50 protein-coding genes and 1 tRNA gene (2 of these 51 cut by a window edge) are annotated in these 57,671 nt (G+C 67.8%); 32 read left to right on the plus strand and 19 right to left on the minus strand.

The features are described from left to right. Positions 1-1,447 carry the 5' portion of a malonyl-CoA decarboxylase domain-containing protein gene (locus tag WI697_RS15700; RefSeq protein ID WP_345959082.1) on the minus strand. It extends 62 nt beyond the left edge of the window, so 1,447 of the gene's 1,509 nt are visible here — the first part of the coding sequence; the start codon lies at positions 1,445-1,447; the stop codon falls past the left edge of the window. 104 nt (positions 1,448-1,551) lie between these two features. Next, positions 1,552-3,135: an NAD(P)H-hydrate dehydratase gene (locus WI697_RS15705; protein WP_345959083.1), complete on the minus strand. Its 1,584-nt coding sequence runs from the start codon at positions 3,133-3,135 to the stop codon at positions 1,552-1,554. A 175-nt stretch (positions 3,136-3,310) separates the two neighbouring features. Here WI697_RS15705 and WI697_RS15710 point away from each other — a divergent pair, with 175 nt between their 5' ends. Together WI697_RS15710 and WI697_RS15715 are read left to right on the plus strand one after the other, a co-directional pair. Continuing rightward, positions 3,311-3,679 (plus strand): hypothetical protein, encoded by a 369-nt coding sequence (locus WI697_RS15710; RefSeq protein WP_345959084.1) that lies wholly within the window; start codon positions 3,311-3,313, stop codon positions 3,677-3,679. A gap of 11 nt (positions 3,680-3,690) precedes the next feature. Beyond that, positions 3,691-4,293 (plus strand): endonuclease/exonuclease/phosphatase family protein, encoded by a 603-nt coding sequence (locus tag WI697_RS15715; RefSeq protein WP_345959085.1) that lies wholly within the window; start codon positions 3,691-3,693, stop codon positions 4,291-4,293. A gap of 134 nt (positions 4,294-4,427) precedes the next feature. Here the strand turns inward: WI697_RS15715 and WI697_RS15720 are convergent. After that, positions 4,428-4,504 (minus strand) — tRNA-His (locus WI697_RS15720). Positions 4,505-4,583: 79 nt separating this feature from the next. Then, complete coding sequence (locus WI697_RS15725) at positions 4,584-5,771, minus strand: aminotransferase (RefSeq protein WP_345959086.1); 1,188 nt, start codon at positions 5,769-5,771, stop codon at positions 4,584-4,586. Between the two features lie 435 nt (positions 5,772-6,206). Between WI697_RS15725 and WI697_RS15730 the strand changes: the two genes are divergently transcribed. Then, on the plus strand, positions 6,207-6,545 hold the full coding sequence (locus WI697_RS15730; RefSeq protein ID WP_014745508.1) for a P-II family nitrogen regulator: 339 nt from the start codon (positions 6,207-6,209) through the stop codon (positions 6,543-6,545). Between the two features lie 255 nt (positions 6,546-6,800). Next, entirely contained in the window at positions 6,801-8,210 is a 1,410-nt protein-coding gene (gene glnA / locus WI697_RS15735; protein WP_062761107.1) for a type I glutamate--ammonia ligase, read from the plus strand. 175 nt (positions 8,211-8,385) lie between these two features. On the opposite strand, the gene WI697_RS15740 is transcribed toward glnA, so the two are convergent. After that, a complete protein-coding gene (locus WI697_RS15740; protein ID WP_345959087.1) occupies positions 8,386-9,318 on the minus strand; it encodes a DMT family transporter in 933 nt (310 codons plus the stop codon). Between the two features lie 137 nt (positions 9,319-9,455). On the opposite strand from WI697_RS15740, the gene WI697_RS15745 reads away from it, so the two are divergent. Beyond that, positions 9,456-10,418: a LysR substrate-binding domain-containing protein gene (locus tag WI697_RS15745; RefSeq protein ID WP_345959088.1), complete on the plus strand. Its 963-nt coding sequence runs from the start codon at positions 9,456-9,458 to the stop codon at positions 10,416-10,418. Here the strand turns inward: WI697_RS15745 and WI697_RS15750 are convergent. Continuing rightward, on the minus strand, positions 10,366-10,782 hold the full coding sequence (locus tag WI697_RS15750; protein WP_062761102.1) for an acyl-CoA thioesterase: 417 nt from the start codon (positions 10,780-10,782) through the stop codon (positions 10,366-10,368). The genes WI697_RS15745 and WI697_RS15750 overlap by 53 nt on opposite strands. A gap of 166 nt (positions 10,783-10,948) precedes the next feature. Here WI697_RS15750 and parE point away from each other — a divergent pair, with 166 nt between their 5' ends. The 6 genes from parE (at position 10,949) to WI697_RS15780 (ending at position 18,033) form a co-directional block, all read left to right on the plus strand. Continuing rightward, a complete protein-coding gene (parE, locus tag WI697_RS15755) occupies positions 10,949-12,928 on the plus strand; it encodes a DNA topoisomerase IV subunit B (RefSeq protein ID WP_345959089.1) in 1,980 nt (659 codons plus the stop codon). 60 nt (positions 12,929-12,988) lie between these two features. Continuing rightward, positions 12,989-13,609, plus strand: a complete 621-nt coding sequence (locus WI697_RS15760; RefSeq protein WP_345959090.1) for a hypothetical protein — start codon at positions 12,989-12,991, stop codon at positions 13,607-13,609. 47 nt (positions 13,610-13,656) lie between these two features. Continuing rightward, on the plus strand, positions 13,657-14,187 hold the full coding sequence (locus WI697_RS15765) for a hypothetical protein (protein WP_345959091.1): 531 nt from the start codon (positions 13,657-13,659) through the stop codon (positions 14,185-14,187). Between the two features lie 23 nt (positions 14,188-14,210). Further along, complete coding sequence (locus WI697_RS15770; protein ID WP_345959092.1) at positions 14,211-14,858, plus strand: hypothetical protein; 648 nt, start codon at positions 14,211-14,213, stop codon at positions 14,856-14,858. Positions 14,859-15,384: 526 nt separating this feature from the next. Further along, positions 15,385-16,737, plus strand: coding sequence for a globin-coupled sensor protein (locus WI697_RS15775; protein ID WP_345959093.1), 1,353 nt, complete (start codon positions 15,385-15,387; stop codon positions 16,735-16,737). Positions 16,738-16,839: 102 nt separating this feature from the next. Beyond that, positions 16,840-18,033: an alpha-D-ribose 1-methylphosphonate 5-triphosphate diphosphatase gene (locus WI697_RS15780; protein WP_345959094.1), complete on the plus strand. Its 1,194-nt coding sequence runs from the start codon at positions 16,840-16,842 to the stop codon at positions 18,031-18,033. Positions 18,034-18,087: 54 nt separating this feature from the next. On the opposite strand, the gene WI697_RS15785 is transcribed toward WI697_RS15780, so the two are convergent. Beyond that, a complete protein-coding gene (locus tag WI697_RS15785) occupies positions 18,088-18,801 on the minus strand; it encodes an alpha/beta fold hydrolase (protein ID WP_345959095.1) in 714 nt (237 codons plus the stop codon). A gap of 31 nt (positions 18,802-18,832) precedes the next feature. After that, positions 18,833-19,369: a hydrolase gene (locus WI697_RS15790; protein ID WP_062761130.1), complete on the minus strand. Its 537-nt coding sequence runs from the start codon at positions 19,367-19,369 to the stop codon at positions 18,833-18,835. Between the two features lie 172 nt (positions 19,370-19,541). On the opposite strand from WI697_RS15790, the gene WI697_RS15795 reads away from it, so the two are divergent. Continuing rightward, positions 19,542-21,125, plus strand: coding sequence for a DEAD/DEAH box helicase (locus WI697_RS15795; protein WP_345959096.1), 1,584 nt, complete (start codon positions 19,542-19,544; stop codon positions 21,123-21,125). A 219-nt stretch (positions 21,126-21,344) separates the two neighbouring features. On the opposite strand, the gene WI697_RS15800 is transcribed toward WI697_RS15795, so the two are convergent. From WI697_RS15800 to hmpA, 10 genes are all read right to left on the minus strand, one after another. Next, positions 21,345-22,211, minus strand: coding sequence for an alpha/beta fold hydrolase (locus WI697_RS15800; RefSeq protein ID WP_385997531.1), 867 nt, complete (start codon positions 22,209-22,211; stop codon positions 21,345-21,347). A gap of 3 nt (positions 22,212-22,214) precedes the next feature. Then, positions 22,215-23,270, minus strand: a complete 1,056-nt coding sequence (locus WI697_RS15805; RefSeq protein WP_014745524.1) for a branched-chain amino acid ABC transporter permease — start codon at positions 23,268-23,270, stop codon at positions 22,215-22,217. Between the two features lie 17 nt (positions 23,271-23,287). Further along, positions 23,288-24,295 carry a branched-chain amino acid ABC transporter permease gene (locus tag WI697_RS15810; RefSeq protein ID WP_345959097.1) on the minus strand — a complete coding sequence of 336 codons (1,008 nt, stop codon included), beginning with the start codon at positions 24,293-24,295 and terminating at the stop codon, positions 23,288-23,290. After that, positions 24,292-25,017: an ABC transporter ATP-binding protein gene (locus tag WI697_RS15815; protein WP_062761077.1), complete on the minus strand. Its 726-nt coding sequence runs from the start codon at positions 25,015-25,017 to the stop codon at positions 24,292-24,294. The genes WI697_RS15810 and WI697_RS15815 overlap by 4 nt, the downstream gene beginning before the upstream one ends. Next, complete coding sequence (locus WI697_RS15820) at positions 25,010-25,807, minus strand: ABC transporter ATP-binding protein (RefSeq protein ID WP_014745527.1); 798 nt, start codon at positions 25,805-25,807, stop codon at positions 25,010-25,012. The genes WI697_RS15815 and WI697_RS15820 overlap by 8 nt, the downstream gene beginning before the upstream one ends. Positions 25,808-26,045: 238 nt before the next feature. Beyond that, the gene (locus WI697_RS15825; RefSeq protein ID WP_062761075.1) at positions 26,046-27,242 is read right to left on the minus strand and encodes a substrate-binding domain-containing protein; all 1,197 of its coding nucleotides are present in this window, start codon (positions 27,240-27,242) and stop codon (positions 26,046-26,048) included. A 233-nt stretch (positions 27,243-27,475) separates the two neighbouring features. Next, the gene (locus tag WI697_RS15830) at positions 27,476-29,008 is read right to left on the minus strand and encodes a sigma-54 interaction domain-containing protein (protein WP_062761073.1); all 1,533 of its coding nucleotides are present in this window, start codon (positions 29,006-29,008) and stop codon (positions 27,476-27,478) included. Positions 29,009-29,120: 112 nt separating this feature from the next. Next, complete coding sequence (locus WI697_RS15835; protein WP_345959098.1) at positions 29,121-30,083, minus strand: alpha/beta hydrolase; 963 nt, start codon at positions 30,081-30,083, stop codon at positions 29,121-29,123. A 48-nt stretch (positions 30,084-30,131) separates the two neighbouring features. After that, positions 30,132-31,826 (minus strand): thiamine pyrophosphate-binding protein, encoded by a 1,695-nt coding sequence (locus tag WI697_RS15840; protein WP_345959099.1) that lies wholly within the window; start codon positions 31,824-31,826, stop codon positions 30,132-30,134. An 87-nt stretch (positions 31,827-31,913) separates the two neighbouring features. Then, complete coding sequence (gene hmpA, locus WI697_RS15845; RefSeq protein WP_385997527.1) at positions 31,914-33,164, minus strand: NO-inducible flavohemoprotein; 1,251 nt, start codon at positions 33,162-33,164, stop codon at positions 31,914-31,916. A 218-nt stretch (positions 33,165-33,382) separates the two neighbouring features. Between hmpA and WI697_RS15850 the strand changes: the two genes are divergently transcribed. The 11 genes from WI697_RS15850 (at position 33,383) to WI697_RS15900 (ending at position 46,657) form a co-directional block, all read left to right on the plus strand. Further along, entirely contained in the window at positions 33,383-34,705 is a 1,323-nt protein-coding gene (locus WI697_RS15850) for a glycosyltransferase family protein (RefSeq protein WP_345959101.1), read from the plus strand. A gap of 22 nt (positions 34,706-34,727) precedes the next feature. Beyond that, positions 34,728-35,993, plus strand: a complete 1,266-nt coding sequence (locus WI697_RS15855; RefSeq protein ID WP_345959102.1) for a glycosyltransferase — start codon at positions 34,728-34,730, stop codon at positions 35,991-35,993. Then, positions 35,993-37,183: a glycosyltransferase family 4 protein gene (locus WI697_RS15860; RefSeq protein ID WP_345959103.1), complete on the plus strand. Its 1,191-nt coding sequence runs from the start codon at positions 35,993-35,995 to the stop codon at positions 37,181-37,183. Before WI697_RS15855 ends, WI697_RS15860 begins: the two co-directional genes overlap by 1 nt. Beyond that, positions 37,180-37,797: a histidine phosphatase family protein gene (locus WI697_RS15865; protein ID WP_345959104.1), complete on the plus strand. Its 618-nt coding sequence runs from the start codon at positions 37,180-37,182 to the stop codon at positions 37,795-37,797. Before WI697_RS15860 ends, WI697_RS15865 begins: the two co-directional genes overlap by 4 nt. Positions 37,798-37,811: 14 nt before the next feature. Continuing rightward, complete coding sequence (locus tag WI697_RS15870) at positions 37,812-39,020, plus strand: glycosyltransferase family protein (protein WP_345959105.1); 1,209 nt, start codon at positions 37,812-37,814, stop codon at positions 39,018-39,020. A 6-nt stretch (positions 39,021-39,026) separates the two neighbouring features. Then, positions 39,027-39,797 carry a polysaccharide deacetylase family protein gene (locus WI697_RS15875; RefSeq protein WP_345959106.1) on the plus strand — a complete coding sequence of 257 codons (771 nt, stop codon included), beginning with the start codon at positions 39,027-39,029 and terminating at the stop codon, positions 39,795-39,797. A 180-nt stretch (positions 39,798-39,977) separates the two neighbouring features. Further along, complete coding sequence (locus tag WI697_RS15880) at positions 39,978-40,514, plus strand: hypothetical protein (protein ID WP_345959107.1); 537 nt, start codon at positions 39,978-39,980, stop codon at positions 40,512-40,514. Further along, positions 40,511-42,430, plus strand: coding sequence for an ABC transporter ATP-binding protein (locus WI697_RS15885; protein ID WP_345959108.1), 1,920 nt, complete (start codon positions 40,511-40,513; stop codon positions 42,428-42,430). Before WI697_RS15880 ends, WI697_RS15885 begins: the two co-directional genes overlap by 4 nt. Then, a complete protein-coding gene (locus WI697_RS15890; RefSeq protein WP_345959109.1) occupies positions 42,427-44,409 on the plus strand; it encodes an ABC transporter substrate-binding protein in 1,983 nt (660 codons plus the stop codon). Before WI697_RS15885 ends, WI697_RS15890 begins: the two co-directional genes overlap by 4 nt. A gap of 98 nt (positions 44,410-44,507) precedes the next feature. Then, positions 44,508-45,506 carry an ABC transporter permease gene (locus WI697_RS15895; protein WP_014745542.1) on the plus strand — a complete coding sequence of 333 codons (999 nt, stop codon included), beginning with the start codon at positions 44,508-44,510 and terminating at the stop codon, positions 45,504-45,506. Then, positions 45,503-46,657 carry an ABC transporter permease gene (locus WI697_RS15900; RefSeq protein ID WP_345959110.1) on the plus strand — a complete coding sequence of 385 codons (1,155 nt, stop codon included), beginning with the start codon at positions 45,503-45,505 and terminating at the stop codon, positions 46,655-46,657. The genes WI697_RS15895 and WI697_RS15900 overlap by 4 nt, the downstream gene beginning before the upstream one ends. Before the next feature lie 80 nt (positions 46,658-46,737). Here the strand turns inward: WI697_RS15900 and WI697_RS15905 are convergent, their stop codons facing one another. Further along, complete coding sequence (locus WI697_RS15905; RefSeq protein WP_345959111.1) at positions 46,738-47,424, minus strand: helix-turn-helix domain-containing protein; 687 nt, start codon at positions 47,422-47,424, stop codon at positions 46,738-46,740. Positions 47,425-47,765: 341 nt separating this feature from the next. Here WI697_RS15905 and WI697_RS15910 point away from each other — a divergent pair, with 341 nt between their 5' ends. The 9 genes from WI697_RS15910 to WI697_RS15950 form a co-directional block, all read left to right on the plus strand. Then, positions 47,766-48,599: an undecaprenyl-diphosphate phosphatase gene (locus tag WI697_RS15910; protein ID WP_345959112.1), complete on the plus strand. Its 834-nt coding sequence runs from the start codon at positions 47,766-47,768 to the stop codon at positions 48,597-48,599. Between the two features lie 346 nt (positions 48,600-48,945). Continuing rightward, the gene (locus WI697_RS15915) at positions 48,946-49,671 is read left to right on the plus strand and encodes an enoyl-CoA hydratase/isomerase family protein (protein WP_345959113.1); all 726 of its coding nucleotides are present in this window, start codon (positions 48,946-48,948) and stop codon (positions 49,669-49,671) included. After that, positions 49,664-50,434, plus strand: a complete 771-nt coding sequence (locus WI697_RS15920) for a creatininase family protein (RefSeq protein ID WP_345959114.1) — start codon at positions 49,664-49,666, stop codon at positions 50,432-50,434. Before WI697_RS15915 ends, WI697_RS15920 begins: the two co-directional genes overlap by 8 nt. A gap of 143 nt (positions 50,435-50,577) precedes the next feature. Next, complete coding sequence (locus WI697_RS15925; RefSeq protein WP_345959115.1) at positions 50,578-51,717, plus strand: LLM class flavin-dependent oxidoreductase; 1,140 nt, start codon at positions 50,578-50,580, stop codon at positions 51,715-51,717. A 28-nt stretch (positions 51,718-51,745) separates the two neighbouring features. Then, a complete protein-coding gene (locus tag WI697_RS15930) occupies positions 51,746-52,534 on the plus strand; it encodes an enoyl-CoA hydratase/isomerase family protein (protein ID WP_345959116.1) in 789 nt (262 codons plus the stop codon). A 112-nt stretch (positions 52,535-52,646) separates the two neighbouring features. Beyond that, entirely contained in the window at positions 52,647-54,428 is a 1,782-nt protein-coding gene (locus WI697_RS15935) for an AMP-dependent synthetase/ligase (protein ID WP_385997547.1), read from the plus strand. A 32-nt stretch (positions 54,429-54,460) separates the two neighbouring features. Next, positions 54,461-55,591 (plus strand): 3,4-dihydroxy-2-butanone-4-phosphate synthase, encoded by a 1,131-nt coding sequence (gene ribB / locus WI697_RS15940; RefSeq protein WP_345959118.1) that lies wholly within the window; start codon positions 54,461-54,463, stop codon positions 55,589-55,591. Between the two features lie 101 nt (positions 55,592-55,692). After that, the gene (locus tag WI697_RS15945; RefSeq protein WP_345959119.1) at positions 55,693-56,232 is read left to right on the plus strand and encodes a flavin reductase family protein; all 540 of its coding nucleotides are present in this window, start codon (positions 55,693-55,695) and stop codon (positions 56,230-56,232) included. A 339-nt stretch (positions 56,233-56,571) separates the two neighbouring features. Then, a protein-coding gene (locus WI697_RS15950; protein ID WP_345959120.1) for a spinster family MFS transporter crosses the window boundary here: on the plus strand, positions 56,572-57,671 show its 5' portion. It continues 250 nt past the right edge of the window; the window shows 1,100 of its 1,350 coding nt (coding positions 1-1,100); the start codon lies at positions 56,572-56,574; its stop codon lies off the right edge, out of view.

The raw sequence follows: 57,671 nt of genomic DNA on the forward strand, positions 1-57,671 counted from the left end.
CTTCGTGGTTATCCTCGATCTCGCCGCGCTTGTAGAGATAGTTGACCATCATGCCGGCTGACTGACGAACCCCCTTGGCGCTGAGATCGGCGCGCCAGTTGATCCGCTCCACCCGCGCACCATTGGACAGGTGGAAATGCGCCACGCCGTCCCGTGCCCGGCCGCGGGTCTTCTCCTGGGTAAGATAGCGGGCCGCCAGCCGCATCAGCGGTGCCTTCAAAGCCTCGGCAAGCTGGGGCTCGCCCGGCCAGTCGCGCTCCAGCGCGAGGGCGAGCGGATGCCCCTCCGCTTCTCGGGGCAGGGCGGCCTTCAGCCTCGACCGTTCCGCTTCGGAGATGAGTCCCTCGCCGCTCGCCGCCAGGCACTCGTCCAGCCAGGCCCTGAAGCCGGGGATCGGCGACAGGGTCGCAAAGGTCTTGAGATTGGGCAGATCATGGGACAGGTCCTCGACCACCCGCTTGATCAGGAAATTGCCGAAGCTGAAACCCGCCAGGCCCTTCTGGGCATTCGAAATCGAATAGAAGATCGCCGTGTCGGCGGCTTCCGGGTCGGCTGTCGGCGCCGCCTCGTCCAGCAGGGTGTGAACATCGTTGGCCAGGCCCTTGACCAGGGCCACTTCCACGAAGATCAGCGGCTCGCGCGGCATCTTGGGATGGAAGAAGGCATAGCAACGCCGGTCGCTTTCCAGCCGGTTGCGCAGATCCGACCACGAACGGATCTCGTGCACCGCCTCGTATTCGATCAGCTTTTCGAGCAGGGCGGCAGGCGCATCCCAGGTGATCCGGGTCAGGTCCAGGAGACCAATGTCGAACAGGCCCGACAGCACCTCGCGCAGTTCGTGCTCCATGCCCCGCGCGGCCGGGTCGGTGCGGGCCAGCGGCAGCAGGTCGGCGCGCAGATCCACCAGGAACTTCACGCCCTGGGGCAGGCTGCTGAACTGGCGCAGCAATCGGGCCCGCGGGCTGACCAGCGTCGCCCGCAGCCGCTCCAGTGCCGCCACCCGCGCCGTCTGGTTCGTCCCCGCCTCGCGCACCGCCAGCATGGCGGTATCCAACTCGCCCGGCGGCACGTCGAATTCATTGGCGAGCAGGCCAAGGAGGGCAGCTTTGCCCTTCGGGGCCAGCCCCAGATAGACCTGTCCCAGTTCGGCCGTGCGCGCCCGTGCCGACACCTCGCCGCCCACGGCATCCAGCGACTGACGGATCAGCGCCCGGATCCGGTCCAGATCCTCGGCCGGCAGGTCGGGGCGGATCGGCGCACCGATGCGCGCCCGCGCCTGCTGCGAGACCTCGCGCCACAGCCGGTTCAGCCGGTCCAGGGTCCGGTCGAAAAAGCCCGGCCCCTCGGCACCGGCATCGGTCGCAGGGGGCGGCGTGACGGCAGCTCCGGCGTGAACGGGAAGTGTGGTCTGCACGGCTGTCTGCACTGGCGTCACGGTGTCGGTCACGGCGGTCCTCCTTCGGCTCTTGCGGCCCTCCAGAGGATCAGGGGATGCGGACCTCCGCGTTCAAGTCTTGACATGCCCGCGAGTGGTGAAGCTTTCGTGGCATCTCAGCCGTCGAGCCCGAAGCCCAGCGGATCGAGGGTCGGGTCGGTGCCCGGCGCCACCGCATCCAGCACCGCAGGCAGGGCATCGGGCAGGTCTTCTGCGATCAGCCCGCGCGGCAGGCGGCGGGCGGCGGCGCCATGCAGCCACACTGCCGCGGCCGCAGCCTCGAAGGCCGGCAGCCCCTGGGCCAGCAGGCCACCGGTGATGCCGGCCAGCACATCCCCTGCCCCGGCGGTCGCAAGGCGCGCCGGCGCATTACCATTGATCGCGATGCGCGCCCCGCCACCACTCCCGGCCCCGGCCCCGCCGGGTGCCGCGATCACACTGTCGGCCCCTTTCAGCACCACCACCGCCCCGGTACGGTCGGCGGCCATCCGGGCCCGATCCAGGCGGCCGGCATCGGACAGGTCGGGAAAGATCCGGGCAAACTCGCCGTCATGCGGCGTCAGCACCACCCGTGCCCCGTCGCCGGTCACTTCGCGGATCTGGTCGAACAGCAGGTCGGGTGTCGCCGCAAAGGCGGTCAGCGCGTCGGCATCCAGCACCGCGGCCGGCAGCCGGGCCAGTGCCCGGCGCACCCAGTCGCGGGTCAGCGCATCCACCCCCTGCCCCGGCCCCAGCACGGCCGCCGCCACCTTGCGATCGCGGAGCAGCTGCTCGAAGGCTTCAGGGGTCGGCGCCACCCGGGTCATCACCGCAGGGTCGGCGCCGGCGTAGATAGAGAGCGCATCCGACAGGCAGGCGATCGTCACCAGCCCGGCCCCGGCCCGCAGGCCCGCCCGGGCCGCAAGCCGCGCCGCCCCCGCCGTCTCGGGCGGGCCGCCCGCCACCACCAGATGGCCGCGCCGGTATTTATGGTCCGAGGCGACGGGCGCACCCAGGGCGTGGCGCCAGAGCGACGGCCGGTTGAGCATGGTCACCGGCGTAATCTCGCGCAGCACCCCGTCCTGAATGCCGATATCGGCGATCACCAGCCGGCCACGCAGGGCGCGGCCCGGCATCAGCCAATGGCCGGGCTTGGGCCTGAAGAACGACACGGTCAACATGGCCGGCGCCGCCATGCCCATCACCGCGCCGTCATCCCCCGACACGCCGCTCGGCACATCGACCGCGACCACCGCCGCCGGCGAGGCGGCGAGCGAGGCCAGAAGATCGGCCACCTCCCCCTCGATCGGCCGCGACAGCCCGGCCCCGAACAGCGCATCGATCACCACCGGTGGCGCGGTCTCGTCGGGCGCGGCCGCAAAACGGGCGGCTGCCTCAGAAATCGGCAGCACGCTGCCCATCCACTGATCAGCGGCCAGACGGGCATCGCCCCGAAGCGCCCCGCGTGCCACCATCGACGCCACCTCCACCGGCCAACCGGCCGTGGCGAGATGCCGGGCGGCCACCCAGCCATCGCCGCCGTTATTGCCGGGGCCCGCCAGCACGAGAACACGCCTCGGTTGCGGCCCAAGGGCAGCCATCACCTCCTGCGCCACGGCTGCCCCGGCCGCTTCCATCAGCGTGATGCCGGCGGTGCCACCGGCGATGGTGGCCTGGTCGGCGCGGCCCATCTCGGCACAGGTCAACAGCTCGTGGCTCATGGCGCGGGGGTCCTTCCGGCAATCGGCGACAGCCGCGCGGACAAGGGCCCGTACGGCACGCCCCGCATCTTCGACGTGCGGGCCGGCTTTGACAAGAATCCTGCCCCACACCTAAAGTTCGGAATGTCACACTGCCCGACATGGACCCCAATCACCCCCGGAGGCCCTGGAGACGATGGCGACCACACCGCCCTGGAGCGTGAAAGGCGTCGACCGAGACGCCCGCGACATCGCCAAACGCGCCGCCCAGGCGTCCGGGCAGACGCTCGGCATCTGGCTCGCCGAGGCGATCCGTGCCTTCGCCGAAGCCCAGGCCGTTCATGCCGCAGAGAGCACCAGCTGGGGGGATCCCACCGCCCCGGCGCCGGCCGCCGCAGCGGCCGCACCGGTGGATGACGGCCGCATCGCCGAGATCGAAGAGCGGCTCGCCCGGCTGGAAGCGGCCCTGAACGAGCATCGCGAGCGCTCGGAACACGCCCTGGCCGATCTTGCCCGCGGTTTCGTCGCTCTGGCCGAGAAGCGCAGCGCACCGCCTGCCGGCTGATCGCCGCAGTCATGCGCATCCTCTGCTGGAACCTGAAGCGCCCCGACGGCCGCCGCCTCAGAGGCATCGCCGAACGACTGCGGGATCTTGGGGTGGAGCTGCTGATGGCGCAGGAAACCCGGCCTGAGGACGGTCCGGCGCTCGGCCGGCTGCTGGGCGGAGCATCGGCCTTCACCGCCGCCTTCCCGCTCCGCCAGAGTGCTGAAGGCCATCTCCTCTGGCGGCGGCACGGTCCGGTCGGGCCGGTTCAGCCGTTGAGTTTCGGTGGCTGGCCCTGGCCGCGCGTGGCGCAGCTTTTCCGACTTGTGCCCGATGGGCCGGTCGCCGCCAATCTGCAGCTCTCCCATGGCCCTCTCGCCCGTCGGCGGGAGCTGGGTGTGGTGGCGGGCCACCGCCCTGCCCTGATCGCAGGCGACCTCAACTGGCCCGAAGCCCTGCACCTGTCCGGCTGGCACGATGCCACCCCCATCGGGGGCAGCTTCCGCCTGGGTCCGCTCAGGCTTCGTCTCGACCGGGTGCTGGTTGCCGACATCCTGCCGCAGCCATCGGTCCGCATCCTGCCGCATGACGGCCTCTCCGACCATGACGCCCTGCTGATCGATCTGCCTCTCTGAGCCGTGCGTCGTTCGGTAACCGGCCGCCTGGCCTGAAAAGACAAAAGGCGCAGACCCCGCAGGGATCCACGCCTTTCTCAAGTCTTTAGTCCGGGTCTCGACCGCCGCGCCGTTCTGAACGGCAAGAGGGGGAGTGGGGCGAGTGATGGGATTTGAACCCACGGCCTCCAGAGCCACAATCTGGCGCTCTAACCAACTGAGCTACACCCGCCACCGGAGTGCCGCTTCTCTAATACGCCAGCCCGTGGCGGGTCAAGCGGTTTGTGAAGCGGCGCCCTGAGTTTTTCGGCTCAGGCGCTGCGGGCCTGCTGAAAGCCGCCGGCGGCAAAGAAGCGCTCCAGCCGGGCAACCGCCTCTTCCAGAACGCTTTCCCGCTTACAGAAGCAGAAGCGGACGAAGTTGCGGATGTCGCCCGCCTGATAGAAGGCGCTGAACGGCAGGCAGGTCACCCCGGCCTCCACCGTCAGACGGCGGCTGAACTCCACGTCATCCATGTCGCCGACCAGCGGCCGGATGTCGGCGCCGATGAAATAGGTGCCTTCCGCCGCCAGCACATCAAAGCCCACCCGGCGCAGCCCGGCCGAGAGCAGATCGCGCTTGGCGGCGAGATCGGCTGCCAGACCGTCGAAATAGCTGCGGTCCATGGTCAGGCCATGGGCGACGGCCCGCTGGAGATTGGGCGCGGTGGTGAAGGTCAGGAACTGATGCGCCCGGCCGAGGGCGGCGGCGATCGGCGCGTCGGCGACCAGGTAGCCGACTTTCCAGCCGGTGAGCGAAAAGGTCTTGCCGGCAGAGCCGACCCGGACGGTACGCTCGCGCATGCCGGGCAGGGTCATCATCGGCCGGTGTGCCCGGCCGTCGAAAACCAGATGCTCATGCACCTCGTCGCAGACGACGACCGCGTTGTGCGCCTTGACCAGATCGGCCAGGAAGGTGAGATCGTCGTCGCTGAACACCTTGCCGGTGGGGTTCATCGGCGAATTCATCAGCAGCATGCGGGTCTTGGGCCCGAAGGCGGCCGTCAGCGCCTCGCGCGGCAGCTGCCAGTGCGGCGGCTCCACCCGCACCAGCTTCGGCACCGCGCCCGCCAGCTGCACGATCGGCAGATAGCTGTCATAGAGCGGCTCGATCAGCACGACCTCGTCGCCGGGGTTGAGCAGGCCCAGCAGGGCCGCTGCCAGGGCCTCGGTCGCCCCCGAGGTCACGATCACCTCGCGCATCGGGTCGACCTCGATACCGTAGAAGCGGTGGTCATGCTCGGCCACCGCCCGGCGCAGCTCGGGGATCCCCGCCATCGGCGGATACTGGTTGCCGCCGGCCATGAGGGCGTCGGCGGCCACGCGCCGCACCTCCTCGGGTCCTTCCCAGTCGGGGAAGCCCTGGCCGAGATTGACGGCCCCGTGCTCCTGCGCAAGCGCGCTCATCACGGTAAAGATGGTGGTGCCATAGCCGGAGAGGATCTGATTGGCGAACTGCACGGCCCGTTCCTGCTGATGCGCCGACCCGGATTTATCAATCACGGGTTGGGTTGAAGAGAGATGAGGTCCCGAGGATCGCAGAAGCCGGGCCATCCGACAAGGCGGCCGCACAGATGCTGGCCCGACTGCCCGTGTTTTGGGCAGCATCTGCCCGTGTTTTAGCCAAAGCCCATGGACCTCCGCGCTGCGCCTGTGCCTCCGGGCGGGCTGGTCCGTGATGTACCAGTGACTTGCGGGGTTTGGCACGGCACGTGCAAACGTTGGTCGGCGTGGGTGGTGCGCGCCACCTGCCGGTGTACGGCTCGGGCGCGTCCAGCGCATGACCGGCACCCCCCGCCCCAGGTCCCGCAGGTCCTGGCCGCCATGATCGGCAGCCGGATCCAGGGGCCCGGATCTTCCGGTTCATGCGCGCGACTGACGAGAGTAGCCGCCGAGATGAAGAAGATCGAAGCCATCATCAAGCCCTTCAAGCTCGACGAGGTGAAGGAGGCGCTGCACGAGATCGGCCTTCAGGGCATGACCGTGACCGAAGCCAAGGGCTTCGGGCGCCAGAAGGGTCACACCGAGCTGTATCGTGGTGCCGAATACGTCGTCGACTTCCTGCCCAAGGTGAAGATCGAGATCGTGGTCGGCGACGCCCAGGTCGAGCGCGCGATCGAAGCCATCCAGCAGGCCGCTCATACCGGCCGGATCGGCGACGGCAAGATCTTCGTGACGCCGGTGGAGGATGCCATCCGCATCCGCACCGGTGAGCGTGGCAACGACGCCCTCTGACCGGTTTTGCGGGGTACCGGGCCTGTGCCGGACTGACCGGCGCGGCCATGGCTACCCTGCGACGAGATCGCCATTGATCCGCACCGCCGCCGGTGGTGCACTCACGAGACTGAAAAAGCTCGGCCCCGCCCCCGCAGACGCCTGACGGCGGGCCGACCGGTCGGTATGACGGATCATCCGGGGACACGGTGGTCCGCATGCCGCAGTCCAGGCAGGCCCGTCAACAGGCAGGCCAATCAACAGGCAGGATAGAAAATGTCGGACGCGAAGACTGTCCTTCAGCAGATCAAAGACAACGAAATCAAGTTCGTCGATTTCCGCTTCACCGACCCGCGCGGCAAGTGGCAGCACACCACCTACTTCGCCGAGGCGGTGGACGAGGGCACCTTCACTGACGGCGTGATGTTCGACGGTTCGTCGATCGCCGGCTGGAAGGCGATCAACGAGTCGGACATGATCCTGATGCCCGACTGCAGCAGCACCTTCGTCGATCCGTTCGCCGCCCAGCCGACCCTGGTCGTGGTCTGCGACGTGCTCGAGCCGTCGACCGGCCAGGGTTATGAGCGCGACCCGCGTTCGACCGCGCTGCGCGCCGAGGCGTACCTTAAGTACACCGGCGTCGGCGACACCGCCTTCTTCGGTCCCGAGCTGGAATTCTTCCTGTTCGACGACGTCCGCTTCAATGTCGGCATGTTCGGCGCCTCCTACTCGGTCGACGAGCTGGAGCTGCCCTCGAACAGCGGCCGCGCCTATGACGAGGGCAACACCGGCCATCGTCCGAAGGTGAAGGGCGGCTACTTCCCCGTCGCGCCGGTCGACAGCATGTCGGACATCCGCGGCGAGATGCTGGAGCAGCTGAAGGCGGTCGGCATGACCCCGGTCCTGCACCACCACGAAGTGGCACCGGCGCAGAACGAGCTGGGCACCGGCTTCGGCACCCTGACCGCCACCGCCGACGGCGTGCAGAAGTACAAGTACGTCGTCCACAACGTCGCCCATGCCTTCGGCAAGTCGGCCACCTTCATGCCGAAGCCGGTCTCGGGCGACAACGGTTCGGGCATGCACACCCACCAGTCGATCTGGAAGGATGGCAAGCCCCTCTTCGCCGGCTCGGGCTATGCCGACCTGTCGGAGATGTGCCTCTACTACATCGGCGGCATCATCAAGCACGCGAAGGCGCTGAACGCCTTCACGAACCCGTCGACCAACAGCTACAAGCGCCTGATCCCAGGCTTCGAGGCGCCGGTGCTGCTCGCCTATTCGGCGCGCAACCGTTCGGCTTCGATCCGCATCCCCTATGTCGCGAGCCCGAAGGGCAAGCGCATCGAGGTCCGCTTCCCGGATCCGACCGCGAACCCCTACCTCTCGTTCTCGGCGATGCTGATGGCCGGCCTCGACGGTATCGAGAACAAGATCCATCCCGGCGACGCGATGGACAAGAACCTCTACGACCTCCCGCCGGAGGAGCTGAAGGACGTCCCGACCGTCTGCGGCTCGCTGCGTGAGGCCCTGGCGGCTCTCGACGCCGACCGCGAATTCCTCAAGAAGGGCGAGGTCTTCACCGACGCCCAGATCGATGCCTATATCGATCTGAAGATGGAGGAAGTCTACGATTGGGAGCACACCCCGCATCCGGTCGAGTTCCGGAACTACTACAGCGTGTGATCTCCAAGCGTTTGATCGCGCCGGGCTGGGTCGCGGATCGAGGAGCGGGGGCCTTCGTTTCGTGAACCACCGGTGACGGTCGACCGACGGGGCCGTCGTTTCCGCCTTCGGGTGGGGACGGCGGCCCCGGCGTTTTTGGGGGCCGCCATGGACGTCGGGTGTATCCGCGACGCCTTCAGCGGGGCGCGGCACCCGTCCTGGCAAGCCAGATGCCGCCGGCCAGAATGACCGCCCCGCCCGCCAGGGCTGCGGGCCCCGGCACTTCGGCAAACAGCAGCCAACCCAGGGCGGCGCTGAACACGATCCAGACATAGCGCACCGGGCCGAGTGTCGCGGCATCAGCCAGGCGATAGGCCTGGATGTTGCAGGTCTGGCCCAGGATCGCCGCCGGCCCCAGGCACAAAAAGGCGGTCAGCATCCAGCCCGACATCGGCTGCCAGACCAGCAGCGCCGGCAGGGCGAGCAGCAGGCTACCGAACAGGTTCACATAGAACAGCACCACCAGCCGGGTTTCCGAGCGCGCCAGCGTCTTGATCATGATCGCCTCGATCGCGATCAGCGCCGCACCGCCCAGCGCCACCAGGGCCGGCGCCAACATGGCCGGCGTGAAGCGCACCCCCTCTCCGCCGGCAAAGACCACGATTGCGGCGCCGCCCAGACACAGCGCCGCCGCTGCCCAACGTGCCGGCCGCACCCGCTCTCCCAGCAGCGTCACCCCCAGCACCACGGTGAACAGCCCTTCCAGCAGGCCGATCGCTGCGGCATTGGCAACCGGCATTGCGGTTGCGGCATGAATGGCCGCCATGCCGCCCAGCCCGCCGCATCCGGCGCGAACGGCATGCAGGCCCGGCTGGCGTGTCGCCATCGACCGCCAGCGGCCACCGGCGGTGACCGCCACCACAACCGTCGCCAGCCCGCCCACATAGCGCAGCCACATGATCTGCAAAGCCGGGATCAGCCCGCCGGCAATCTTGCCCGACATGAAGATCAGGGCGAAGAGCCCCACCGCCGTCACGGCCCAGAGAATACCCTGCGCCTCGGCGCCGATCACGGGGGCCGCAGGTGCAGTCCGCCTGAGGGTCGCGCCGTCGTCACCATCGATCGACATGATGCCGCTCCATTCCGCATCCGCCGCAACAGGCGGCTCGCCACGGAGCATCGGCCAGGGATACCATATCGGTCCAATGCCGTTTTGGCGGCACTTCATACGTTTCTGATATGGATGACGGAAGAGCGAAGGGCCCCATGAAACTCGGCATGCGCCAGCTCGATGCCTTTCAGGCGGTGATGACGCTGGGCACCGTCACCGCAGCGGCGAATGTGCTCGCCACCTCGCAGCCGGCGGTCACCCGGTCGATCCGGCAGCTGGAAGATGCGACCGGTCTTCAGCTTTTCCGCCGCGTCCGTGGCCGACTGGATCCCACGCCGGATGCCCGCGAGCTGATGGAGACGGTCCGGCAGAGCTATGCCGGCATCGACCGCATCGCCCAGGTCGCGAGCCAGCTGCGGCGGCGCCATACCGGCCATCTGCGCGTCGGCTGCCTGCCCGCCTTCGCCCAGGGCTTCATCGCCCGGACCATCGCCGACTTCCTGGCCGACCATCCCAAAGCCAGCCTGTCGGTCACGCCGCTGATGTCGTCCGACGTGGTCCGCGCCACCCGCAGCCGCGAGGTCGATATCGGCATCGCCGCCTATGATATCGACGTCACCGGGCTCGACACCCGCCCGTTCACCGACTGTCCCGAGATCGCCGTGGTTCCGGCCGGCCATCCCCTCGCCGACCGTCAGGTCGTCGCTCCCGCAGATCTGGCCGGGCAGCCCCTGGTGATGCTGGGGGCGAGCGACCCTTACCGCCAGCGGCTCGATCGTCTTCTGGCCGGTGAGGGCGTGACACCGGCACGGCTGGTCGAAACGCCGACCAGTTCAGCGCTCTGCGCCATGGTCGTCGAAGGGGTCGGCGTCGGCGTGGTCAACCCGATCACCGCGCTGGATTTCATCGGGCAGGGTCTGGTCATGCTGCGCCTTGCGGCAGACCTGCCCTTCGTCACCACCCGGCTGCAGGTCACGACCGGCAGCGCCGACTCCCTGGCCGCGGCCTTCATTTCGGCCCTGGAGCTGCGACGGGACCGGGATCTCGCGGCGGTGGCGGCAGCGCTCAATCCGGCAGAGGCCGCGGCCGCCCCTCGGCATCGACCGCCACGAAGGTGAAGACCGCTTCGGTCACCAGCTCCTCGATCGGATCCTCAAGGCCGGTGCGGCGGCGGGTCACCCAGGTTTCCAGATGCAGACGGATCGAGCTGCGCCCCGTGCCGACGATGCGGCAATAGACGCTGACCAGGTCGCCGACCCGCACCGGCTTCAGAAAGCTCATTGCGTCCACGGCGGCGGTGACGACCCGGCCGCGGGCGCGCTGGCCGGCTGCGATGCCTCCGGCGATGTCCATTTGCGACATCACCCAGCCGCCGAAGATGTCGCCTGCCGGGTTCGCATCGGCAGGCATGGCGACGGTGCGCAGCTCCGCCGCGCCTTCCGGGCGGCGCGGCATGGTACCGGGCTCGTGGCTGCGGGTCATGGCGCAGGGCTCCCCTCATCGATGGGTGCAGGGCCGGACAGGCTGCAGCGCAACAGGGCCGATCCTCCGGGCTTCCGCCGGCCCGCGACGTCACATCGCCCGACCCGCGACGTAACATCGACTGTAGCCCTTGCCGGTGATCCGCGCGATTCCTATAATCCGCGCCATGTCAGATCTCTTCGAAAGCGACGCAGCCGGAACCGGCGGCACTGGGTATTCGGCGGCGGACATCGAGGTTCTCGAGGGTCTGGAGCCGGTGCGCCGCCGTCCCGGCATGTATATCGGCGGCACCGACGATCGTGCACTGCACCATCTCGCGGCCGAAATCCTCGACAATTCGATGGACGAGGCCGTCGCCGGCCACGCCACCCGGATCGAGGTCGGGCTTGCCGCCGACAACACGCTGATGATCCGCGACAACGGTCGCGGCATCCCGGTGGATCCGCACCCGAAATACAAGGACAAGTCCGCGCTCGAGGTGGTGATGACCACCCTGCATGCCGGCGGCAAGTTCAACGGCAAGGTCTACGCGACATCGGGCGGTCTGCACGGCGTCGGCATCTCGGTGGTCAACGCGCTGTCCGACCGGATGGTGATCGAGGTCGCGCGCGACCGGAAGCTCTGGGCGCAGGACTATTCCCGCGGGCGTCCGCAGGGGCCGCTGGTCCTGAAGGGTGCCGCCCCCAATCGCCGCGGCACCACGGTCTGGTTCCATCCGGATGCCGAGATCTTCGGCGATCTGCGCTTCAAGCCCGCCACGCTTTACCGGCTGGTGCGCTCCAAGGCCTATCTGCATCGCGGTGTCGAAATCCGCTGGGCCTGCGATCCGGCGCTCCTCGCCGCCGATGGCGAGGTGCCGGCCGAAGAGACCCTGCATTTCCCGGGCGGCCTTGCCGATTTCATGGCGACGCTCGTCGACGGCCCGACCGTCACGCCCGAGGCCTTCACCGGCCTGGTGGAGAGCGAGGGCCAGTCGAAGATCGACTGGGCCATCACCTGGCCGCTCGAAGGCCAGGGCTTCACCTCGTGGTACTGCAACACCGTGCCGACCCCGCTTGGCGGCACGCATGAACTCGGCCTGCGCTCGGCCCTGACCAAGGCGCTGCGCAGCTTTGCCGAGCTGTCGCAGAAACAGGCCCGCGCCGCCAAGCGCGCCCAGCAGATCACCGCCGACGACATCCTGGGCGGCGCGGTGGTGCTGCTCTCGGTCTTCATTCCCGATCCGCAGTTCCAGGGCCAGACCAAGGACCGCCTGACCTCGCCCCAGGCCTCGCGTCTGGTGGAGAATGCGATCCGCGACCGGTTCGAACACTGGCTGACCGCCAATCCGGCCGCCGCCAGCGACCTGCTCGCCTTCGTGCTCGACCGGGCCGAGGAACGCCTGCGCCGCAAGGAAGAAAAGACCGTCGGCCGCAAGACCGCCACCAGGCGGCTGCGTCTGCCCGGCAAGCTTGCCGACTGCACCCGCGACGAGGCCGACGGCACCGAGCTTTTCCTGGTCGAGGGCGACTCGGCCGGCGGCTCGGCCAAACAGGCGCGCAACCGCGATACCCAGGCGGTTCTGGCCCTGCGCGGCAAGATCCTGAACGTCGCCTCGGCCTCGCTCGACAAGCTCAAGGGCAACCAGGAAATCAACGACATCATCCTGGCGCTGGGCTGCGGCACCGGCCGGGATTTCAAGCTGGCGGATCTGCGCTACGAGCGCATCGTCATCATGACCGATGCCGATGTCGACGGTGCGCATATCGCCTCGCTGCTGATGACCTTTTTCTTCCGCCAGATGCCCGGGCTGATCGATTCCGGCCGGCTCTATCTGGCGGTGCCGCCGCTCTACCGCGTGGCACGCGGCGGCGATACCGCCTATGCCCGCGACGATGCCGACCTGAAGCATCTGCTCGCAACCCGCTTCAAGGGGGCGAAGACCGAGATCAGCCGCTTCAAGGGTCTCGGCGAAATGCCGGCACGGCAGCTGAAAGAGACCACCATGGCGCCCGAGACCCGCACCCTGCTTCGGGTCGGCATCGACCAGGGCAGCCGGATGCTGGTCGCGGAACGCGTCGAGACCCTGATGGGCAAGCGGCCCGAGAAGCGTTTCCAGTTCATTCAGGAAAACGCCCGCTTCGTCACGGAAGCCCTCGACGTCTGATCATCAAGGGGCGATGCTGGCGTTTCACATACTGCCAGCGTCAAACCAAGAGCATCCTGCATGGCCCCCCGACGCCTGCCTCGTCCCACCCCGATGCGCCGCCTTCGCCCGATGCGCGGGCTGATCGCCGCCCTCTCACTTCTCGCAGTCGCGGGCTGTGACGCCGAGGACGTGGTGGTGGTTGAAAGCGTCCGCCATGCAGGCTGGGTGTCCGACACCGACATCCGGATGATGCTCGCCTATCAGCCGCTGATGGTGGTGGTACGCGGCGACCTGCCCGGTCTTTCTCGCATTGCGACCGAAGCCGCGGTCATCGACGGGATCGCGAAAGCGGTCTCCCGCAGCCGCGACTCGCTCGAAATCCTGGCGGATGCCGGCACCAGGCCGCACATCCTCGTGCGGTTCGATCCGCCCGTCGTGAACACCGACGAGGTCTGTACCGCCGATCTCAAGAGCGGCGATGGTGATCCGGGCGGAGAAAATGATGGCGATGCCGATGACGCGGTGACACCCGTCATCAGCTGGCGGATCAGCCTGTGCAATTCTCGATCCATGGTGGCAACGGTGACGGCGCGCGGCCCATTCGACCTTCAGGCAACCTCCCCGCTTGAAGACATCGCCGCCCAGAGCCTGGTTCTCCTGCGCGACCCGCGCGAGAACATTCAACGCAGAGGCAGCTGACCGGGCCGCGGCCGGCTTCCCTGCCGGTCATGGGAGCCTGGATCAAGATGGATCGGATCGGGACCGCACGCCCCGCAAGTGCACGCCGCCTTCCCCTGGTCGCGGGAACGATCGCCCTCATCGCGGCGCTCGCCGGCTGTGCCGGCGCCGGTACGACGGTCGAAAACGCCCGCCGCGTCGGCTGGGCAACCAGCCAGGACGTCACCATGTTCCTGTCGGGCAGCCCGCCGGTGGTGGTCGCCGCCGGAACCCCTGATCAGGCCCGGCCGCTGGCGGATGCCGTCGGGCGCGCGGTCGGTCATACCCTGCCTGTCGCGACCACGCCGCCGGACGGGCCGCATATCCTGCTGCGGGCCGATACGCAGCCGATCGTCCTCAATGCCTGCGACCCTGTGGCCGTGGGCCGGCCGGCCGGTACCGAGCGTCTGCAGCTTGCCCTCTGCGCCGATACGGGCGACCCTCTCGGTGCTGCCACGGTCCGTGCCACGGATCCGGCCGCCCTTGATCAGGCGCTGGGTCAGGCCGTCATCCTTCTGAAGCAGCCCGGCGATTCCGGCACGCGCCGCGGCGGCAACTGACGTCGTTCAAGGGTATCCCTCCCATGTCCGCCTCCCGCCTGCGCGCACTGTCTCTTGTCGCCCTGCTGGCTGCCCCGGCGCTCAGCGCCTGTGCCGGCATGGCTCTGACGCGGATCGAGCCGCCCTTCGTCGGCAGCTTCTACGACCGCGATGCCGTGGACCGTGCCTTCCGGGCGCAACCCATGCCGGTGGTGGTGCCGCGTCCGCTGGCGGGAATGGATGCGGACACGAGCGGTGCCGTGGTCGTCGATGCGCTGACCCGCGGGTATCCGCGCCCCTCCGCCGGGTTCACCCTGGCCGATCCCGCCCCGGGCAGCGTGCCCGCCGGCTATTATCTGGTCATCCAGACCGGCGGCAACGTCACGCCGCGCACCGAGGCCTGCACGGCGAAGGCGCTGCAGATGCCCGATCCGGCAAGGGCCCCTGCCCCGGCTATGGCCCCGACCGGGCCGCAGCAGCTGGGCCTCGCCATCTGCTATGGCGACACCACGGTCAGCGCCACCCAGGGCAGCCTCTCGGTTCCGACAGCCGACGGCACCGGCTACGCGCCGCTGGTCCGCGCCCTGCTGCTGGAAGTCACCCCGCCGCGCAATCCGAACATGGACAATGACTGCCTCGGCTTCTGCAACGATGCCCGCGCACCGATCGGTCCCTGGTGGATGGCCGGCTGAGGGGTCTGAAAGACGCCAAAAAGACAAGGGGGAGAGGCGATCTCCCCCTTGTCGCGTTCAGTACGTGCGCCGGACGGTTAAAGCAACCGGTTACGGTTTGCCGCTTCCTGAAAGTTCCGGGCGGCAACCGACAGGTGCTCACGGCTCGCTTTCATGCGTTGGGCCAATGAGCGCAGGGCGTCGGTGATGACGTCACATTCACGCGACAGCCTGGAGACATGATCAACCATGGCGGACATCCTCGAAGGAGTATCAACGCCCCACCTACGAGGCGGCCAATGTTTCAGATCACGGTCAGCAGCTGATTTTCTGCCCCCAGGCAAGTTGTTATTAAATTTTCAATCATGTTGTCTGATCCTGATTAAATCAATTTTAGCAATCTCAGACATACTTCTGATTTAGGTGAACGCAAATTTCCCCTGGGAATCTCGCCCGGGATTTACGCTTCAATAACCTCTGACGGGATAAATTGGCACGTCCGCTACAACAAGTGCCACAGTCGAGACGTTGGGGGAACAGAATGAACATGACGGCCGCCCTGTCGCAGACGGATGAAACGTCGGATCGGCTCGCGTTTCTGCGTCTGGACGACGCAGCGCGTGCCGATCTCCGGGCGCTGAAGCCCTTCCTGGAGAAACATCTCCCGGACGTGCTCGCCGCCTTCTACGAGCATCTCCGCCACTACCCGGAGCTGGGCCGGATGTTTGGCGGCTCGACCGGTCAGGATCGCGCCCGTGGCGCCCAGCTCAAGCACTGGCTGGTCATTGCCGACGGCCGGTTCGACCAGACCTATGTCGACTCGGTCCGCCGCATCGGCAACGTCCATGCCCGTCTCGGCCTGGAGCCCGGCTGGTATATCGGCGGCTATGCCTTCATCCTCTCGGGCATCATGGAGCGCCTGACCCGCGAGATGGAAAGCGGCCTGTTCGGACGCCGCTCGGAAAAGCTCTCGCGCTACGGTACCGTCCTGATCCGCGCCGCCATGCTCGACATGGATTTCGCCATCTCGATCTATCTGGAGCGCGGGCGCGCCGAGAAGGCGGAAGCCCTCCGCCATCTGGTCGATGCCTTCCGCTCCACCGTGGGCACGATCGTTGAAAGCGTCGGCGACGCCGCCGGTGCGATGCGTGACAGCGCCAGCCGGATGGCAAGCAATGCCGAGGCCACCAGCACCAGCGCCGAAACGGTCGACATGGCGGCCGCCGATGCCAGCCGTGCGGTCGGCTCCGCCGCCGCCGCCACCGAGGAAATGAGCCGCGCCGCCAGCGAGATTGCCCATCAGCTGGAGCGGATGAAGCAGCTGTCGTCGGACGCCGTCGGCCATGTCGATGCCGGGCGGACCGCGATCAACGAACTGGTCGGCGCGGCCGAAAGCATCGGCAAGATCGTCACCCTGATCCGCACGATCGCCGAGCAGACCAATCTCCTGGCCCTCAACGCGACCATCGAGGCCGCCCGTGCCGGAGAGGCCGGCCGCGGCTTCGCCGTGGTGGCGAACGAGGTCAAGACCCTGGCCGGTCAGACGCAGAAGGCGACGGAAGAGATCGGCGGCCAGATCGATCAGGTCCGGTCGATCATCTCCCGCGTCGCCAGCACGTCGGATGCCGTCGCCTCGGCGATCGCAGCACTCGACGGCACCACCACCACCATCGCCGCCGCCACCGAGGAACAGACCGCCGCCACCCGCGAAGTCGCAAGCTCGACCGCCGATGCCGCGACCGCCACCCACAAGGTGTCGGACATCATCACCGGTGTCGGCAATGCCGCGCGCGAGACGGGCGTCGCGGCCCGCCGGGTGGTGGATGCGGCCTCGGAACTCGACCAGGAATCGCACCACCTGCGTACCGAAGTCGACCGCTTCATCTCCAGCGTCGGCTGACGACGACACACAACAGGCTGTCACGAGAGTTTCATCCCCTCTCCCCCCGCCGCCGTCCTATCGTCCGCGTCCCCTCCCCGATCCTGCACGCGGAACGGTATCATGACGGCGGCGCCCCTTTTCTCCCCCACCTCTCCGCTCACCCTGTGCGGCCGGCGCATTCTGCTGGCCGATGGCGACATCGCGCCGGGCAGGCTGACCCTCGCCGAGGGGCGCATCGTCGACACCTCGCGGCAGATCGGCGGTGATGCGATCGATCTCGGCGATCTGCTGGTGGCGCCCGGTCTGATCGACCTGCACGGGGACGCCTTCGAGCGTCAGATCATGCCCCGCCCCGGCGTGCATTTTCCGGTCGATCTGGGCCTCGTCGATACCGACCGCCAGATGGCGGCACTGGGCATCACCACGGCCGCGCACGGCATTACGGCGTCGTGGGAGCCGGGGTTGCGCAGCCTGGACGCGGCGGAAGCCCTGATCCTGGCGATCCACGCCCTGAAGCCCCGGCTGATGGTCGATACCCGCGTTCATCTGCGCCACGAAGTCGCCAATGCCGCAGGTGCCGCACGGGTCGAGGCCTGGCTTGCGGGCAGGCTGATCGATCTTCTGGCGCTCAACGATCATCTGCCCGATTTCGTCGCCATGCGTGCCCGGCCTCAGAAGCTCGCGGTCGTCGCCGGTCGGTCCGGCCTGTCGACCAACGAACTTCTGGCCAGGATCGATGCGCTTGCGGCCGATCGGACGGAACAATGGGCTGCGGCACGCCGGCTTGCAGCCCGCGCCCGTGATGCCGGCATCCCCCTGCTGTCCCATGACGACGAGACGCCCGAGGCACGCAGCGCTGCCCGCGCGCTCGGTGCCCGCATCGCCGAATTCCCGGTCGACATGGCGACGGCCAGGGCGGCCGTCTCGGCCGGTGACGAGGTGATGGTCGGTGCCCCCAACCTGCTGCGCGGCACCAGCCATGCCGGACGGCTGGACGCCCGCGACGCCGTCGCCGCCGGTGCCGCCACCCTGGTCGCCAGCGATTACAGCCATGCGGCGCTGCTCTCGGCCCCCTTCGTGACCGCCACCACGACCGGGCTCGGTCTTGCGCGGGCCTGGTCGCTGGTCTCGGCAGGGCCGGCGCGTGCCGCAGGGCTCAGCGACCGCGGTCGCCTCGCGCCGGGTCTGCGCGCCGATCTGGTCGTGATCGACGATACCGACCCGCTGGTGCCGCGGGTGGCACTCACCATGGCCGGCGGGCGGCTGGTTCATGCCGATACCACCGGCATCGCCCTGCTCGCCCGCCGGGTCTGACAGGGGCGCCAGATGTGATGGGGGCGCCAGATGTGATGGGGGCGCCAGATCTGATCAGGCCGTCAGGCGGTCGAGCCAGCCGGCGATCGCCGCCACCGCTTCGGCCGGACGTTCCATCGGCGGCAGATGTCCGCAATCTTCGATGACACGAAGCTCGGCCCCGGGGATGGCGGCCGCCATCTCCTCGGCCAGCGGCAGCGGGGTCAGCGCGTCCTCGCGCCCGCAGACCACCAGCGTCGGACAGGCGATCCGGGCAAGATCCGCCCGCCCGTCCGGCCGGGCCATGATCGCCTCCTGCTGGCGCAGAAAGGCCGGATGGCCGACCCTCTCTGCCATGGCCATGATCCGCCCGGTCAGCGCGTCGTCGGTCAGCCGGTCTTCGTTGATCAGCACCGGCAGCAGGCGCGGCGTCACGCCCTTGAAACGGCCGCGGCTCGCCACGTCGATCAACGCCCTGCGCCGCGCCTTCTGCTCTTCGGTATCGGCCCGGGCGGAGGTGTCGAGCAGAGCCAGGCCGATCACCCGGTCGGGCGCCTGGCGCATGATCTCCTGCGCCACATAGCCGCCCATCGACAGCCCGGCGAGGGCGAAACGCGGAGCCGTCACCTCGTCCAGCACCCGGGACGCCATGGCACCCACACTGTCATCCCGGGTGAGGTCGGCCACCGTCATGTCGGCGCGCGCCGAAAGCCCATCCAGAACCGATGCCCAGAGGTCATGGTCACAGAGCAGGCCCGGCAGCAGGACCAGGGGCAGGCGGTCGGACATCCGTAACAACCTTTCAGAACGTGCAATCCGCTCAGCGGATCAGCGGCAGCACCGCCTTGAAGCGGTCGTCACCCGCGCGGCCCAGCCATTCGAACAGCACCATCTCGGTCGAGACGATCTCGACGCCATGACGGGCCATGCGGTCGAGGGCGAGCGCCTTGTTGGCGGGCGCGCGGCTTGCGACCGCATCGGCGACCACCGCAAGCTGGAAGCCGGCGCGGGCGGCGTCAAGCACGGTCTGCAGCACGCAGACATGGGCTTCGGTGCCGCAGACCACCAGGCGCCGACGGCCCGACGCGATCACCCGATCGCGGAACGCATTCTCGCTCCAGGACGAGAAGGTGATCTTGGACACGATCTCCGACGGGGCGAGCCGGTCGCGGATCAGATCCACCGTCGGGCCCAGCCCCTGGGGATACTGTTCGGTCGCCAGCACCGGAATGCCCAGCGCCCGGGCGCCGTCGATCAGGCGGCCGGCATCGGCAACCGCGGCCTCGCCGCCGGAAATCGCCGGCATCAGCCGGGCCTGAAGGTCGATCACCACCAGCAGGTCGGCATCTGCATCCATCAGCGCACCGGCCGGACGGGTGCGGTTTTCGGGGCGGCGGGGGGAGAAATCAGTCAAGTCCTTGCCTCCTGGGGGTTAAGGCCGGTCGCCGTGATTGACTTGCACGCCGCGGCGGTTATATATGGCCCACACATCCGGATATCGACAAGCAGATCGGGCGTACCGTCTCGCAATGACATTCGAAGATCTGGGCCTGAGTGCCGAAGTCCTGCGGGCGGTCACTGACGCCGGCTACAATCAGCCGACCCCCATCCAGGAGAAGGCCATCCCCTGGGTGCTCCAGGGGCGGGACGTGCTCGGCTGCGCGCAGACCGGCACCGGCAAGACGGCATCCTTCACCCTGCCGATGATCGACATCCTGGCCCAGGGCCGGGTGCGTGCGCGCATGCCGCGTTCGCTGATCATGACGCCGACCCGCGAGCTGGCGCAGCAGATCGCAGAGAATTTCAACACCTACGGCAAGTACACGCCGCTGTCGATGGCTCTGCTCATCGGCGGCGTGTCGTTCTCCGACCAGGAGAAGGCGCTGGACAAGGGCGTCGACGTGCTGATCGCCACACCCGGACGCCTGCTCGATCATTTCGAGCGCGGCCGCGTGCTGCTGACCGACGTCCGCATCCTGGTGGTCGACGAAGCCGACCGTATGCTGGACATGGGTTTCATCCCGGATCTTGAGCGGATCGCCAGCCTTCTGCCACAGATCCGCCAGACCCTGCTGTTTTCGGCCACCATGCCGCCCGAGATCCGGCGTCTGGCCGACAAGTTCCTGATGAACCCCAAGGAAGTGTCGGTGGCGCCGCAGTCCACCGCCGCCTCCACCGTCCGTCAGCTGGTCGTCCAGGTGCCGAACGAGCGCGCCAAGCGCCGCCCGCTCGAGACCCTGATGCGCAACGAGCCGGTCGGCAACGGCATCATCTTCTGCAATCGCAAGCGCACGGTCGCGACGCTTTACGAGACGCTGAAGCGGGCCGGCCACGATGTCGGCGCGCTGCATGGCGACATGACGCAGGATGCGCGCAACGAGACGCTGGCCGCCTTCCGCGACAACCGGATCAAGTTCCTGATCGCGACCGACGTCGCCGGCCGTGGGCTCGACATCGAACATGTCAGCCACGTGTTCAATTACGATGTGCCGCTGGCCGCGGAAGACTACATCCATCGCATCGGCCGGACCGGCCGTGCAGGCCGCAGCGGCACCGCCATCATGCTGGTCACGCCCGAAGACAAGAAGCTCTACGACCGCGTGGTCGCCCTGCTGGGAGGCAAGCCGTTGGAAGAGCTGAGCGATCTGTCGGTCAAGGCGCCGGCGGAAGCCCCGGCTGACGCCGAGACTGAAGCCGCAGCCGGCGGCCGCACCCCGCGTGGTGCCCGCACCCGTCCGCGGCGGCGCCGCGAGGCCGAAGCGGCAGACCTGCCGGCCGCCGAAGAGGTCCGGGCCGAAGGGATCCAGGCCGAAGAGGCTGCACCGGCCGTCGACGACACCCCTGCACCGGCTGCGAAGCCCGAGCGGCGCAAACGCCGCACGCCCCGTTCCGTCGAGAGCCGGCCTGTCGAGGTCGTGGAGGCTGAGGCTGCCGTTGACGAGGTCGAGGCCGTCGAGGAAGCCCCCGCACCGGCTCCTGAGCCCCGCCGTGCAGCCGAGCGCAAGCCCGAGCGGGCCCGTCCGTCCGAGCGCCGCCAGCGTGAAGACGACACACCGCTGGGCTTCGGGAAGGACATTCCGGCCTTCATGCTGAAATCCGCCCGCACCGGCTGACCGGCTGCACCGCCGGACGACATTGCCCCCGGAGAGAGTCTCCGGGGGTTTTTCGTGGCACGGCATCCCGGCGCGCGGCTCGACGAAAAAACCGCCCTGGAAGCACTGCTTCCAGGGCGGTCCAGTTTCGACCGGCGGGCTGTCTCCCGGCCCCGCCGATCGAGGCCCCCGCCATGACCGGTTCCCGGAACCGGCCACAGCGAGGAAGGGCGTCAAAAATCAGCTGGCGAGGAAGTCCTCGATCAGCTGCAACTGGTCGGGAACGTTCAGAGCCGGAGCATGCCCGCAGCCGGGAATGACCGCAAGTCTCGCCTTGGGCCCGCGGCGGGTCATTTCTTCGGCCGTATCCTGAGTCAGCAGGTCACTGGTCTCGCCGCGCATGACCAAGGTCTTGGCATGAATAGCATCCCAGGCATCCCACATCTCGAAATCGTCTGTCGTCTCTGCAAAAACGCGCATGACGGCAGGGTCATAATGCACGGTCACCTTGCCGTCATCGCGGCGGCGGGTGGAGGTTTCGGCCATCTGCCGCCACTGGGCATCGGTGATCGCGCCATAGGGGGCGTAGATGGTGCGCAGATAGGCCTCCAGCTCCAGCACCGTGTCGAAAACCGGCGGCTGGGTGACGTAAGACCGGATCCGGCCGACCGCCACCGGCGACAATGCCGGGCCGATATCGTTCAGAACCAGATGGGTGATCCGGTCCCGCAGCGGGCCTGCGGCCAGCACCATGCCGATGGCACCGCCCATCGAGGTGCCCACCCAGCGCATCCGCTCGATGCCCAGCCGGTCGAGCAGCTCCACCGCGATATCGGCATAATGCTCCAGCCGGTACTCGGCATCGGGGGCCTTTGACCACGACGACAGGCCGCGGCCGATGGTATCGGGGGCCACGATGCGGTAGCGATCGGCGAAATACGCCGCGCAGGGGTCGAAATCTCGGCCGGTCCGGGCTAGGCCGTGCCACATCACCACCGGTTCCGACCGGTCCTTCGACCAGTGCATCAGGTGGATTTCATGACCGCAGGCGGTCAGGAATTCTGAGGTTGGATTCGGGGTCGAGGTGGGATCGGGGGTGGAGGTCATGGATCAGCGTTCCCTGAGTTTGCCGACGATGCCGGTGGGGAAGAAGTAGACCGAGAGCACGAACAGGATGCCCAGCCACAGCATCCAGCGGTCGGCGGCGATCAGCTCGGGCAGGATCGGGATGCCGGCCAGCGCCTCGGAGGCCGTGCCCATCAGGTCCTGAAGATAGAACTGCGCCAGGCTGAGGATCACCACGCCGATCACCGCACCATAAAGCGTCCCCATGCCGCCGATCACGACCATCAGCAGCACGTCGAGCATGATCGCGAAAGAGAGCGTCGCGTCGGGCCCGGTATAGCGCAGCCAGAGCGCGTTCAGCACCCCGGCAAGCGCCGCCAGCGCCGCCACCAGGCACGAGGCGGCCGTGCGGTAGATCACCACGCGGTTGCCGAGCGCCTCGGCCCGGAAGTCGTTCTCGCGGATGGCCTGAAGCACCCGGCCGAAGGGTGAGTTGACCACGCGCAGCATGAACAGGAACAGCAGCAGAGAGACCAGGAAGACCAGGTAATAGGCAATGATGCGGCCGTTGATCTTCTGGCCCAGCACCTCGCCGTCGACCAGCTTGAAGGCCGGGCTCAGCAGCCGCGGGATGCTGAACGACATGCCGTCCTCGCCGCCGGTCAGCCACGAGAGCTGCGACGCCAGGATCAGGAAGAAGCTCGCCACGGCAAGCGTGATCATGCTGAAGAAGATCGCCCTCACCCTGAGCGACAGCAGGCCGATCACCGCCGCCACCACGATCGAGAGCAGCACGCCCGCAACCGTGCCGAGGCCCACCGCCCCCCAGCTCGGGCCCAGCGCATTCAGCGAGATCGCGACCCCATAGGCGCCGATGCCGAAGAACATGGTGTGGGCAAAGGAGACGATGCCGGTATAGCCGAGCAGGATATCGTACGAGGCGACCAGCACGATCAGCACGCAGATGCGCGCCGCAACCGCAAGCGAGCGGGTGCCGGGGAAGACGAAGGGGGCGAAGGCGAGACCCAGCAGCACGACCAGCAGAACGATGGTCAGGATGCGGCTGCGCGGATGATCGCCGGAGATGATCCAGTTGAGCATGGCTGTTGTTCTCCGGCTCAGTTCTTCGTCGTGGGATAAAGCCCGCGGGGTCGCCAGAGCAGCACCGCCACCATCAGCAGGATGTTGGAGCCGAGCGCCAGCGTCGGGGCCAGATAGCCCATGAAATTGGCGGTCAGCCCCACCAGCAGGGCGCCGAGGAAGCAGCCGCCCACCGAGCCCAGCCCGCCGATGATCACCACGATGAACACCAGGATCATGACGTCCGCGCCGATATGGACGGTCACCAGCTCCTGATAGAGCGCCCACATCACGCCGCCCGAGGCCGCAAGTGCCGTGCCGGCCACGAAGACGCCGACGAACAGCCGACGCACCTTGTAGCCCAGCGCCTCGACCATCTCGCGGTTCTCGACGCCCGCGCGGACCAGCAGGCCGATGCGGGTGCGGTTGAGCGCGAAATGCATGCCGACATAGGCGACGAGGCCCAGCACGCAGGCGACCAGCCGGTAGCGCTCGACCGCGATGTCGCCAAAGAAGATCGAGCCGCGCAGGGTTTCAGGCTTGGGCAGCGGGATCGGATCCGGGCCCCAGATCACCGTGATCAGCTGTTCGGCGACGATCAGCCCGCCGACCGTGATCAGGATCTGGCGCAGATGCGCGCCATAGACCCGGCGCACGATGATCCGCTCGAAAGCGAGGCCCAGAATGCCGGCCACCACGCAGGCGACCAGGATCGAGAGCAGCATCGCCCCCACATCCCCCAGCAGAGAGATGCCGAGCATGTCGTGGAAGGGGCCGCCCGGCGCCAGCAGCCCGGTCGCCAGATAGGCACCGACGGCCACAAAAGCCCCATGGGCGAAATTCAGCACATCCATCAGGCCGAAAACCAGGGTGAGCCCCGAGGCCATCAGGAAGATCATCATGCCCATGGCGAGGCCGGCGACCGCCAGCACCATCCAGGTGCCGGGATCGATGGCGATGAGCGGCAGGAACAGGATCAGGCCGGCGATCGCGAGCGGGGCATGCCGCTCGACCAGTCCGGCGGTCTTGAGGGCGCGCGCGGTCATTGATGAGCGTCCAGGCTGAGGCCGAGCAGGCGGCGCTGAAGATCTCCGTCATGGGCGAGTTCGTGCATCGAACCCGCATGGACGACGCGGCCGTCATCCATCACTGCCACCGTGTCACCGAGTGCGGTCGCCATACTGAAATTCTGTTCGACCATCAGAATGGTCGTGTGGGTCGATTTGAGCTCGCGGAAGGCCTGGATCAGATGACCGATGATCGCCGGCGCCAGCCCCTTGGACGGCTCGTCCACGATCAGCAGCTCCCGCGGCTCCACGATCGCCCGGGCGATGGCCAGCATCTGCTTCTGACCGCCCGACAGATTGCCGGCCGGCCAGTTCCAGAACTTCTCAAGGGCCGGAAACAGCTCGTAGATCCAGGCGAGGCGCTTCTGGTCCATGGGCCCCGACCGGGCGGCGAGCACCATGTTCTCGCGCACCGTCAACCCGGCGAAGATGCCCATATCCTCGGGCACATAGGCGATGCCGGCCGCGGCGAGGTCGGCGGTATGGGCCCTGGTGATGTCGCGCCCGTCGAAGGTGATCTGCCCCTGCGAGGCCTGCCAGAGGCCCATGATCGTGCGCAGCGTGGTGGTCTTGCCGGCACCGTTGCGGCCGAGCAGCATGGTCAGCCCGCCGCGCGGCACCACCAGATCCACCCCCTGAAGGATGTGATACTGGCCGATATGGGTGTGCACGCCGGCAAGGGTGAGCAGGGCATCAGACATGTGTGGCGGCCCCCATGCCCAGATAGGCTTCCTGCACGATCGGCGAGGCGACCACCTCTCGCGGGTCGCCATCGGCGACCAGATAGCCGTTGTGCAGCACGATGATCCGGTCGGCCAGCGAATGGACCACGTCCATCTTGTGCTCCACCAGCAGCACGGTCTTGGCCGGATCGGCCTTGATCTCGTGGATCAGGTCCAGGATAACCGGCACCTCGTCGACGCTCATGCCCGCGGTCGGCTCGTCGAACATGAAGATCGAGGGCTCGAGCGCGATCAGGATCGCCACCTCCAGCTTGCGCTGGTCGCCATGCGGCAGGGTTGCGACCACATCCTCGCCGCGCGCCGCCAGGCGCACCCGCTCCAGGATCTCGTCGGCCCGCTCGATCAGATGCCGGCCATGGGCGGCCATCGAGAAGATGTCGAAGCCGCGGCCGCGGCGGGCCTGCACCGCCAGGCGCACATTCTCGCGCACCGTGAGGTTGGGAAACAGGTTGGTCAGCTGGAAAGCGCGGCCGATGCCGCGCCGGGTACGCCCGGCCGCGCCATGCGAGGACAGGTCGTGGCCGTCCAGCAGCACCTCGCCCGCCGTCGCCTTCAGCTGGCCGGAAATCAGGTTGAAATAGGTGGTCTTGCCGGCGCCGTTGGGGCCGACGATCGCGGTCAGCGTGCCGCGGTCGAACCGGCAGCTGACGCCGTTCACGGCGACGTGGCCGCCGAAGCGCACGGTGAGGTCGCGGGTTTCGAGCGCCGGCCTGGCGCCGCCCTGGCCCGCGGCGGATGAAGCGGTCATGCCGTGTCCGTGGATGCCTGCGCCGCAGATGGCGGCGTCTGGTATGGGAAGCAACTGGTATGGGCAGCCGTGAGGGTTCTGCCGCCGCAGCCGGGCGACCGGGGTTCATGGACCACCCGGGCTGCGGCGGAGGACCCGTGTGCAACGGCGGCGGGGGAAGAGAGGCCCGCACCCGGGGGAGGCATGCAGAACCGCCCCGCCCCGTCACACACGATCACGGGATCAGCACCCGCTCCGGTCAGCGCTTGTTGCGCACCGGCACATTCATTTCGTCGATACCGATGACGCGCACCAGCTCGGGGATGCCCCAGGCGACGTTGTCGTCGACCTTGATCTTGAAGTGGTACATCTCCTGAAGCGCCTGATGGTCTTCCTTGCGGAAGATCATCTTGCCCTTGGGCGACATGAACTCCATGCCTTCCATGGCCTTGATCAGGTCTTCGGTCTCGGTGGAACCGGCCTTGCGGATGGCCTCGACCGCGGCGATGCCGGCCGACATGCCACCGGCGGTGAAGAAGTCCGGCGGCGTGCCGAAACGCTTCTGATGCTCGGTCACCAGCCAGTCGTTCACCGGGTTCTTCGGAATGTCGTAATAGTAATAGGTGGCCCCCTCCATGCCCGGCAGCGCCTTGTAGGCGGCCATGGCCGGCAGGATGTTGCCGCCGGTCGCGATCTTGATGCCGCGCCGCTCGGGCTCCATCGCCGCCAGCTTGGCAAAGGGCGTGGAGGCGCCGGCCCAGATCACGAACAGCACCTTGTCGCCCTGCACGCCGTCGAGCGCGTCGAAGATGCGCTGCGCCGGGGCGGTGAAGTCGGTGGTGTCGCGCGGGACATATTCCTCGTGGACGATCTCGGCACCGGTCGAGGCAAGCGCCTCGCGGAAGGCGGCGACGCCGTCACGGCCGAAGGCGTAATCCTGGGCCAGCGTCGCGATTTTGACACCCGGCTTGCCCAGCGCCACGGCGTTCGAAATGGCATCCTGCGACGAATTGCGGCCGGTCCGGAAGATGTAGCGGTTCCACTTGTCGCCGGTGATCGAATCCGCCACCGCCGGCTCGACCAGCAGGATCTTCTCGTATTCCTGGGCCACCGGCAGCATCGCCAGCGCGTCGCCCGAAGAGGTGGGACCGATGGCGAGGTCGACCTCGTCGTCGCCATAGGCTTCCGCCAGCACCGCGCGGGCGATTTCCGGCTTCAGCTGGGTGTCCTTCTCGATGACCTCGATCTTGCGGCCGTCGAGTTCCATCGTGCCCTGGGTCGCATATTCCAGGCCCATCATCAGACCGGTATGGGTCTGCTTGGCATAGGCCTCCAGCGGGCCGGTCTTGCCCGAGATCAGCGCGATCCTGATCGGATCGGCCGCCATCGCGGGTGCCGTGCCGATCGCCGCCGCCGTCGCTGCCGCGACGGCCAGGCGCTTCCAGTTGAGCGACATTGGGGTCAGCCTCCCTACCCTGTTCTTGGTGCCCTGACGGCTGCGCTACGCTCCCGGCGCAACCGTTTCGGGATAGAAACAGCAAGGGGCATGCCACTTATACGACATGTTCAGAAAGCAAGCACTTACCGCAACGCAACAGAAGATGCGGCACCGCATCCTGTCCGGCTTTCCGGACGCCGGAACGTCCGGTCTGCCGGACACCTCGCCCTCTGTCCGGAATTCCGGACGGGTCAGCCGCGGGTTCCCGGCAGCCCGGCCTCGATGCCGTGGGTCGCGAGTTTTTCGTAGAATTGTGCCCGGGAAATTCCCAGCAGTTTCGCTGCCTGGGTCTTCACCCCGCCCGCCGCGGCCAAAGCCCGGCGGATGGCATCGCGTTCGGCCGCCGCCAGCGCCTCGCGCAGCGGTTCCACGGTCTCGGCGGCACAGGCCGGCCCGTCCGTCGCCACCGGGTCGGCCCCCATCACCGGATCGGCCCCCACCACCGGATCGGCCACCGTCGTGCCGGGCTGCCCGGCGGCGATCAGCCCGTCCAGATGGCCGGCATCGATCTCGGCCTCGTCGGTCAGCAGCGCCGCCCGTTCCAGCAGATTGGCAAGCTCGCGCACATTGCCCGGCCAGTCATGGCGCTGCAGCCGGGCGACCGCCCGATCGGTCAGCCGCCGGGGCCGGCCGCCCTGTTCGATCGCCAGACGTTCCAGCAGGGCATCCGCCAGCGGCTCGATATCGTCCAGCCGCTCGCGCAGCGGCGGCAGGCGCAGCGGCAATACGTTCAGGCGATAATAAAGGTCGGCGCGGAACCGGCCGTCCTCGACCATCCGGCCCAGATCGCGGCTGGTGGCCGCAATCACCCGCACATCCACCGGGATCACGCGATTGGAGCCGAGCGGCTCGACCTCGCGTTCCTGCAACACCCTGAGCAGCTTGGATTGCAGGCTGAGCGGCATGTCGCCGATCTCGTCCAGGAACAGCGTGCCACCATGGGCGAGCCGGATCTTGCCGTCGCGCGGCTTGTTGCCGGCACCGGTATAGGCGCCGGGTGCCACGCCGAACAGCTCCGCCTCCAGCAGGTTTTCGGGAATGGCGGCGGTGTTCACCCGCACCATCGGCCCGGCCTGCCGCTCGCTCGCCGCATGCAGCGCATGGGCCAGCATCTCCTTGCCGGTGCCGGTCTCGCCCAGCAGCAGCACGGTGATGTCACGCTCGGCCGCCCGGCGGGCCTGGCGCTTCAGCAGCCGTACCGCCTCGGAATTGCCGATGAACTGTGAAAAGCCGTATTTGGCCCGGCGGGCATCGGCCAGCTGGCGGCGGGCGGCTTCCAGATCGCGCTGCATCCCCTGAAACTTGTCGACCAGCGGCTTCAGCGACTGCACCCGGTCGTAGAGGATCATGCCCACCGCGCCCGAGACCCGGCCATCCTCGTCCTTCAGCGGGATGCGGCTGACCACCAGCTGGCGGCCTTCGACTTCGAAAATATCGATCAGATCCGCGCGGCCGCTGGCCACCACCTCGCGCAGCCGGCTGTTGGGAATGATGTCCTCGACCGGTCGCCCTTCCACGGGGTCCATGCCGTTCCAGCCCAGGATCGCGCGGTATTTGTCGTTCATCCAGAGCACGGTGCCGGCGGCATCGATCAGCACGGCGCCTTCATAGAGCTGGTCGAACAGCTCCACCGCCGCACGCGCGACCCGGTCCCTGAGGCCCGCCTCGCGCGCGGCCGCGGCCCGGCGCCGGCGCGCCGCCACGCTGTCGATCAGCCGCTCCATCCAGCCTGCATCTCCCCCCTGCCGGCACCTGGCCATTATGGACGGCCATCGCCCGCCGGAACCCTGGTGCCAAGCCTAGGCGCGCGTTACGGGCGATGCAAGCCGCAGCCCGTCACCCCCCTGCCGCCCGGCGCACCGCCCGGGCGAGTGCGGCCGGCACCGCGCTCATATGGCCTTCATCCGGCACCACCAGCAGGTCGATCCGCCCGGCTTCGCCCTCAAGCTTCGTCAGCCGGTCGTGCATGTCGCGCACGCCGTCGACCATGCGCGCCATGCGCCGGAAGGCGATCCGGTCCGGCGCGTCACCGGGTTCCGCCGCCTGTTCCGCCCCGCCGACCGTCAGCGTCAGATCCAGAACCGGCCGGTCGGCGCGGGCGGCGAAGGCAGCCTCCTCTGCCAGCACCTCCCGATCATTCCACCAGATCGACGGGCTGGACGCCACCCAGCGGGTGAAGGCGTCCGGCCGGGTGAAGGCGGCGTGCAGCACGAAACGGCCGCCCAGCGAGTGGCCGAACAGGGTTGCCGCGTCGTCGTTCACCGGAAAGCGCCGGGCGACCTCGGGTCGGATCTCGTTCAGGATCAGGTCGAGAAAGGCTTCGTCGCCACCGGTCGGCACTTTCGGTGCCCGATTGCCCATCATCGCCCGGCCTTCGGGCGTCACGGCGGAGGTCAGGTTCAGATAGCGCCGGGCCATGTCGAAGCCGACGACCCCCGGATAGCCGATCGCCGCCACCACGATCGGCCGGTCGGCCGTCAACAGCGCCGCAACGGTACCGGCCACACCGAAGAAGGCATTGCCGTCCAGCACATAGAGCACCGGGAACCCGCCCGGCGGCGGGGTGACCGGCGGCACCGACACATCCACCCGATAGGTCAGGCCGTTGCGCGCCGCCGTCAGGTCGAAGGCGTGCAGGCCCGGCGCCACCGGTACGGCATCCGCCACACCGGGCGCCCCCGCTGCCCTGGCGGGCAGCAGCGTCCCCGACAGCGCGAAGGCCAGAACGAAAGCGGCGGCAAAGGGCATCAGCGGGCGCAGCACGACGGGCATCTCCAGCAGGTCGATCCGGGCGCCCATGGGACCGCAACTTGGATTGCGACGCAATCTCATTGAACGACATGCCGGTCAATACGGATCGGCACCGCCGATGGTGATCTCCAGAACAGCCGGCCGCCCTGCCCCGAGCAACCCTGGCAGGCCGTCCCGGATTGCGGCCACGGTATCGGCACGGAGATGTGCCACCCCCATCGACGCCGCCAGCTGATCGAAGGCGATGGCGGGATCGTCCAGAACCATGCCGACGGCATGCCCTGCCGCAGCACTCTCCAGCCCCATCCCCGTCGCCGTCCGCATCAGAATGTCGTAGCGCCGGTTGTTCAGGATCACGAAGATCACCGGCAGCCGCAGCCGGGCAGCCGTCCACAGCGCCTGCGGCGCATACATGGCACCGCCATCACCCGTCATGCACAGCACCGGCCGGCCGGTTGCGAGTGCGACGCCCGCAGCCGCCGGCATGCCCCAGCCCAGCCCGGCGCTGGCGACGAAATCATGCCGGTCGCCGATGCCGCCCTGCCAGAGCCGGCGCAGCCCCTCGATCAGGGCCGAGGCCTCGTTGACCACGGTCACGCCCCGCGGGACCGCCTTCAGCACCGCATCGGCGGCGATCATCGGATGCAGCGGCAGCCGGTCGCGGAGCCTGTCGAGCCGGGCCGTGAAGCCGGCATCGGCGACCGCCTTCTCCGCCCGCCGCCGCATGGTGACGGCGGCGACGCCCGGCCGCGCCACGACCGCGGAGAGTGCGGCAAGGCCTGCCGCCGGATCGCCGCCGACCACCAGATCGGCCGCGACGTCGAGCCCGGGCGCCGCCGGATCGCGGGCCAGCTGAATGACCCGCATCCCCTGCGGCAGGGCGGGTCCGGGCCGGTAGTGATAGGGCCTGATTGCCCCCTCCCCCGCCAGCACCGCCAGCCGTGCGTCGCCGAGGATTGAGCGGATCTCCGCCAGATCGGGCGGCAGCACACCACGCCAGCCCGGGTGATCGGTGGGGAAAAGATGGGCGCGCGGCACCGGGGTCGCAAAGACCCGGCAGCCCGTGGCATCGGCAAAGGCGATCGCCGCCCTCATCCCCTGCGGCCCGGCCAGCGTGTCCGACACCAGAAGCACCAGATCATCGGCCTCCGCACCTGCGATCATCGACGCCGCGGCATCGATGTCACCCGCAGCCGGGGCCGGCGCGGGAATACGCGGCGGTGGCGGGTCGGCGGCGGCAAGCGTCAGATCGACCGGCAGCGACAGAAAGACCGGCCCCGGCGGCCAGGCCCGGGCCAGCGCAAAGGCCCGGCGCAGCACCTGGCCGGCATCCTCGGGCCGGGTCAGTTCATGGGCATGCTTCACCACCGGCCGGGCAATGCCCACCAGATCATCGGCCAGCCAGGGCGCGCGGATCAGATGCCGGCTGTCCTGCTGGCCGGCGATGACCACCAGCGGCGTGCGCATGCGCGCCGCCCCGATCATCGCCCCCATGGCATGGCCAAGCCCGGAAGCGGTGTGGAGATGGGCGACCCCCACCCTGCCGGCGGCATGGGCATAGCCGTCGGCCATGGCGACGGCGACCGCCTCCTGAAGCGCCGGCACATAGCTGAGCCCGGGTGCGCGGGCGATGGCATCGAGCAGAGGCAGTTCGGTGGAGCCCGGATTGCCGAAGACGTGGGTGACGCCCTCATCCTCCAGCACCGCCGCGATCATCCGCGCGACCGACCTCTGCCCGTCCCCCATATCGTCTCGCCCCTGCCGCTTCGTATCCGCATGATGATCGCGCATGGCGCACATCATTCTGCCGACAGTCGCGGCATCGCTTCAAGACGGCAGACGGCAGGGGCGGTTGACGATGTCTCGGGGTCCCCCTCGTCAGGCGGCGCCGAGGATGGCCTCATCGGTCACGCCGAACAGTTCGTAGCGGATGTTCGCGGGCGCGACCCCGGCCGCGATCAGGTGCCGGGCCTGCGCCTTCTGGAACGCCCGGGGCCCGCACATATAGACGTCGATCTCGCGATCGGGCAGCAGCCCGGCGATGCGTTCCGCGTCGAAACGGCCGACCGAATGATGGGTCACGCCGACGCGGTCCGATGCGCCCGGGCGCTCATAGGCGATGTGCAGATCCAGGCCGGGCGTCGCCTCGGCCAGCGCGCGCAGATGGGCCCCGAAGGCATGGGTTTCGCCGTCGATCGCCGCATGGGCCCAGATCACCGGATGGTCCGGCCGCGTCGCCGCCAGGGTTTCCACCATAGCGAGCAGCGGCGTCTGGCCGACACCGGCACCCAGCAGCAGGATCGGCCGTGGCGTCTCCGTATCCAGGAAGAAGTCGCCCGCCGGCGGCGCCACCTCCAGCACCGCGCCGGGGCGGATCGTGTCGTGCAGCAGGCCCGAGCCGCGGCCTTCGGGTTCACGCTTCACCGCGATCCGCCAGCGGCCGTTGGCGGCACGTCCGGCCAGGCTGTAATGGCGCAGCAGCTGGGTGCCGTCAGGCCGGGTCAGGCGCAGGGTCAGATACTGGCCGGGGGCGAAATCCGGCAGTGCCTCCCCATCCTCGGGCGCCAGCAGGAAGCTCTTGATCACGCGGCTTTCCTCGGTGACCGCCTCGACCACGAAGCGGCGGAAACCGCGCCAGCCGCCCGGCCGTGCCGCGACCTCGCCGGCGAGCGCCGCCTCGCGATCGATGAACACCTTGGCGAGCAGACCATAGGCCTCGCCCCAGGCCGCCAGGATCGGCGGCGTCGCCGCATCGCCCAGCACGTCCGAAATCGCGGCCAGCAGATTGGCCCCCACCACGTCGTACTGCTCGGGCCGGACCTGGACGGCGACATGCTTGTGGGCGATGCGCTCCACCGCACCTGCCAGCGCGGCCAGATTGTCGATGTGCTCGGCATAGGCCAGCACGGCCGCCGCCAGCGCCCGCGGCTGCGACCCGTCGCGCTGATGCGCCGGATCAAACATCGCCGCGATCTCGGGGGCGGCCAGCAGGCGCTCGTAGAACCGGGTGGTGATGGCCTCGCCATGGGTGCGCAGCACGGGCACCGTTGCCTTGACGAGGGTAATGGTCGCGTCGCTCAACATGCGGAACTCTCCGGAACCTTCAACTCTGGCTTGGGTCCGGTGCATGGGCCGGATCCCGCAGGGCCGCCCTCCCGGACAAAAAGCTGTATATCAGATGTTTCTTATGACCGCCAGAAAGAAACATTCATTCCATGCGCATGTTATTGCATGGATGCCGCGCCCTGCATGCGCGCTTACCGCGTCGCGACATCCGTGCTTCCCGTCCGCTGCCGGCCTGTGCCATAGTCCGGCCGATATGCCGCAAGCTGGAGGTTCCGGAAGGCATGAACGGCGCGCGTGTGCTGATCTACAGCCACGACAGCTTCGGGCTCGGCCATCTGCGCAGATGCCGCGAGATTGCACACGGCCTGGTCGGGACATTCCCCGACATGTCGGTGCTGATCCTCTCGGGTTCGCCGATCATCGGCAGCTTCGATTTCAGAACCCGCACCGACTTCGTTCGGGTGCCGGGTGTCATCAAGCTGCGCAATGGCGATTACACCTCGCTGAAGCTCAAGATGGACGTCGACCACATCCTGAAGCTCAGGGGGGCGATCATCGAGCGCACGGCCGAGGTGTTCGAGCCCGACGTGTTCATCGTGGACAAGGAACCGCTGGGCCTGCGCGGCGAGGTCGCCCGCACGCTGAAGCGGCTGAAGCGCCGCGGCTCCCGGCTGGTGCTGGGGCTGCGCGATGTGATGGACGAGCCCGCCCAGCTGGCGCCCGAATGGAAGCGCAAGCGGGTGCTGCCGGCGTTGCGCGACCTTTACGACGACATCTGGGTCTACGGCCTGCCGGAAATCCATGATCCGCTGGAAGGCATCGACCTGCCGGCGGATGTCCGCGCCAAGATGACCTTTACCGGCTATCTGCGCCGCGAGGCGGTGCGGGGTGCCGCATCGGAACGCATCCAGTCGCTGATCGCCGGCGACCCGTACATCCTGGTCACCACCGGCGGCGGCGGCGATGGCGAAGAGCTGATCGACTGGGTGCTGAAGGCCTATGAACAGCATGGGCATAGCCTGCCGCACCGCGCCGTGCTGGTGCTGGGGCCGTTCATGAACCGCGAGGCGCGCGACCGGCTGCGCGCCCGGGCCCAGAAGCTGGACAAGATCGAAGCGCTGACCTTCGATGCGAATATCGAGACCCTGATGGCCGGTGCGCTGGGTGTGGTCGCCATGGGCGGCTACAACACCTTCTGCGAGATCCTGTCGCTCGACAAGCCCGCGGTCATCGTGCCGCGCACCGAGCCCCGGCTGGAACAGTTCATCCGCGCCGACCGGGCCGAGAAGCTGGGGCTGACCCGGATGCTGCTCGATCCGGGCCCAGATCGCAGCGCCGCCGCCATGGCCGAGGCGCTGCAAGGCCTCGAGCGCCAGCCCCACCCGTCTTCGGTGATGCCGGCCGGCATGCTCGACGGGCTGGATGCGGTCGCCGATCTGGTGGGTGCCGAGCTGGACCGGCGCGGCCGGCCCCAGGCCCGGATCCGCCAGGTGTCGGGCGGCGGTACCGGTCTGCTGCAGGCCCCGCAGGCCGAGGCCGCGCCCGACGAGGAAACCTGGTCCGACGAGGCCGATTTCGGGGCACGACGCCGTGCGGCACCCTGACGGCTGGCGACCCGGCCCCGGCGTGACCTCTGCCAGCCATGGCCAACAACCGACCATCGCCGTGGTCCTGAAGGGCTATCCCCGCCTGTCGGAGACCTTCATCGCCCAGGAAATCCGGGCGCTGGAAATGGCCGGGCTGCCGCTTCGGCTGGTATCGCTGCGCCATCCCACCGATACCCGCGTCCATCCGGTCCATCGCGAAATCACCGCCGGGGTCCGCTATCTGCCGGAATATCTCCATCAGGAGCCCTTCCGCGTGCTGCGCGGCCTGCGGCGTGCCGCCCGCCTGCCGGGCTTTGCCCGGGCCCGGGACGTCTGGCTGCGCGATCTTGCCCGCGACCGGACCCGCAACCGCATCCGCCGCTTCGGCCAGGCGGCCGTGCTCGCTGCCGAGCTGGAAGACGATGTGGCGATGATCTACGCCCATTTCCTCCACACCCCGGCCTCGGTCGCCCGCTATGCCGCGATCATGCGCGGCCTGCCCTGGTCGGTGTCGGCCCATGCCAAGGACATCTGGACCAGTCCCGATTGGGAAAAGGCCGAAAAGCTGGCGGATTGCGCCTGGGCCGTCACCTGCACCGCCACCAATCGCGACCATCTGGCGTCGCTCGCCCCCGACGACCGGGTGCAGCTGCTTTATCACGGCCTCGACCTCTCGCGCTTTCCCGATCCAGGGCCACAGCCGGCGGGACCGGACGGCACCGACCCGGCCTGCCCGGTCATCCTGGTCGGCGTCGGCCGGCTGGTCGAGAAAAAGGGCTGGGACACCGTGCTCGACGCTCTGGCCCTGCTGCCGGCGGATCTCGCCTGGCGCTTCGTCCATATCGGCGGCGGGCCGCTCAAGGACCGGCTGAAGGATCAGGCCGCCCGCCTCGGTCTCGCCGACCGGATCGACTGGCTGGGTGCCCGCGCCCAGGCCGAGGTGATCGAGGCCTATGGCCGGGCCGATCTCTTCGTGCTCGCCAGCCGCATTGCGGGCGACGGCGACCGCGACGGCCTGCCCAATGTCCTGATGGAAGCCCAGTCCCAGCGCCTGGCGGTGGTGGCGACGCGGGTTTCGGCCATTCCCGAATTCATCGACGACGGCGAAAACGGCCGGCTGGTGGCGCCCGATGATGCCGCCGGTCTGTCGGCGGCGCTCGCGTCCCTGATCCGCGATCCGGCCCGCCGGGCGGCGATGGGCGCGGCCGGGCGCCGCAGGCTTGAAGGCGCCTTCTCGCTGACCGGCTCGGTCGGGCCGCTGATCGACCGGCTGCGGGCGGCGGTGGCGGCGCGCGGAGGCCGCTGATGCGGGTCGCCCTCTACTGCCCCCTGAAACATCCCGATCATCCGGTGCCGAGCGGCGACCGGCGGATGGCCCGCCAGATCCTGGCCGCCCTTCGCCATGCCGGCCATGACACCGTGCTCGCCTGCCGCTTCGGCAGCCGCGACGGCCGCGGCGACCCGGATCGGCAGGCGCGGATCGCGCGCATCGGCACCGCCCTCGGCCAGATGCTGGCCCGTCGCTACATGCGCCCCGCCGCCGCCGCCGCGCGCCCCGATGCCTGGATCACCTATCACCTTTATCACAAGGCGCCGGATCACCTGGGGCCGGTGGTCGCGGCCGCACTCGACATCCCCTATCTGGTGATCGAGGCGTCGGATGCGCCCAAGCGCGCGACCGGCCCCTGGCAGGCCGGTTTTCACGCCGCCCGCCATGCCCTCGCCGCCGCCGATCTGGTGATGCCGATGACCAGGCTCGATGCCGTCTGCCTGGGGCGCCTGCTGCCGGCGGACCGGCTTCGCCTGCTGCCGCCCTTTCTGGACGATATCGGCCTGTTCCAGGCCGCCCGTGCCGATCGCGACCGGGCCCGTGCCCGGCTTGCCGCCGCGGCCGGGCTGGATCCGGCGCGGCCCTGGCTGCTGGCGGTCGGCATGATGCGGGCCGGCGACAAGCTCGACAGCTACCGCGTGATCGGCCGCATGCTCGCCGATCCGGCGCTCGCCGCGACACCGCTTCATCTGCTGGTCGCAGGCGACGGCCCCGCCCGGGCCGAGGTGACGGCCGCACTCGAACCCGCAGCCGCCGGCCGGGTGCATTTCCTGGGGGCGCTTGCCCCCGCCCCCCTGGCCGCGGCGATGGCGGCATCCGATATCCTGGTCTGGCCGGCGGTGCGCGAAGCCTATGGCATGGCGCTGCTCGAAGCTCAGGCGGCGGGGCTGCCGGTGGTTGCCGGTCGCACCGGCGGCGTGCCCGATGTGGTGGATGACGGGGTGACCGGCCTTCTGGCCCCGCCGGAAGACGCCGCCGCCCTCGCCGCCCTCACCCGGCGGCTGATCGATGACCGGCAGACCCGCGCCCGGCTGGCCGCCGCGGCGGGCCGACGGGCGGCCAGCCGCGATCTGGCCGCCGCCGCAGCAGCACTCGACGACGCGCTGGCCACTGCCGCTCTCAATCATGCCGCGCGGCGGCCGCGGCCGATGGAGGAGACGAGATGACCGGACCTGCCCGCCCGACCACCGGCGGTATCATCCTGGCCCTGATCCGCCATGGCCGCACCGACTGGAACGACCAGGGCCGCATGCAGGGCCGGCACGACCTGCCGCTCAACGACCGGGGCCGCGCCGAGGTGACCGGCTGGCAGGTGCCCGCCGCCATCGCCACCGCCTATGACTGGTACACCTCGCCCCTCCTCCGGGCGCGCGAGACGGCGGCCCGGCTGGGGGCGCCCGGCGCCCGGGTGGCGCCCGAACTGGTCGAAATGGCCTGGGGCATCTGGGAGGGCCGGCGGCTGGAAGATCTGCGCCGAGAGCAGCCCGACCGCATGGCCCTGATGGAAGCCCAGGGCCTGGATTTCCGCCCGCCCGAGGGCGAAAGCCCGCGCGATGTCCAGCGCCGGCTGAAGCCCTGGCTGGCGGCCATCGGCACCCATGGCCGCAATGTCGTGGCCGTCACCCACAAGGGCGTGATCCGCGCGATCTATGCGGCGGCCACCGGCTGGCCGATGCTGGGCAAGCCGCCGGAAAAGCTCGCCCGGGATGCCACCCATCTGTTCCGGGTCGACGAGACCGGCGCCGTCGCCGTGCATCACCTGAACCTGAAGCTCGTCTGAGGACGCCAGACCACATGACCGACGCCACCACCAGCCGCACCGATCGTCCGCGCATCCTGCTCTATGTCCAGCACCTGCTCGGCATCGGCCACCAGAAGCGGGCGGCGACCCTGACCCGGGCGCTGGAAGCGGCCGGCTTCGCCGTCACCTATGTCAGCGGCGGCTTTCCGGTGCGCGGGTTGGATACCGGCCCGGCCGATTTCGTGCAGCTGCCGCCGGCCCGGGCGGTCGACAAGTTCTTCAAGGTGCTGGTCGGCCCCGACGGCCAGGTGATCGACGATGCCTGGCGCGCCCGGCGCCGCGATCATCTGGTGGCGATCGTCGAGCGTCTGCAACCAGTGGCGGTGATCACCGAACTCTTCCCCTTCGGCCGCCGCCAGCTCGCCTCGGAAATCGTGCCGATGGTGGAAGCCGCGCGTGCGCTTCCCCGCCCGGCGCTGATCGTCTCCTCGGTGCGCGACATCCTGGTCGAGCCGCCGAAGGAAGAGCGCCGCCGCGAGATGCTGGCCCGGGCGCGGCGCTATTACGATCTGGTCATGGTCCATGGCGATCCGGCGCTGGTGCCGTTCGAGCGCACCTTCCCGCTGATGGCCGAGGTCTCGGATCTCGTCCGCTATACCGGTTATGTCGTCGACCGGGCACGCGAGACGGCGCCCTCGCCCGGCGGCAGCGCGCAGGACGGCCGGGACGAGGTGCTGGTTTCCGCCGGCGGCGGTGCCGTCAGCGAGGCGCTGTTCCGCGCCACCATCGCCGCCCGCGCCCTCACCTCGCCCGCCCTCGCCCGTCGGCGCTGGCGGCTTCTGGTCGGCTGGAACCTGGCCGATCCGGTGCTGGACGATCTCAGCCGTGTGGCGGCAGAGGCCGACGCCGACGGTTTCGTGGTGGAGCGTGCCCGTCCCGATTTCGTCGCCATGCTGGGCCGCGCCGCCCTGTCGATCTCCCAGGCCGGCTACAACACCCTGCTCGAGGTGATCGAGAACCGGGTGCCGGCCGTGGTGGTCCCCTATGCGGGCGGACTTGAAACCGAACAGGGGCTGCGCGCCGGCCTGGTCGCCGAGCGCGGCCTGGTCGAGGTGGTCGATGAAGAGACCCTGACCGCCGAAGGGCTGGCCGCTGCCGCCGATCGCGCCCTCGCGGCCGAACGGGACTGGCCGCGGCTCGACATGGACGGGGCCGCCGCCTCGGCACGGCTGCTGCACGACCGGCTGGCGGCCAGGGGATAGCATCCGATGGCTGCCGACCCCTGGGCCGATCTCACCGCCGAACTGGATGCCTGGGCCGCGGCCGGCCGGGTAGCGAGCTTCTGGTGGCGCGACGACGATGCCACCGCGCCCTCGCCCGCGCTCGACCGACTGCTCGGCCGCGCCGAGGCGTGTGGCGTGCCGCTGGCCCTGGCGGTGATCCCGGCCACGGCCGGGCCTGCCCTCGGCGATCGCCTGGCGGCGGCGCCCGCCGGGATCCGGGTGCTGGTCCATGGCTGGTCGCACGGCAATCATGCCCGGCCCGACAAGAAGAAATCCGAACTCGCCTGCGGCCGGCCGATGGCAGAGATGACCGCCGATCTCGCCCGTGGCCGCACCCGCCTGAACGAGCTGTTCGGCCCCCGCCTGCTGCCGGTCCTGACCCCGCCCTGGAACCGGCTGCCGGCCCCCCTGATCCGGGAGCTGCCGGCGATCGGCATCGACGGTCTCAGCCGGTTCAAACCGCGCAAGACCCGCACTCCGGCGCCGGGGGTGGTGGAGGTCAACACCCATATCGACCCGATCGACTGGCATGGTGGCCGTGGCTTCACGGGCGAGGTCGCGGTCCTGAGCGCCATTGCCGCACATCTGGCCGCCCGTCGCACCGGCCGGGCCGATCCGACGGAGCCGACCGGCCTGCTGACCCATCATCTTGTGCACGACCAGGCACTGGACGGGTTTCTCGACCGACTGATGGCCCATTTTGCGGCCCATCCGGCCGTGATCTGGCCGGATCTGCAGACCGTTTTCGCCGCCTGATCCCGGCTGGTGCGACGCAACATGTCGATGGCGGTCCACCTCGGCGCAGAACGGCTTGCAAGGCGCGGGGGGCAACGGGCATCCTATCGACGGCGCGACATGGGGATCGCGCAACGCCGAGGATGATCCGGACCGGTGACCTTTTCCACGACGTCGCTTCCGACCACGCCGGAGACTGCCATGGACCTGACCGGCAGGCCCGCGTCGGCACGCGCGGTGGCCGCCGCCCTGCCGCGGTTGCGTCACCGGCCGGGCCCCCTGATCGCCGATCTTGCCCGCGCGGCCGCCGGCGGTGCGGTGGTCGCCCTGCCTCTGCTGGTGGTCGATGGCATGAACGGCGTGCTGCAGCTGGCCCTGATCGCGCTGGTGCTGCTGTTCGCCGCCTTCGCGGTTCAGCGCGGGCTCAAGCTCACCGAAAGCTGGACGGCGGACGGCCATCATATCGTCCGCCGCGGCGCCATCGGCCAGAGCCGGCTGGATCTCTCCCGCCTCAGGACCTTCCGGCTGGAACATTTCGCCCCCCGCAAGGGTGCGGGCTGGTTCCGCCTGCGTCTGGTCGACGGCGGCGGGGTACGGCTCGCGGCCGAAGACACGCTTGAAGACTTCCACCGCCTCGTCGCCCTGGCCCTGGCTGCGGCCGAAGCCCGCGCCCTGCCGCTCGACGACGTCACCACCCATAATCTGGCGGCGCTCGGCCTCGCCAGGGGGCTCGCATGAGCGGGCGGCGCCATGGCTGGCCGCAGCCGAGGCCGCTGCTGTCGGTGCGCGATCTGGTCGTGCGCTTTCATCTGCCCGAAGGCCCGCTGACCGCGGTCGACGGCGTGTCCTTCACCATCAATCCGGGCCGGATCACCGCGCTGGTCGGCGAAAGCGGCTCGGGCAAGAGCGTGCTGACCCAGGCGGTGATGGGCCTGCTGCCGTCCATCGCCCGGATCGAGGGCGGGGCCGCGGTCTTCACCGACCCGCTCGACGGCCAGGCCACCGATCTTGCGACGCTTGCCCCCACCGGCCGGACGATGCGCCGGATCCGGGGAGGGCGCATCGGCATGATCTTTCAGGAGCCGATGAGCGCATTGTCGCCGCTGCACACGCTCGGCGACCAGATCACCGAGGCGGTGCGGCTGCATCTGAACGAAGATGCCGCAGCGGCGCGCGAGATCGCCGCCGACATGCTGCACAAGGTGGGCTTCCCGAACCCTGAAGCCGCCCTTGACCGCTACCCGTTCGAACTGTCGGGCGGCCTGCGTCAGCGCGGCGTGATCGCCATGGCGCTTGCCGCCCGCCCGGCCCTGGTCATCGCCGACGAGCCGACCACGGCGCTCGACGTCACGCTTCAGGCCCAGATCCTGAAACTGCTCCGCGACCTGCAGGACGAGCTGGGCATGGGCGTGCTGCTGATCACCCATGATCTGGGGGTGGTCTCAAGCCTGGCCGACGACATGGTGGTGCTCTATCGCGGCAAGGTGATGGAGGCGGGCCCTGCAGCCGAGTTGATCCGCAAGCCGGAACATCCCTATCTGAAGGCCCTGCTCGGCGCCGTGCCGCGGATCGGCATGGACCGCACGGAACGGCTGGTGCCACTGCGCGAAATCGCCCTCGATCCCCGCCTGGCGGCGGATGTGGTGGGGCGTCAGGGCACCGGCCCGAAGGCGGCCGCCGACACGCCGCTGCTCGCGGTGGACGGGTTGACCAAGCGCTTCACCAGCCGCGGCACCGGGCTCTTCGCCCGCGGCGGCGGCAGCAGCGTGACCGCGGTCGACCATGTCTCCTTCAGCGTCGGCCGGGGCGAAAGCGTCGGCCTGGTCGGCGAAAGCGGCTGCGGCAAGACCACCACCTCGCGCATGCTGCTGGGCGCGATCCGTGCCGATGAAGGCCGGATCCTGTTCCAGGGCGATCACGATGCCGCGCCGACCGACCTCGCCGCCCTCGACGACGGCGGCTGGATCCCGTTCCGCAAGCGTCTGCAATACGTTTTCCAGGACCCGTTCCACTCGCTGAACCCGCGGATGACCGTGTTCGACATCATCGCCGAACCGCTGGAGATCCACGGGGTCGGCACCGCGAAAGAGCGCGCCGAGCGGGTGAAGGCGTTGATGAAGATGGTGGGCCTGGATATCCGCCATCTCCGCCGCTATCCGCACAGCTTCTCGGGCGGCCAGCGTCAGCGCATCGGCATCGCCCGCTCGCTGGCACTCGGCCCGGAACTGCTCATCCTGGACGAGCCGGTCTCGGCGCTCGACGTGTCGGTCCAGGCCCAGGTGCTGAACCTGCTCAAGGATCTGCAGGATGCGCTGGGCCTCGGCTATCTGTTCATCTCCCACAATCTGGCGGTGGTCGACTATATGTGCGACCGCATCCTGGTGATGTGTGCAGGCCGGATCGTCGAGAGCGCGCCCCGCGAACGCCTGTTCGAAGATGCCCGCCATCCCTATACCAAGGCGCTGATCGCCGCGGTGCCCGAAGCCGATCCCGACCGGCCGCTCGACTTCGCGGCCCTGATGGATGGCCGCGCCTCGGATCCGGCGGCCTGGCCCGAGCCCTGGCGGCTGGCGCCGGGCATGCCGTCGGTGATGGACGAGGTGACGCCCGGCCATTTCGTCCGGGTGGCCGCAAGCGCGGAGGCCGCGGCATGATCCGCCTCACGCGTCTTGCCGGCATCCTGGCCGCAGCCGCCCTGCTCGCCTTCGGCGCACCCGCACGCGCCGCGGCCGGCGACGATGCCGGGCCCGCGATGGGCAGTATCATCGAGATGATGATCTCGCCCAGCGCGCCCATGCCGGCACAGCTGATCGAGCCGCCGGTGCTTGAACAGCAGGTGACGGAGGGCAAGCTGCCGCCGATGGCCGAGCGTCTGCCCAAGGTGCCGGCGGTCGACGACGTCGTCGGCCCCGATCTCAGCCCCGGCCGCTATGGCGGCAGCTGGACGATGCTGGTCGGCCGGCCCAAGGATGTACGCATGGCGCTGGTCTACGGCTATGCCCGGCTGGTGCGCTACACCCGCGATTTCTCGTTCGAAGCCGATATCCTGCGGGAGATGGATGTCCAGGACGGGCGGATCTTCACCCTGCATCTGCGCCCCGGCCATCGCTGGTCCGACGGCGAGCCCTTCACGGCCGAAGATTTCCGGTATTACTGGGAGGATGTGGTTAACAACAAGAAGCTCTATCCGGCGGGCCCGCCGCGCGAGCTTCTGGTCGATGGAGAGCCGCCGCGCTTCACCGTGATCGACCAGACCACCATCCGCTATGAATGGTCGAAGCCCAATCCGCGCCTGCTGCCGGCCATCGCCGGGCCGCTGCCGCTGACGCTCTACCGGCCGGCACACTATCTGCGCCAGTTCCACGAACGCTATGCCGATCCCGACAAGCTTGCGGCGATGATCGAAAAGCGCAAGCAGTCGAGCTGGGCGGCGCTGCACAACCGCATGGACACGGCGACCGATTTCAGCAATCCGGACTTCCCGACCCTGCAGCCCTGGCGGCTGCTGACCGCGCCGCCGGCGGTGCGGTTCCTGGTCGAGCGCAACCCCTATTACCACCGCATCGACCTGAACGGCCGCCAGCTGCCCTATCTGGACCAGATGGCGATCGACATCGTCGACGGAAAGCTGATCGCGGCGCGGGCCGGCACCGGTGACGCCCTGCTCCAGGCGCGCGGGCTGGATTTCACCGACTACACCTTCCTGAAGGCAGGCGAAAAGCGCTCTGACTACAAGGTGTCGCTGTGGCGGACGGGGCGCGGGGCCCATCTGGCGCTCTACCCCAATCTCAACGCCCGGGATCCGGGCTGGCGGGCCCTGTTCCGAGATGCGCGCTTCCGCCGGGCCCTGTCGATGGGCGTCGACCGGCACGAGATCGATGCGGTGCTCTATTACGGCCTGACCATCGGCGGCGGCAACAGCGTGCTCGACGAAAGCCCGCTGTCGCGCCCGGGCTATCGGAAGGTCTGGGCCAACCACGATGTCGACCGGGCCAACAAGCTGCTCGACGATATGGGTCTCGACAAGCGCAACGAGCGCGGTATCCGGTTGATGCCCGATGGCCGGCCGCTGGAGCTGGTGATCGAGACCGCGGGTGAAAGCACCGAACAGATGGACGTGCTGGAACTGCTCCACGATCAGTGGTTGCAGCTCGGCATCAAGACCTATGCGCGGCCGATGCAGCGCGACCTGTTCCGCAACCGGATCTTCGCCGGCGATACCCTGATGAGCGTCTGGTTCGGCATGGAAGCCGGTCTCGCCACCGCCGAGACCGACCCGTGGGAGCTGGCGCCGGTCAGCCAGCAATCGCTGCAATGGCCGAAATGGGGCCAGTACTTTGAGACCGGCGGCCGGTCGGGCGAAGCGCCCGACATGGACAAGCCCGATCAGCTGCTGGCGCTCTACAAGGAGTGGACGGTGGCGCCGTCCTCGGCCGACCGTGCGCGGATCTGGCGGGAGATGCTCGCGATCAACGCCGATCAGGTCTACACCATTTCTCTGGTCGCAGGCGTGTTGCAGCCGGTGGTCGCCAATCGGCGCCTGCGCAACCTGCCCGATCGGGGGCTCTACAACTGGGATCCGGGATCGCATTTCGGCCTTTACCGGCCGGAGCGTTTCTGGCTCGACAACTGACGGGCGCCCGACGACCGATCGGGCTCAAGATCCGCCGCGACAGCTGAGGGGCACCACAGAACCCCGCGGCGGATCCAGGAGGGGGAGCAAGGCAAGCGATGTTCGCCTACATCGCGCGGCGGTTGCTGATGATGATACCGACGCTGATCCTGATCAGCATCCTGGTCTTCGTCATCATCCAGCTGCCGCCCGGCGACTATCTGACGACGCAGCTTGCCGAGCTGGCGGCCCAGGGTGAGGCCGCCAGCCAGGCCAAGATCGAGTTTCTGCGCGCAGAATACGGGCTCGACCTGCCGCTCTGGGAACAGTACATCCGCTGGGCCTCGGGCCTGCTGGTCGGCGATCTCGGCTACTCCTTCGAATATCAGCTGCCGGTGGCCGAGGTGGTCGGCGACCGCCTGTGGCTGACCATGCTGGTGTCGTTCGCCACCATCATCTTCTCCTATGCCGTCGCCTTCCCGATCGGCATCTATGGCGCCATCCGCCAGTACAGCGCGCTCGACCACGGCCTGACCCTCGTCGGTTTTCTGGGCCTCGCCACCCCCAATTTTCTGCTGGCCCTGGTGCTGCTCTATCTGTCGAACATCTGGTTCGGCACCTCGATCGGCGGGCTGATGGACCCGGAATATCTCGACCAGCCGCTCAGCTGGGCCAAGTTCCTGTCGGTGATGGAGCATCTCTGGGTGCCGGTGGTGGTGATCGGCACCTCCAACACCGCCGGCATGATCCGCCGGCTGCGGGCCAATCTGCTGGACGAACTGCGCAAGCAATACGTCACCACCGCGCGTGCCAAGGGCCTGCATCCGGCGAAGATCCTGGTCAAATATCCGCTGCGCATGGCGCTGAACCCGTTCATCGCGGATCTCGGCAATGTGCTGCCGCAGGTGGTCTCGGGTGCGGCGATCGTGTCGGTGGTGCTGTCGTTGCCGACCACCGGGCCGATGCTGCTGCGCGCGCTGCAGACCCAGGACATGTATCTGGCCGGATCGTTCCTGATGTTCATGGCGCTGCTGACGGTGATCGGCGTGCTGGTGTCGGATCTGCTGCTCGCCCTGCTCGATCCGCGCATCCGCCTCGACGGAGGACGTTCGCGATGAGCGGCCCTGATCGCTACATCTCCCACGCCCCCTTCGACCCCGTTCATGACGAGGTCCTGACCCCGGCGCAGGAGAAATACTATCTCGCCTCGCAATGGCGGCTGATGTTCTGGCGGCTGCGCCGGCACAAGCTCGCCATGGCCTCGCTCTGGTTCCTGGGCTTCATCTATCTGGTGATGATCTTCGCCGAGCCCTTGAGCCCCTATAACCCCAACACCCGTCACATCGACAACATCCATGCCCCGCCGCAGACGGTGCATCTGTTCCACAATGGCGCGTTCGTCGGCCCCTTCGTCTATGGCACCCGCTATGCGCTGAACATGGACACCCTCACCCGGACCTATTCCGAAGACCGGGTGCGGCCGCTGCCGATCGGCTTCTTCTGTTCGGGAGAGCCCTACCGGCTCTGGGGGCTGATCCCGATGGATATCCGGCTGGTCTGCCCGCCAAAGGGCGGCACGCTGTTCCTGCTGGGCACCGATCGGCTGGGGCGTGACATGCTCTCGCGGGTGATCGAAGGCGCGCGGATCTCGCTGACCGTCGGTCTGATCGGCATCACCATCAGCTTCGCCCTGGGCATCCTGTTCGGCGGGCTCTCGGGCTATTACGGCGGCTGGGTCGATGCCGGCATCCAGCGGCTGATCGAGGTGATCCGCTCCTTCCCGGAGCTGCCCTTGTGGATGGCTCTGTCTGCCGCCATGCCGGTCACCTGGCATCCGCTCTGGATCTTCATCGGCATCACCGTGATCCTGGGCCTGCTCGACTGGACGGGTCTTGCCCGGGCGGTGCGCTCGAAACTTCTGGCGCTGCGCGAGGAAGACTATGCCACCGCCGCCGTGGTCATGGGCGCACGGCCCAGGCGGGTCATCCTCCGCCATCTCCTGCCCAATTTCATGAGCCATCTGATCGTCTCGGCCACCCTGACCATCCCGGCCATGATCCTGGGCGAGACCGCGCTCTCCTTCCTGGGCCTCGGCGTGCGCGCGCCGCTGATCTCCTGGGGCGTGCTGCTGAACGATGCCCAGGACATCAACGTCGTCACCCAATATCCCTGGCTGTTGCTGCCGGTGGTACCGGTGGTGCTGACGGTGCTTGCCTTCAACTTCCTGGGCGACGGGCTGCGCGATGCGGCCGACCCCTACCAGACCTGAACAGCCTGGACGCCCCCAAAAAAGAACGCCGGCCACAGGATGGCCGGCGTTCTTCATGTCGGAGGCGGGTTCAGCCTGGATCAGCAGGCCGCCATGCGGTCGGCTTCGTCGCCGGTCGCCAGCGACCGCATCCGCTCGGGGTCGAGCAGACGGACGGCATGGACGCCATCGAGCGAGATGATGCCGTCGCGCTTGAAGGCGGCGAGCGTCCGGCTGACGGTCTCGATCGTCAGGCCCAGATAGTCGCCGATATCGGTCCGGGTCATCGGCAGCGGCAGAGGGTCGTTCGCCTCGCCGCGTGCCTCCAGCCGGTCATAGAGGCCCAGCAGGAACGAAGCCAGACGCTCGCGGGCGCTCTTGCGGCCCAACAGCAGCATCTGCTCGCGCGAGCGGGCGATTTCGTCCTGCGCGAGGCTCAGCAGACGGCGGCCCAGAACCGGGATCCGCTCCTGCAGGTTTTCGAAATCACGGCGCCGGAAGCGGCAGACCGAGACCCGGGTCAGACTCTCGGCGGCCAGGCCGCCCAGGCGGTCATCACCCAGGCCAAGAAAATCTCCGGGCAGCAGGAAGCCCAGAACCTGGGTCCGCCCGTCCGGCAGACTCTTATAGAGCTTCGCCGTACCCGCGGTCACGTTGTACACATAGGGCGACCGCTCGCCTTCCTCGGCAAGCAGCGCATGGGCCGGCACCTCGATCCGCGACACGATCGACGCCACCGCCGACATCGCCTCGTGGCCGAGATCGCCGCAGAAAGTCAGGGCACGCACGTCGCAGGCATCACAATCGACACGCGAGCAGCTCGTGGGTGGCTGTCCGGAACTGGGCAGAAGGCGGCTGTCGTTCATGGCTCTCGGACCTTATCGTCGAAGGGCGCATCCGTTGCATATCGGGCGCCTTTGCGGTGCCGTTCATGCACCGCGTGTTTGTTGCAGATCAAATCTAGCATGAGCGTAAGCGGTTTGAGAGTGACGTTTCGTCACGCTCCGGCCCCCCGGCATTGCATGCAACGCCGGGCTGGCACCCCAATCGGATCATGATCTGGCACCGGCTGATGTGCTAAACAGGGTCGCCGCACCCGCCGCATCCATCCTTTCCGGAGCGCTACCCCGTGACCCTTGGAGATGCCGTCGACGCCCTGGTTCTGGGCATTGTCGAAGGTCTGACCGAATTCGTGCCGGTCTCCAGCACCGGCCATCAGATCGTCGTCGCCGATCTGCTGAATTTCCGCGGCGACTTCGCCATCGCCTTCAACGTGATCATCCAGCTGGGCGCCATCCTGGCGGTCGTCTGGGAATATCGCGGAAAGATCGTCCATGTCGTCGCCGGCCTGCCCAGCGATCGCGAGGCGCAGCGTTTCACCCGCAACCTGCTGATCGCCTTCTTCCCGGCGGTCATTCTGGGGCTGCTCTTCGCCGACATCATCCAGGAATACCTGTTCAACCCGATCACGGTTGCCGCGGCGCTGGTGATCGGCGGCCTGATCATCCTGTGGGCGGAGAAGCGGGATCACCGCATCCGGGCAAACTCCACCGAAGAAATGCGCTGGTCGGATGCGCTGAAGATCGGGTTCTGTCAGTGTCTTGCGCTGATCCCCGGCACCTCGCGCTCCGGCTCCACCATCATGGGCGGGCTGATTTTCGGCATGTCGCGCAAGGCGGCCACCGAATTCTCCTTCTTCCTCGCCATCCCGACCATGATCGGCGCCACCGTCTACATGTTCCTCAAGCACGGCTCCACCCTGCTTGCGGGTGATCTGGGCGTGCTGGCGATCGGCTTCGTCACCTCCTTCATCTTCGCGATGATCGCGGTGCGGGGCCTGCTGAAATTCATCGGGCAGCACAGCTATGCCGTGTTCGCCTGGTATCGCATCGCCTTCGGCCTGTTCATCCTGGCGACCTGGGTGTTCGGCTGGATCGACTGGACCAGCGTCACCGACCTCTGACACCTCCCGAACCGCCCCGGCGGCCTCTCCGTTTTCAAACGGCTTTAGCGGAACCTGCGCCAGGATCGTGCAGGCTCCGCTTTTCTTTTGCGGGCATCGCCCGAGGTGCATTCGGCATGGACCACCGCCGGACCGCGCCGTCACGCCACGATGTTCTTTCAAGCCGGCGCGCATGACGCGTCTTCGGCAGAACCCCTTCAGCCGCCCGCGCTAACGTCGCGTCAGCAGGCCGGTCCCGCATGCCGATGGTGAACAGCCGTCGGGATGACGAGGCCGGGTTGAACATGCTGACGTGAAAGGATGCGACATGCTGAGGATCGATCGTGCATCCCCGGCGCTGGTCCGGATGACCATCGACAGGCCGCCCGCCAATGCGCTCACCCTGGATCTGATCCAGGCCCTGGCGGACGCCCTCGTCCGCTTCGGGGAAGAGGCCGAGGCACCGGCCGTGATATTGACCGGGGCCGGTCAGCGCTTCTTCAGTGCCGGCGGCGACATACGCGAAATCGAGACGCAGGCGGACGTCGCGCTGCCCAGAATGCGCGTCTTCCACCATCTGCTGACCGTGCTCGAGAACTATCGCTGCCCGCTGCTCTGCGCCGTCAACGGCTATGCGGTGGGCGGCGCGCTGGAACTGGTGCTGTATGCCGATTATGTCGTGGCGAGCGAAAACGCCCGGTTCGGCTTCCCCGAAATCAATCATGGCCTGCTTCCGGCGGCGAAGGGCATGCGCCAGGCGATGAACCGCCTTGGGCGTCGGATGGCCGAGCGGCTCCTCTATTCCGGCGAACTGGTTTCGGCACCCGAGGCGCAGGCGATGGGCCTCGTCGACGAGGTCGTTCCGTCGCAGGATGTGCAGGATCGGGCTCGCGTCGTGGCCGAGGCCCTTCGTCTCAAGGACATGCATCTGTTCGCCGCGATCAAGCGGACCTTCAACGACGCGCCCCTCATGACCGACGCGCAGCTCGAAGCGCGCACCCTCAGCGACATGCAGGATTATCTGAGCCGCGCGGAGACCGCCGCGGCGCGCGAACGGTTCCTCCAGCGCAAGGCGAGGCAGACCCATGATTGACGGCGATCATCTCCGGCTTGAGTTCATGACCTCGCCCGAGGTCGCCCGTGCCATCGAAAACGGCATGCGGACCATCGTCATCCCCTGCGGCGCGGTGGAGCAGCACGGGCCGCACCTGGCCCTCAGCGTCGATGCCGACCATGCGGAACACCTGGCCGTCCTGGTGGCCAAAGCTATCGGAGATGCGCTGGTTGCACCGACCATAAGGGTCGGCTGCTCCTCCCACCATCTCGCCTTTCCCGGCACGATCTCGCTGCAGGACAGCACCTTCGAAATGATCTGCCGGGATTATTGCACCAGCCTGGCGCGGCACGGCTTCGACCGCATTCTCATTTTCTCGGCACATGTCGGCAATTTCCCGCCATTGGCCGGCATGCTGCCCCGGCTGCGATCGGCCGTGCCCGCCTCCTGCCGCGTCTCGGCATTCACCGAGTCCAGGGCCTGGCTTGAACGGTGGCGCGATGCCGTCGAAGAAGCGGGGGGTGAGCCGATCAGGGTGGGCGGTCATGCGGATATCGCCGAAACCTCGCTGATGCTCGATATCCACCCCGAGCGGGTGCGTACCGCGAAATACGAAGCCGGAAAACCGGGTCTTCTGTCGCAGAGCGATCTGGAACTGATGTGGCGCGACGGGCTTGCGGCCGTCAGCCCCAACGGCATTCTGGGCGACCCCGACGGATCCTCGGCAGCGATCGGCAGGCACTGCATCGAGCGGATCGCCGCCCTCCTCGTCGCGGGTTTTTCCGAAGGCGATCCGGCGTAACCGGGGGGATCCTCCTCCCGCCAAACAATATTCCGAACACCCGGCAAACCTCGCGGATCTTCGGCAGCTTCTGCTGCGGGCTTCGTGACAAGCTTCCAGTCATTAGAGGGGTATTCCAAACAAACCCGAGAGGGCATCCCAAAATGGCAGTCAAGTTCGGCTTCTGGTCCGAGCAGGAAACTCTGGTCGGTCAGAGTTATGCGCGCCGGCTTCATGAGCTTGTCGAGGAAGCGGTCTTCGCCGAGAAGATGGGTTTCGACATCGTCAGCCTGTCCGAACAGCATGTCGCACTGGGCGGGATTTCCAGCTCCGCGCCCGAGGTCGTCTATGGCTACCTCGCGGCGGTCACGTCCCGGATCCGGCTGCGGCCGGCGGTCTCGCTGATGCCCAAGAAGATCAACCACGCGCTACGCACGGCAGAGCGTGCCGCGGTCACCGACATCCTGTCCAACGGGCGCCTGGAGCTGTATTGCGGCCGTGCGAACACCACGATCGCGATGCGGGCCTTCAATGTGGAGCCCGCTGAAACCCTTGCGCAGATGGAAGAAGGGATCGCGCTTATCCGCGAAGCCTTCAGCAAGGACATCTTCACCTTCCAGGGCGAGCACTACCAGGTTCCGCCCCGCATGCTGGTCCCGAAGCCGCTCCAGAAGCCCTATCCGCTGATGGGTATCGCCGCGACCAGCGAACGCAGTCACGTCTGGGCGGCCCATCAGGGGCTCGCGGTCCTCAGCCACACGCTCTATCAGGGCTGGGAGGCGCAGGCGAAGATGGTGGAAGCCTATCGGTCGAACTGGCGCCGGGATCCGAACGGTCCCCTCGACCGTCCGCGTCTCGGCATGCCGGTGTTCCTCGGCATCGCCGAAACCGATCAGGCGGCGAAGGACATCTATGCCGAGCCGCTGATGCACTACGCCCGCATCTCGACCGATGCCTATCCCCGGCTCGCCAAAATCGCGGACGACTACGCCTATATGGGCGAAGGTCTGGAAGCCCTCCAGCGCGCAGCCACCGATTGGGATTATCTCCTGAACGACTCGGCCAGCCTGGTCTGCGGCAGCCCCGATACGGTCATCCGTCAGCTGGAACGGTTCATCGACGCCGGCGCCGAAGAAATTCTGTTCCACATCGACTCGGTTTCACATGCGGAGATCATGAAGGCGATCGATCTGGTCGGGCGCTACGTCATTCCGCACTTCAACGATCGGAACAATGTCGTGCGCCCGACCGACGAGATACTCGACCGGATCCGCATGATGCGAAAGACGGGCACCTCCGCCTGATCCCTGTCCGACCGATCTGGAGGGTCTCATGACCGACAAGACCTATAGGGGCCTGCTCGTCGAGAAGCGCGCGAGCGGCGTGGCCGTCATCACCCTGAACCGGCCCGAAATTCTGAACGCCATCGACTGGCCGATGCACGCCGCGCTGGAAGAGGTATTCGTCGACCTCGACAACGACCCGGCCGTCAAGGCCATCGTGCTCACCGGTGCGGGCCGCGGCTTCTGTTCAGGCGGCGATCAGAACGCGCTCGACGACGACGTGGGAACCATCTCGGCCACCCGCTCCGGTCGTCATCTCATCCGCAACATGCTCGAACTGGAATCGCCGCTGATCGCCGCCGTGAACGGGGTTGCCGTCGGCCTTGGCGCCACGCTCGCGCTGTTCTGCGATGTCGTCTTCGCAGAACCCGCTGCCCGCTTCGCCGACACCCATGTGACGGCGGGCGTGGTTGCCGGAGATGGCGGCGCGACGATCTGGCCGCTTCTTCTGGGGCCGGTCCGGGCGAAACACTACCTGATGACCGGCGACTTCATTTCGGCCGAGGATGCGGCCGCAGCCGGCATGATCAACAAGGTCGTACCGGAAGGCACCGTCGTCGAACATGCGATCCGCTATGCGGAGATGCTGGCATCCGGCCCGCGCGACGCCATCGTCTGGACCAAATATGCCGTCAACAAGCTGATCAAGGAGCAGGTTCATCTGAACCTCGACACGGCGGCGGCGCTCGAAATGCTCACCTTCAACAGCCCTGAGCGCAGAGATGCCGTCTCCACGTTCCGCGAAAAGCGCAAGCGCTTCGCAGAAGGTGGCTACTGACATGGGCGGGCCACACGCGCTTTCTCCGGCCGCCCCCTCTGTCACTGCTCCTTCACCGATGCCCCCCGAAGACGGGACGCTGCCGTCGCTGCTGCGTGACCGCCGCGACAGAATGGGCAAGGACGTCGCCTTTTTTCAGAAGCGGGGCGGCTCGTGGCACGCCTCGACCTGGGATGACTATGCAAGGCAGGTCGCCTGCCTGTCGCGTGCCCTCCTGGATCATGGCCTGCAGAAAGGGGACCACGTCGCCATCATCGGCGACGTCTCGCAGGAATGGGTCGTCGCCTTCATGGCGACGGCCTGTTCCGGCGGCGTGGCGGTCGGGATCTATTTCACCTCGTCGACAGAGGAGGTGGAATATTTCCTGGAAGACTCCGGCAGCAAATTCGTCTTCGTTGCCGGCGAGAAGGAACTCGACATCCTCCTCCGCAGCCGGCAGGCGGCGACGCTCAAAAAGATCGTGGTGTTCGATCCCACGGTTCCGTCCCTCGGCAACATCGTGACGCTGTCGCAGTTCTCCGCGCCGGCTTCGGCCTGTGCCGCGCTGCTCGACGATCAGGCCGGCCTGGCACGTCCCGGCGACAATGCCTGCATCGTCTACACCTCGGGGACGACCGGCAATCCAAAGGGCGCGATCCTCACCCACCGGTCGCTGATCCAGGGGGCCGCGACCACCCGAAGCTATTGCCCGGCCCTCTACCGCGACCCCCAGCGGGTTGTCGTCCATCTCCCGCTCTCTCATGTCGTGGGGCTCGGACAGGGGATCGTCTTTCCCCTCATCAGCAGGGTGACGCCCTATTTCGGCGAGACCGGTGCCGACTTCGCGGCGACCATTCAGGACGTGAAACCGACCTACTGGATGGCGCCGCCGCGCTTTTATCAACGCTATGCCGCCGAACTGGTCAGCAGGATCAATGCATCCTCGTCGGCACGGAAGACGTCCTATCACTTCGCGATGTCGATCGCACAGAAGGCCCTGGCGGATCGCCAGGCGGACGGCCCCGATGACCCGTTTCTCCAGGCGCTTTTCGCCACCTGTCGCGATCAGATCTTTCTGCCGCTTCTGGCGGAGATCGGGCTCGACCAGCTGACGTCTCCCTATACCGCATCCGCACCGATGCCGCCGGACGTCATGAAGCTCTGGCAGACATGGGGTGTGAATCTCAAGGAAGCCTATGGCCAGACCGAACTGGTCGGGGCCAATGTCGCCCAGATGCGCGACTGGTCGACGCCCGGCACGATCGGCGTGCCGATCGCGGATCCCCGCTGGAAGACGCGGGTCGCCGGCGACGGCGAAATGCTGGTCGCGGGGCCCGGCCTGTTCATCGGCTATCTGAACAAGCCCGAGGAGACGCTGGAAGCCCTCCGCGACGGCTGGCTCCACACGGGCGACGTCGTCGAACGTCGACCGGATGGCCTGCTGGTGATCATCGATCGGAAAAAGGAGATCATCAACACCTCCGGCGGCAAGTCGATCAGCCCGGCGCAGATCGAGAATGAATTGCGGCAAAGTCCGTACATCTCGGAAGCGGCGGTGTGCGGCGACGGACGCAAATACCTCGTGGCATTGATCGAAGTGGACCACATTGCGGCCGCCGACTGGGCAAAAGACCGCGGCGAGGCCATCAACACATATGCGGATTTCTGTTCGTCGGAAGCCGTCATCCGCCTGATCGAGGGCGAAGTCGCCAAGGCGAACCAGAGGCTGGCGCCTGTCGAACAGATCAAGTCGTTCCGGATCCTCCCCGAGGAACTGACGGCCGAGAATGGCGTGATGACGGCCACCAGGAAGAAGAAGCGGAAGGTCCTGAACGAACGCTATAAGGACCTCATCGATTCTCTCTATGACCATTCCGAAGACAGCCTGATCCGCAGCGCCCTCTCGAACACATGACGCGGTCGCATCGTGCCGCTCGAAGGATTGTCATGACAATGCTGTCCTGCACCTCACGCCATCCGTTCCTGTCCTCGACGGCAGAGATCATCGACGAGGCGCGCAATGGTCGGATGTTCATCCTTGTCGACGACGAGGATCGGGAGAACGAGGGCGATCTCGTCATTCCGGCGCAGATGGCGACGCCTGACGCCATCAACTTCATGGCGTCACATGGCAAGGGTCTCATCTGTCTGGCGCTCAGCAAGCAACGGGTCGATCAACTCGGCCTCAAACTGATGAGCGCCGAGAACGGCACGCGGCACGCAACCGCCTTCACGGTCTCGATCGAGGCGCGCGAGGGGGTTTCCACCGGCATTTCCGCAGCCGACCGGGCGCGGACCGTGGCGGTGGCGATCGACGCGGCCCGGGGCCCCGAACATCTCGTCTCCCCGGGCCACGTATTTCCTCTGGTGTCCCGACCGGGCGGCGTGCTGGTCCGCGCCGGGCATACCGAGGCGGCGGTCGACGTCGCCCGGCTGGCCGGCCTCAACCATTCCGGCGTGATCTGCGAGATCATGAAGGAAGACGGCACGATGGCCCGTCTCGACGATCTCATCGCCTTTGCCCGCCGTCACGGGCTCAAGATCGGCACGATCCGCGACCTGATCGCCTATCGTCGCCGCCATGATCATGATGTAGAACGTGTCGTCACGGCGAAATTCGACAGCCGATGGGGCGGCACGTGGAGCGCCATCACCTTCCGCAGCACGGCGACCGGGACGGAAGCGATCGCGCTGGTGAAGGGCGTGATCGACGCGCGGCCGACCCTGGTGCGCATGCACCCGCTGGACGTCCTGTCGGACGTGCTCGGCCAGACCGGTGATCGCAGCGATATCGTCGCCCGGTCCATGGCCGACATCGCCGCGGAAGGCCGCGGCGTCATCGTGCTGTTCAGCCGCGATCTGCCGATGTCGCAGCTTCTTCGGGTGAAGTCGGGTGAGCCGATCGTGGATAAGACCGAGCTGCGCAATTATGGCATCGGCGCCCAGGTTCTGGCCGAGTTGGGCATTCACGACATGATCCTTCTCTCCAATTCGGAGCACACCCCGGTCGCCCTCAGGGGTTATGGCCTGAACATCGTGGAGCGCCGGACACTGCCGGTCGCCACCGCCGCCCCGTGAAGCCGGTTCACCCGACATCAGGCCCCGATGCTGAACGGCCGTGTCCGCAGTCACCATCGGGTCGACAGCATGTCATTCCATCGCCTTGTGGGAGGCTCAGCATGTCCGCGCACGATCATGCCGTTCTGAAACATGTGGAGACGGCGGCCTTCAGAACGCTCCTCAGATCCGTTGCCGGGTCGGTCTCCATCGTGGCCTCGGGCCAGGGGCCCGACAGACGTGGTCTGACCGTCACCGCTGCCACCTCGCTATGCGTCGAGCCGCCGATGGTTCTCGCCTGCATCAACCGCAATGCCGAGGCGCATGACGTCATCCTCCGCACCGGCGCCTTTTCCTGGAACGTGCTCGCCGCCGATCAGGTCCGGCTGGCGGAACGCTTCGCCGCGATGGACGGCAGCAAGGGCGCATCGCGTTTCACCCCCGCCGACTGGCACGATCTGGCCACCGGCGCGCCGGTTCTTCTGCATTCGGTCTGCAGCTTCGATTGCAGGATAGAAGACACTCTCCAGGTCTCTACACATACCATCATCATGGGTGCGGTTGTCGCGCAGAGCCACAACCATGACAAACGCCCCCTGATCTATGCCGCGGGCAGATTCGGAACCCTGGAATATTTCGACCTAGCGGTCCCGGGGAAATAACCCCTCTCCCGACCCTGCACCATGACCGTCCCGCAGACAGGCTTTCCGGACATCTCGGATCCGGAGAGAGGGTGGCGTGCGCGGTGCTGATCCCCGCCGCACCGTCTCGCCCACCCTCTCATCGTCCCCTCCTCCCCCATATCGCCCCCTCCCTTTCCTCCCCCCTTCGATGCTGCTTGTCCGACGCTCCCCGTCGATATGGACCAGCCCCTTGCCCTGCTCGCCCACGTCGCCTCCTCCGGGAGCGGAACGTGAGCACTGCGTGCTGCCCGATACCGGGTTCCGACCGAAACCGACCCGGCACAACCGCGTATGCCCGGTCCTTTTGGAGACTGCAGGATGATCGAAGACGCAACCACAAAGGTGTCGGCGCCGCCGCTGACAGCCACGCCGACCCGCCATCGGCGGTATGCCCTGACGATGCTGTTCCTCATCTACATGCTGAATTTCGTCGATCGCCAGATCGTCAATATTCTGGCGGAGCCGATCAAACGGGAATTGAGCCTTGCGGACTGGCAGCTGGGGTCGTTGACCGGGCTGTCTTTCGCCCTCTTCTATGCGGCTTTGGCTCTTCCGATCGCGCGATGGGCAGAGCGTGCGAACCGGGCCAGGATCGTGGCGCTCTCAGCGATCATCTGGAGCCTTTTCACAGCCCTCTGCGGCATCGCCCAGAACTTCGCCCAGCTGTTCCTCGCCCGGGTCGGCGTCGGCGTCGGCGAAGCCGGCTGCACCCCCGCCTCCCAGTCTCTGATCACCGACTACACGAGCAGAGAGAAGCGGGCCTCCGCACTGGCCTTCTTTTCCATGGGCATTCCCGCGGGTTCGCTGGTCGGCATGATGGTCGGCGGCCTGATCGCGGACCAGCTCGGCTGGCGCGCCTCCTTCGCCCTGGTTGGCGTGCCCGGCATCATTCTGGGGCTTCTCGCGTTTTTTACCCTGCCTGAGCCACGTAAATCCGCCTTCGCTGCGAAAGAGGTGCAGACGACGCCGCCCCTCAGGGACGCGCTGCGCGAACTCGCCAGGAACCGCACCTATATCTGCCTGACGATCGCCATGGTCGCGATGAGTTTCGGGACCTACAGCAATCTCGGATTTCTGGGCTCCCATTACCTGCGCAATCACACCGAGGGATTGGAGACCCTGGCCGCTGCGGTCAACGACCTCACCGGTCTTCAGCTGGGCGCCACCGGCTTTCTCGGCACGGCGTTGGGGCTCATCATCGGCATCTTCGGCGCGGCAGGCACCTGGCTGGGTGGCTGGGTCACCGACCGCGCCGTGCGCCGCAACCTGAATGCCTATGCCACCATTCCGGCCGTGGCGGCGCTCTGCCTGCCCTTTGCGCTGCTCGCAACCTATCTCACCTCGAACACATTGGCGGCGCTCTGCCTTCTGAGCCTGCCCATGATGCTGCAATCCATCTATTACGGCCCCATCTTCGC

The sequence above is a fragment of the Tistrella mobilis genome, assembly GCF_039634785.1.
In the GTDB taxonomy this organism is placed as follows: Bacteria; Pseudomonadota; Alphaproteobacteria; order Tistrellales; family Tistrellaceae; genus Tistrella; species Tistrella mobilis.

Excerpts from the sequence above, each read along its gene's own strand:
- WI697_RS15705 (WP_345959083.1), bottom strand. The coding sequence starts at position 3,135 with ATGAGCCACGAGCTGTTGACCTGTGCCGAGATGGGCCGCGCCGACCAG.
- WI697_RS15710 (WP_345959084.1), top strand. The coding sequence starts at position 3,311 with ATGGCGACCACACCGCCCTGGAGCGTGAAAGGCGTCGACCGAGACGCC.
- WI697_RS15715 (WP_345959085.1), top strand. The coding sequence starts at position 3,691 with ATGCGCATCCTCTGCTGGAACCTGAAGCGCCCCGACGGCCGCCGCCTC.
- WI697_RS15730 (WP_014745508.1), top strand. The coding sequence starts at position 6,207 with ATGAAGAAGATCGAAGCCATCATCAAGCCCTTCAAGCTCGACGAGGTG.
- glnA (WP_062761107.1), top strand. The coding sequence starts at position 6,801 with ATGTCGGACGCGAAGACTGTCCTTCAGCAGATCAAAGACAACGAAATC.
- WI697_RS15740 (WP_345959087.1), bottom strand. The coding sequence starts at position 9,318 with ATGTCGATCGATGGTGACGACGGCGCGACCCTCAGGCGGACTGCACCT.
- WI697_RS15745 (WP_345959088.1), top strand. The coding sequence starts at position 9,456 with ATGAAACTCGGCATGCGCCAGCTCGATGCCTTTCAGGCGGTGATGACG.
- WI697_RS15750 (WP_062761102.1), bottom strand. The coding sequence starts at position 10,782 with ATGACCCGCAGCCACGAGCCCGGTACCATGCCGCGCCGCCCGGAAGGC.
- parE (WP_345959089.1), top strand. The coding sequence starts at position 10,949 with ATGTCAGATCTCTTCGAAAGCGACGCAGCCGGAACCGGCGGCACTGGG.
- WI697_RS15760 (WP_345959090.1), top strand. The coding sequence starts at position 12,989 with ATGGCCCCCCGACGCCTGCCTCGTCCCACCCCGATGCGCCGCCTTCGC.
- WI697_RS15765 (WP_345959091.1), top strand. The coding sequence starts at position 13,657 with ATGGATCGGATCGGGACCGCACGCCCCGCAAGTGCACGCCGCCTTCCC.
- WI697_RS15770 (WP_345959092.1), top strand. The coding sequence starts at position 14,211 with ATGTCCGCCTCCCGCCTGCGCGCACTGTCTCTTGTCGCCCTGCTGGCT.
- WI697_RS15775 (WP_345959093.1), top strand. The coding sequence starts at position 15,385 with ATGACGGCCGCCCTGTCGCAGACGGATGAAACGTCGGATCGGCTCGCG.
- WI697_RS15780 (WP_345959094.1), top strand. The coding sequence starts at position 16,840 with ATGACGGCGGCGCCCCTTTTCTCCCCCACCTCTCCGCTCACCCTGTGC.
- WI697_RS15785 (WP_345959095.1), bottom strand. The coding sequence starts at position 18,801 with ATGTCCGACCGCCTGCCCCTGGTCCTGCTGCCGGGCCTGCTCTGTGAC.
- WI697_RS15790 (WP_062761130.1), bottom strand. The coding sequence starts at position 19,369 with ATGGATGCAGATGCCGACCTGCTGGTGGTGATCGACCTTCAGGCCCGG.
- WI697_RS15795 (WP_345959096.1), top strand. The coding sequence starts at position 19,542 with ATGACATTCGAAGATCTGGGCCTGAGTGCCGAAGTCCTGCGGGCGGTC.
- WI697_RS15800 (WP_385997531.1), bottom strand. The coding sequence starts at position 22,211 with ATGACCTCCACCCCCGATCCCACCTCGACCCCGAATCCAACCTCAGAA.
- WI697_RS15805 (WP_014745524.1), bottom strand. The coding sequence starts at position 23,270 with ATGCTCAACTGGATCATCTCCGGCGATCATCCGCGCAGCCGCATCCTG.
- WI697_RS15810 (WP_345959097.1), bottom strand. The coding sequence starts at position 24,295 with ATGACCGCGCGCGCCCTCAAGACCGCCGGACTGGTCGAGCGGCATGCC.
- WI697_RS15815 (WP_062761077.1), bottom strand. The coding sequence starts at position 25,017 with ATGTCTGATGCCCTGCTCACCCTTGCCGGCGTGCACACCCATATCGGC.
- WI697_RS15820 (WP_014745527.1), bottom strand. The coding sequence starts at position 25,807 with ATGACCGCTTCATCCGCCGCGGGCCAGGGCGGCGCCAGGCCGGCGCTC.
- WI697_RS15825 (WP_062761075.1), bottom strand. The coding sequence starts at position 27,242 with ATGTCGCTCAACTGGAAGCGCCTGGCCGTCGCGGCAGCGACGGCGGCG.
- WI697_RS15830 (WP_062761073.1), bottom strand. The coding sequence starts at position 29,008 with ATGGAGCGGCTGATCGACAGCGTGGCGGCGCGCCGGCGCCGGGCCGCG.
- WI697_RS15835 (WP_345959098.1), bottom strand. The coding sequence starts at position 30,083 with ATGGGCGCCCGGATCGACCTGCTGGAGATGCCCGTCGTGCTGCGCCCG.
- WI697_RS15840 (WP_345959099.1), bottom strand. The coding sequence starts at position 31,826 with ATGCGCGATCATCATGCGGATACGAAGCGGCAGGGGCGAGACGATATG.
- hmpA (WP_385997527.1), bottom strand. The coding sequence starts at position 33,164 with ATGCACCGGACCCAAGCCAGAGTTGAAGGTTCCGGAGAGTTCCGCATG.
- WI697_RS15850 (WP_345959101.1), top strand. The coding sequence starts at position 33,383 with ATGAACGGCGCGCGTGTGCTGATCTACAGCCACGACAGCTTCGGGCTC.
- WI697_RS15860 (WP_345959103.1), top strand. The coding sequence starts at position 35,993 with ATGCGGGTCGCCCTCTACTGCCCCCTGAAACATCCCGATCATCCGGTG.
- WI697_RS15865 (WP_345959104.1), top strand. The coding sequence starts at position 37,180 with ATGACCGGACCTGCCCGCCCGACCACCGGCGGTATCATCCTGGCCCTG.
- WI697_RS15870 (WP_345959105.1), top strand. The coding sequence starts at position 37,812 with ATGACCGACGCCACCACCAGCCGCACCGATCGTCCGCGCATCCTGCTC.
- WI697_RS15875 (WP_345959106.1), top strand. The coding sequence starts at position 39,027 with ATGGCTGCCGACCCCTGGGCCGATCTCACCGCCGAACTGGATGCCTGG.
- WI697_RS15880 (WP_345959107.1), top strand. The coding sequence starts at position 39,978 with ATGGACCTGACCGGCAGGCCCGCGTCGGCACGCGCGGTGGCCGCCGCC.
- WI697_RS15885 (WP_345959108.1), top strand. The coding sequence starts at position 40,511 with ATGAGCGGGCGGCGCCATGGCTGGCCGCAGCCGAGGCCGCTGCTGTCG.
- WI697_RS15890 (WP_345959109.1), top strand. The coding sequence starts at position 42,427 with ATGATCCGCCTCACGCGTCTTGCCGGCATCCTGGCCGCAGCCGCCCTG.
- WI697_RS15895 (WP_014745542.1), top strand. The coding sequence starts at position 44,508 with ATGTTCGCCTACATCGCGCGGCGGTTGCTGATGATGATACCGACGCTG.
- WI697_RS15900 (WP_345959110.1), top strand. The coding sequence starts at position 45,503 with ATGAGCGGCCCTGATCGCTACATCTCCCACGCCCCCTTCGACCCCGTT.
- WI697_RS15915 (WP_345959113.1), top strand. The coding sequence starts at position 48,946 with ATGACCATCGACAGGCCGCCCGCCAATGCGCTCACCCTGGATCTGATC.
- WI697_RS15920 (WP_345959114.1), top strand. The coding sequence starts at position 49,664 with ATGATTGACGGCGATCATCTCCGGCTTGAGTTCATGACCTCGCCCGAG.
- WI697_RS15925 (WP_345959115.1), top strand. The coding sequence starts at position 50,578 with ATGGCAGTCAAGTTCGGCTTCTGGTCCGAGCAGGAAACTCTGGTCGGT.
- WI697_RS15930 (WP_345959116.1), top strand. The coding sequence starts at position 51,746 with ATGACCGACAAGACCTATAGGGGCCTGCTCGTCGAGAAGCGCGCGAGC.
- WI697_RS15935 (WP_385997547.1), top strand. The coding sequence starts at position 52,647 with ATGGGCAAGGACGTCGCCTTTTTTCAGAAGCGGGGCGGCTCGTGGCAC.
- ribB (WP_345959118.1), top strand. The coding sequence starts at position 54,461 with ATGACAATGCTGTCCTGCACCTCACGCCATCCGTTCCTGTCCTCGACG.
- WI697_RS15945 (WP_345959119.1), top strand. The coding sequence starts at position 55,693 with ATGTCCGCGCACGATCATGCCGTTCTGAAACATGTGGAGACGGCGGCC.